This window comes from Salmonella sp. SJTUF15581 (assembly GCF_043356775.1).
Lineage (GTDB): Bacteria > Pseudomonadota > Gammaproteobacteria > Enterobacterales > Enterobacteriaceae > Salmonella > Salmonella enterica.
The window spans coordinates 340,589-398,259 of the sequence record NZ_JBEUJY010000003.1; the positions used below are offsets into that span (position 1 = coordinate 340,589).

Annotated in this window: 54 protein-coding genes and 1 pseudogene (1 of these 55 cut by a window edge); 27 read left to right on the plus strand and 28 right to left on the minus strand. The window is 51.3% G+C overall.

From position 1 onward, the window contains the following. Positions 1 to 323, plus strand: the 3' portion of a protein-coding gene (locus ABVN36_RS08525) for a PhzF family isomerase (protein ID WP_023138161.1). The gene continues 571 nt to the left of window position 1, outside the view; only the last 323 of its 894 coding nucleotides appear in the window; the start codon falls outside the window, past its left edge; it ends in the stop codon at positions 321 to 323. Positions 324 to 358: 35 nt separating this feature from the next. On the opposite strand, the gene nhoA is transcribed toward ABVN36_RS08525, so the two are convergent. Continuing rightward, positions 359 to 1,204, minus strand: coding sequence for an N-hydroxyarylamine O-acetyltransferase (gene nhoA / locus ABVN36_RS08530; protein WP_023138162.1), 846 nt, complete (start codon positions 1,202 to 1,204; stop codon positions 359 to 361). Between the two features lie 283 nt (positions 1,205 to 1,487). Beyond that, a complete protein-coding gene (gene steA / locus ABVN36_RS08535; protein WP_023138163.1) occupies positions 1,488 to 2,120 on the minus strand; it encodes a type III secretion system effector SteA in 633 nt (210 codons plus the stop codon). Between the two features lie 512 nt (positions 2,121 to 2,632). Here steA and ansP point away from each other — a divergent pair. After that, positions 2,633 to 4,126, plus strand: a complete 1,494-nt coding sequence (gene ansP / locus ABVN36_RS08540) for an L-asparagine permease (protein ID WP_000857112.1) — start codon at positions 2,633 to 2,635, stop codon at positions 4,124 to 4,126. Positions 4,127 to 4,202: 76 nt separating this feature from the next. Here ansP and ABVN36_RS08545 read toward each other — a convergent pair whose 3' ends face one another. Together ABVN36_RS08545 and ABVN36_RS08550 are read right to left on the minus strand one after the other, a co-directional pair. Further along, complete coding sequence (locus ABVN36_RS08545; RefSeq protein WP_000732362.1) at positions 4,203 to 4,424, minus strand: YgdI/YgdR family lipoprotein; 222 nt, start codon at positions 4,422 to 4,424, stop codon at positions 4,203 to 4,205. A gap of 144 nt (positions 4,425 to 4,568) precedes the next feature. Beyond that, on the minus strand, positions 4,569 to 5,630 hold the full coding sequence (locus tag ABVN36_RS08550; RefSeq protein ID WP_020898775.1) for a YncE family protein: 1,062 nt from the start codon (positions 5,628 to 5,630) through the stop codon (positions 4,569 to 4,571). Between the two features lie 263 nt (positions 5,631 to 5,893). On the opposite strand from ABVN36_RS08550, the gene pqqU reads away from it, so the two are divergent. After that, positions 5,894 to 8,014: a TonB-dependent receptor PqqU gene (pqqU, locus tag ABVN36_RS08555; protein WP_023138164.1), complete on the plus strand. Its 2,121-nt coding sequence runs from the start codon at positions 5,894 to 5,896 to the stop codon at positions 8,012 to 8,014. Positions 8,015 to 8,080: 66 nt separating this feature from the next. Here the strand turns inward: pqqU and mcbR are convergent, their stop codons facing one another. Further along, a complete protein-coding gene (mcbR, locus tag ABVN36_RS08560; protein WP_001119592.1) occupies positions 8,081 to 8,746 on the minus strand; it encodes a colanic acid/biofilm transcriptional regulator McbR in 666 nt (221 codons plus the stop codon). Between the two features lie 333 nt (positions 8,747 to 9,079). Beyond that, positions 9,080 to 10,117, minus strand: coding sequence for an NADP-dependent oxidoreductase (locus ABVN36_RS08565; RefSeq protein WP_001517827.1), 1,038 nt, complete (start codon positions 10,115 to 10,117; stop codon positions 9,080 to 9,082). A gap of 211 nt (positions 10,118 to 10,328) precedes the next feature. Here ABVN36_RS08565 and mddA point away from each other — a divergent pair, with 211 nt between their 5' ends. Both mddA and ABVN36_RS08575 read left to right on the plus strand, forming a co-directional pair. Next, positions 10,329 to 10,844, plus strand: a complete 516-nt coding sequence (gene mddA / locus ABVN36_RS08570; RefSeq protein ID WP_000155373.1) for an L-methionine sulfoximine/L-methionine sulfone acetyltransferase — start codon at positions 10,329 to 10,331, stop codon at positions 10,842 to 10,844. Further along, positions 10,844 to 11,293 (plus strand): DMT family transporter, encoded by a 450-nt coding sequence (locus ABVN36_RS08575; protein WP_001076565.1) that lies wholly within the window; start codon positions 10,844 to 10,846, stop codon positions 11,291 to 11,293. Before mddA ends, ABVN36_RS08575 begins: the two co-directional genes overlap by 1 nt. 4 nt (positions 11,294 to 11,297) lie before the next feature. On the opposite strand, the gene ABVN36_RS08580 is transcribed toward ABVN36_RS08575, so the two are convergent. Then, positions 11,298 to 11,531 carry a YdcY family protein gene (locus tag ABVN36_RS08580; RefSeq protein WP_000018720.1) on the minus strand — a complete coding sequence of 78 codons (234 nt, stop codon included), beginning with the start codon at positions 11,529 to 11,531 and terminating at the stop codon, positions 11,298 to 11,300. A 223-nt stretch (positions 11,532 to 11,754) separates the two neighbouring features. On the opposite strand from ABVN36_RS08580, the gene srfA reads away from it, so the two are divergent. The 3 genes from srfA to srfC are packed head-to-tail and all read left to right on the plus strand — an operon-like array spanning position 11,755 to position 18,201. Then, positions 11,755 to 13,074, plus strand: a complete 1,320-nt coding sequence (gene srfA / locus ABVN36_RS08585; RefSeq protein ID WP_023138165.1) for a virulence-associated effector SrfA — start codon at positions 11,755 to 11,757, stop codon at positions 13,072 to 13,074. Positions 13,075 to 13,078: 4 nt separating this feature from the next. Beyond that, the gene (locus ABVN36_RS08590) at positions 13,079 to 16,060 is read left to right on the plus strand and encodes a virulence factor SrfB (RefSeq protein WP_050901188.1); all 2,982 of its coding nucleotides are present in this window, start codon (positions 13,079 to 13,081) and stop codon (positions 16,058 to 16,060) included. Next, on the plus strand, positions 16,057 to 18,201 hold the full coding sequence (gene srfC, locus ABVN36_RS08595; RefSeq protein ID WP_023137922.1) for a virulence-associated effector SrfC: 2,145 nt from the start codon (positions 16,057 to 16,059) through the stop codon (positions 18,199 to 18,201). Before ABVN36_RS08590 ends, srfC begins: the two co-directional genes overlap by 4 nt. Positions 18,202 to 18,245: 44 nt before the next feature. Here the strand turns inward: srfC and ABVN36_RS08600 are convergent, their stop codons facing one another. After that, positions 18,246 to 18,419, minus strand: coding sequence for a GhoT/OrtT family toxin (locus ABVN36_RS08600; RefSeq protein WP_000171943.1), 174 nt, complete (start codon positions 18,417 to 18,419; stop codon positions 18,246 to 18,248). 198 nt (positions 18,420 to 18,617) lie between these two features. Between ABVN36_RS08600 and yncL the strand changes: the two genes are divergently transcribed. Next, positions 18,618 to 18,713: a stress response membrane protein YncL gene (yncL, locus tag ABVN36_RS08605; RefSeq protein ID WP_001103198.1), complete on the plus strand. Its 96-nt coding sequence runs from the start codon at positions 18,618 to 18,620 to the stop codon at positions 18,711 to 18,713. 104 nt (positions 18,714 to 18,817) lie between these two features. Here the strand turns inward: yncL and patD are convergent, their stop codons facing one another. The 5 genes and pseudogenes from patD to ABVN36_RS08630 form a co-directional block, all read right to left on the minus strand. Beyond that, complete coding sequence (patD, locus tag ABVN36_RS08610) at positions 18,818 to 20,263, minus strand: aminobutyraldehyde dehydrogenase (protein WP_023137921.1); 1,446 nt, start codon at positions 20,261 to 20,263, stop codon at positions 18,818 to 18,820. 114 nt (positions 20,264 to 20,377) lie between these two features. Then, positions 20,378 to 21,802: a GntR family transcriptional regulator YdcR gene (gene ycdR, locus ABVN36_RS08615; RefSeq protein ID WP_000760692.1), complete on the minus strand. Its 1,425-nt coding sequence runs from the start codon at positions 21,800 to 21,802 to the stop codon at positions 20,378 to 20,380. 135 nt (positions 21,803 to 21,937) lie between these two features. Beyond that, positions 21,938 to 22,708 carry a M15 family metallopeptidase gene (locus ABVN36_RS08620; RefSeq protein ID WP_023137920.1) on the minus strand — a complete coding sequence of 257 codons (771 nt, stop codon included), beginning with the start codon at positions 22,706 to 22,708 and terminating at the stop codon, positions 21,938 to 21,940. A gap of 258 nt (positions 22,709 to 22,966) precedes the next feature. Further along, a pseudogene (locus tag ABVN36_RS08625) lies at positions 22,967 to 23,197 on the minus strand (hypothetical protein). Positions 23,198 to 23,229: 32 nt separating this feature from the next. Beyond that, on the minus strand, positions 23,230 to 23,628 hold the full coding sequence (locus ABVN36_RS08630; protein ID WP_023137919.1) for a hypothetical protein: 399 nt from the start codon (positions 23,626 to 23,628) through the stop codon (positions 23,230 to 23,232). A 528-nt stretch (positions 23,629 to 24,156) separates the two neighbouring features. Between ABVN36_RS08630 and sifB the strand changes: the two genes are divergently transcribed. Together sifB and ABVN36_RS08640 are read left to right on the plus strand one after the other, a co-directional pair. Beyond that, a complete protein-coding gene (gene sifB, locus ABVN36_RS08635) occupies positions 24,157 to 25,107 on the plus strand; it encodes an SPI-2 type III secretion system effector SifB (RefSeq protein WP_023137918.1) in 951 nt (316 codons plus the stop codon). A 270-nt stretch (positions 25,108 to 25,377) separates the two neighbouring features. Next, entirely contained in the window at positions 25,378 to 25,608 is a 231-nt protein-coding gene (locus ABVN36_RS08640; RefSeq protein ID WP_001537894.1) for a YncJ family protein, read from the plus strand. Here the strand turns inward: ABVN36_RS08640 and ABVN36_RS08645 are convergent, their stop codons facing one another. After that, on the minus strand, positions 25,609 to 27,573 hold the full coding sequence (locus tag ABVN36_RS08645; protein ID WP_023137917.1) for a U32 family peptidase: 1,965 nt from the start codon (positions 27,571 to 27,573) through the stop codon (positions 25,609 to 25,611). A gap of 78 nt (positions 27,574 to 27,651) precedes the next feature. Further along, positions 27,652 to 28,188, minus strand: a complete 537-nt coding sequence (locus ABVN36_RS08650) for a helix-turn-helix domain-containing protein (RefSeq protein WP_000369543.1) — start codon at positions 28,186 to 28,188, stop codon at positions 27,652 to 27,654. 91 nt (positions 28,189 to 28,279) lie between these two features. On the opposite strand from ABVN36_RS08650, the gene ABVN36_RS08655 reads away from it, so the two are divergent. Then, entirely contained in the window at positions 28,280 to 29,458 is a 1,179-nt protein-coding gene (locus ABVN36_RS08655; protein ID WP_020898782.1) for a benzoate/H(+) symporter BenE family transporter, read from the plus strand. A gap of 53 nt (positions 29,459 to 29,511) precedes the next feature. On the opposite strand, the gene ABVN36_RS08660 is transcribed toward ABVN36_RS08655, so the two are convergent. From ABVN36_RS08660 to tehA, 3 genes are all read right to left on the minus strand, one after another. Further along, positions 29,512 to 30,180, minus strand: a complete 669-nt coding sequence (locus ABVN36_RS08660; RefSeq protein ID WP_001259025.1) for a DUF3313 domain-containing protein — start codon at positions 30,178 to 30,180, stop codon at positions 29,512 to 29,514. 155 nt (positions 30,181 to 30,335) lie between these two features. After that, positions 30,336 to 30,932, minus strand: coding sequence for a tellurite resistance methyltransferase TehB (gene tehB / locus ABVN36_RS08665; RefSeq protein WP_000218277.1), 597 nt, complete (start codon positions 30,930 to 30,932; stop codon positions 30,336 to 30,338). Next, entirely contained in the window at positions 30,919 to 31,932 is a 1,014-nt protein-coding gene (gene tehA, locus ABVN36_RS08670) for a dicarboxylate transporter/tellurite-resistance protein TehA (RefSeq protein ID WP_001243996.1), read from the minus strand. The genes tehB and tehA overlap by 14 nt, the downstream gene beginning before the upstream one ends. A 106-nt stretch (positions 31,933 to 32,038) precedes the next feature. Here tehA and ydcK point away from each other — a divergent pair, with 106 nt between their 5' ends. Beyond that, entirely contained in the window at positions 32,039 to 33,019 is a 981-nt protein-coding gene (gene ydcK / locus ABVN36_RS08675; protein ID WP_000170586.1) for a YdcK family protein, read from the plus strand. Here the strand turns inward: ydcK and rimL are convergent. Beyond that, positions 33,016 to 33,555: a 50S ribosomal protein L7/L12-serine acetyltransferase gene (gene rimL / locus ABVN36_RS08680; RefSeq protein ID WP_000229295.1), complete on the minus strand. Its 540-nt coding sequence runs from the start codon at positions 33,553 to 33,555 to the stop codon at positions 33,016 to 33,018. The two genes, ydcK and rimL, sit on opposite strands and share 4 nt — an antisense overlap. A gap of 216 nt (positions 33,556 to 33,771) precedes the next feature. Between rimL and ABVN36_RS08685 the strand changes: the two genes are divergently transcribed. The 8 genes from ABVN36_RS08685 to aac(6') all read left to right on the plus strand — a co-directional run bounded on the left by ABVN36_RS08685 (position 33,772) and on the right by aac(6') (position 39,769). Further along, positions 33,772 to 34,890 carry a M42 family metallopeptidase gene (locus ABVN36_RS08685; RefSeq protein ID WP_000144623.1) on the plus strand — a complete coding sequence of 373 codons (1,119 nt, stop codon included), beginning with the start codon at positions 33,772 to 33,774 and terminating at the stop codon, positions 34,888 to 34,890. After that, positions 34,887 to 35,168, plus strand: a complete 282-nt coding sequence (sgcB, locus tag ABVN36_RS08690; protein ID WP_000976132.1) for a PTS sugar transporter subunit IIB SgcB — start codon at positions 34,887 to 34,889, stop codon at positions 35,166 to 35,168. The genes ABVN36_RS08685 and sgcB overlap by 4 nt, the downstream gene beginning before the upstream one ends. 10 nt (positions 35,169 to 35,178) lie before the next feature. Then, a complete protein-coding gene (sgcC, locus tag ABVN36_RS08695) occupies positions 35,179 to 36,492 on the plus strand; it encodes a PTS sugar transporter subunit IIC SgcC (protein WP_000460835.1) in 1,314 nt (437 codons plus the stop codon). A 13-nt stretch (positions 36,493 to 36,505) separates the two neighbouring features. After that, on the plus strand, positions 36,506 to 37,312 hold the full coding sequence (gene sgcQ / locus ABVN36_RS08700) for a BtpA family protein SgcQ (protein WP_000118615.1): 807 nt from the start codon (positions 36,506 to 36,508) through the stop codon (positions 37,310 to 37,312). A gap of 131 nt (positions 37,313 to 37,443) precedes the next feature. Next, positions 37,444 to 37,881 carry an SgcA family PTS sugar transporter subunit IIA gene (sgcA, locus tag ABVN36_RS08705; RefSeq protein WP_023137916.1) on the plus strand — a complete coding sequence of 146 codons (438 nt, stop codon included), beginning with the start codon at positions 37,444 to 37,446 and terminating at the stop codon, positions 37,879 to 37,881. Between the two features lie 11 nt (positions 37,882 to 37,892). Next, positions 37,893 to 38,525: a ribulose-phosphate 3 epimerase family protein gene (locus tag ABVN36_RS08710; RefSeq protein ID WP_023137915.1), complete on the plus strand. Its 633-nt coding sequence runs from the start codon at positions 37,893 to 37,895 to the stop codon at positions 38,523 to 38,525. Positions 38,526 to 38,540: 15 nt separating this feature from the next. Beyond that, positions 38,541 to 39,332 carry a DeoR/GlpR family DNA-binding transcription regulator gene (locus ABVN36_RS08715; protein ID WP_001670738.1) on the plus strand — a complete coding sequence of 264 codons (792 nt, stop codon included), beginning with the start codon at positions 38,541 to 38,543 and terminating at the stop codon, positions 39,330 to 39,332. Further along, positions 39,332 to 39,769 carry a cryptic aminoglycoside N-acetyltransferase AAC(6')-Iy/Iaa gene (gene aac(6') / locus ABVN36_RS08720; RefSeq protein WP_020898785.1) on the plus strand — a complete coding sequence of 146 codons (438 nt, stop codon included), beginning with the start codon at positions 39,332 to 39,334 and terminating at the stop codon, positions 39,767 to 39,769. The genes ABVN36_RS08715 and aac(6') overlap by 1 nt, the downstream gene beginning before the upstream one ends. A 140-nt stretch (positions 39,770 to 39,909) precedes the next feature. Here the strand turns inward: aac(6') and ABVN36_RS08725 are convergent, their stop codons facing one another. Then, positions 39,910 to 41,163 (minus strand): D-galactonate dehydratase, encoded by a 1,254-nt coding sequence (locus ABVN36_RS08725; RefSeq protein WP_000067285.1) that lies wholly within the window; start codon positions 41,161 to 41,163, stop codon positions 39,910 to 39,912. 336 nt (positions 41,164 to 41,499) lie between these two features. Between ABVN36_RS08725 and ABVN36_RS08730 the strand changes: the two genes are divergently transcribed. From ABVN36_RS08730 to ABVN36_RS08745, 4 genes are all read left to right on the plus strand, one after another. Then, positions 41,500 to 42,267, plus strand: a complete 768-nt coding sequence (locus ABVN36_RS08730; RefSeq protein ID WP_023137914.1) for an SDR family oxidoreductase — start codon at positions 41,500 to 41,502, stop codon at positions 42,265 to 42,267. A gap of 83 nt (positions 42,268 to 42,350) precedes the next feature. Continuing rightward, positions 42,351 to 43,712, plus strand: a complete 1,362-nt coding sequence (locus ABVN36_RS08735; protein WP_023137913.1) for an MFS transporter — start codon at positions 42,351 to 42,353, stop codon at positions 43,710 to 43,712. Beyond that, entirely contained in the window at positions 43,681 to 44,772 is a 1,092-nt protein-coding gene (gene idnD, locus ABVN36_RS08740; protein WP_023137912.1) for an L-idonate 5-dehydrogenase, read from the plus strand. Before ABVN36_RS08735 ends, idnD begins: the two co-directional genes overlap by 32 nt. 90 nt (positions 44,773 to 44,862) lie before the next feature. Next, on the plus strand, positions 44,863 to 45,582 hold the full coding sequence (locus ABVN36_RS08745; protein WP_000023780.1) for a FadR/GntR family transcriptional regulator: 720 nt from the start codon (positions 44,863 to 44,865) through the stop codon (positions 45,580 to 45,582). 177 nt (positions 45,583 to 45,759) lie between these two features. Here the strand turns inward: ABVN36_RS08745 and ABVN36_RS08750 are convergent, their stop codons facing one another. The 4 genes from ABVN36_RS08750 to ABVN36_RS08765 all read right to left on the minus strand — a co-directional run bounded on the left by ABVN36_RS08750 (position 45,760) and on the right by ABVN36_RS08765 (position 51,306). Continuing rightward, entirely contained in the window at positions 45,760 to 46,335 is a 576-nt protein-coding gene (locus tag ABVN36_RS08750; RefSeq protein ID WP_075321923.1) for a YceI family protein, read from the minus strand. A gap of 195 nt (positions 46,336 to 46,530) precedes the next feature. Continuing rightward, the gene (locus ABVN36_RS08755) at positions 46,531 to 48,186 is read right to left on the minus strand and encodes a glucan biosynthesis protein D (protein ID WP_001081947.1); all 1,656 of its coding nucleotides are present in this window, start codon (positions 48,184 to 48,186) and stop codon (positions 46,531 to 46,533) included. A gap of 219 nt (positions 48,187 to 48,405) precedes the next feature. After that, complete coding sequence (locus tag ABVN36_RS08760; RefSeq protein WP_000933983.1) at positions 48,406 to 49,914, minus strand: carboxylesterase/lipase family protein; 1,509 nt, start codon at positions 49,912 to 49,914, stop codon at positions 48,406 to 48,408. 48 nt (positions 49,915 to 49,962) lie between these two features. Next, complete coding sequence (locus ABVN36_RS08765; protein WP_023137910.1) at positions 49,963 to 51,306, minus strand: VOC family protein; 1,344 nt, start codon at positions 51,304 to 51,306, stop codon at positions 49,963 to 49,965. A gap of 292 nt (positions 51,307 to 51,598) precedes the next feature. Here ABVN36_RS08765 and ABVN36_RS08770 point away from each other — a divergent pair, with 292 nt between their 5' ends. Then, entirely contained in the window at positions 51,599 to 52,522 is a 924-nt protein-coding gene (locus ABVN36_RS08770; RefSeq protein WP_000414251.1) for a LysR substrate-binding domain-containing protein, read from the plus strand. A 60-nt stretch (positions 52,523 to 52,582) separates the two neighbouring features. Here the strand turns inward: ABVN36_RS08770 and ABVN36_RS08775 are convergent, their stop codons facing one another. From ABVN36_RS08775 to ABVN36_RS08785, 3 genes are all read right to left on the minus strand, one after another. After that, positions 52,583 to 54,208 (minus strand): methyl-accepting chemotaxis protein, encoded by a 1,626-nt coding sequence (locus tag ABVN36_RS08775; RefSeq protein WP_000528483.1) that lies wholly within the window; start codon positions 54,206 to 54,208, stop codon positions 52,583 to 52,585. A gap of 168 nt (positions 54,209 to 54,376) precedes the next feature. Then, on the minus strand, positions 54,377 to 55,495 hold the full coding sequence (locus tag ABVN36_RS08780; protein WP_000842141.1) for an S-(hydroxymethyl)glutathione dehydrogenase/class III alcohol dehydrogenase: 1,119 nt from the start codon (positions 55,493 to 55,495) through the stop codon (positions 54,377 to 54,379). Between the two features lie 31 nt (positions 55,496 to 55,526). Then, complete coding sequence (locus ABVN36_RS08785; protein ID WP_001120770.1) at positions 55,527 to 55,802, minus strand: metal/formaldehyde-sensitive transcriptional repressor; 276 nt, start codon at positions 55,800 to 55,802, stop codon at positions 55,527 to 55,529. A gap of 519 nt (positions 55,803 to 56,321) precedes the next feature. Here ABVN36_RS08785 and steB point away from each other — a divergent pair. Beyond that, entirely contained in the window at positions 56,322 to 56,723 is a 402-nt protein-coding gene (steB, locus tag ABVN36_RS08790) for a type III secretion system effector SteB (RefSeq protein ID WP_077905235.1), read from the plus strand. Between the two features lie 128 nt (positions 56,724 to 56,851). On the opposite strand, the gene ABVN36_RS08795 is transcribed toward steB, so the two are convergent. Then, positions 56,852 to 57,568: a hypothetical protein gene (locus tag ABVN36_RS08795; protein ID WP_001527697.1), complete on the minus strand. Its 717-nt coding sequence runs from the start codon at positions 57,566 to 57,568 to the stop codon at positions 56,852 to 56,854. Between the last annotated feature and the right edge of the window lie 103 nt (positions 57,569 to 57,671).

Here is a 57,671-nt window from a genome sequence, read left to right on the forward strand (position 1 = left end):
TTGGCTGTAACGGCTTTTTTCCTTTCCAGATTCGTCCGGGAGAAAACGAAACCGATGGGCGAATGTTTTCCCCGGCGATAGGGATTGTGGAAGATCCGGTAACGGGAAACGCCAATGGCCCGATGGGTGCATGGCTCGTCCATCATGGCCTGATGGCGCATGACGGTAAAACGCTGCAGATTCAAGGCTATCAGGGGCGCGCTTTAGGCAAAGAGGGTACTGTTGATGTTACCGTCACCATTCGCGATAACCAGCCGGAAAACGTCACCATCTCCGGCCAGGCGGTCATTCTGTTTCATGCCGAATGGGCCATTACTTTTTAATCTTTGTCAGGCCCGCAAATCCTCGCGGCAAAAAATTATTTTCCCGCCTCCGGATGGGTATCAAATGCAGCCATTACCGCGGCCAGCTCCGCCTCGGTAAAACCGTGCTTTACATCATTTACGCCGAGACCAAACTGCTGCTGAAGTAACTGATACAACGACGGTACATCCGGTACATTGGCCTGTTCAACGGCATGTCCCTGGTGGTAACGCGTGAAGTGGAAATTCGTTAATGTCAGCTTGCCGCCATCAGGCAAATGGCGGCACATCAACAAATGATGACGAAAATGGGATTGCGGCCAGTGAGCCGACCAGAAATTGCCCATCACATGATCGCTCTGCTGCTGCACCGCCAGATCAAAACAGTACATCGACTGCCAGTGCTCATGGTGGCGGAATTGTAAAATCCATGTGCTCCCCTCCTGCATCAGGCGGTATTCGCCATGCGGCGTTTGCTGGGCAATTTCAGCCTGCAGACGAAGCGGCGCGGTTAGCGTTTGGCCGCCAAACCCCACGTCCGCGATCCACTGCTCATTCTCAACATCAACCAGCAGCAAACGGTGCGTGCGCGGCGGTAAACTGGCGGGATGAGACAGAATGACCCGCCCCAATAAGCTTCGGACGTTAAAACCGATGTCGCGTAACGCACGTTCAAACAGGCCATTCAGTTCAAAACAGTATCCACCGCGTCGGGCATAAAGCAGTTTCTCCTCTAATGCCGTCTCATCGAGCTGTATTTCACGAGGCAGTAGCACATCCAGATTTTCAAAAGGAATCGCGCAGTTGTGCGCTAAGTGAAGCGTTCTGAGCGCTTCAACCGTAGGAACCCCCAACGGCTGACAATGTAATCGCGTAAAATAAGCATGTAAAAAAGAGGTCATCTGAGGCTTCCATTAACATTAATGCTTGCGTTCGGCACACAGGCTGAGGCGGATATCGCTGCGCAACAGGATACCCTATCCGTGGAATAGCGTTGGATACTTTTGAAAAAAATAAGACAGGCCGGCTACAGCGCCGGAGGTACGTGGGATTTTGGCCTACAAACGGAAATCGGGTTCTGAGAATCTCTTTGCGACACGCCGCCAAAATAGCGGCGTGTTAAAATTTTTAACGCCAGCTCAGCGAGTCTGATTTCTAACAAAACTGGCTAAACATAAACGCTTTTTAATAAGTGTCCAAATAGTTACGGTAACGCTCTTTTATGTCGGCCGCCCGTTGCGCTTTCGCCTCCGGCATGTCGCTGGCCCGAGCGATATAATGTTCTAAACTCGGAATGGCGCCTAATGCCTGAGGTAAGGCATTATATGCTGCTATTCGTTCTCTGACGGTTTTATGGTCTTTATCAATATCATAATGATAGTACGCTGGCGCTTCTAAAAAGCCCTCTTCCAGTCTCATACAAATATCTTCAAAGGTTCCCTCAACCTCAACGGAATGTTCGCCATCCGATATCCTGACGATTGGCTTACCTCCAGCTATCAGCGAGAGTTGTTCGAATATTAACCTCCGACCATCAGAAAGCTCGACATCTATAGCATACAGTCCATCACATACAGCATCAGCAAGGTGATCATGGATATTCCCTGCATTGGCACAGAACTCCTCAACTTTAGGCGTAACATTGCAATAATGTTCAATTACTCTTGTAAATCCGTAGGCTAATCCTGCGGTAAGCACATACAAGATGCCTTTCATGATTTTTGTTGATAATTTATTTTCATAATCTCCTGCAGCAACATGAGGTAGCTTATTTCCTGATAAAGCTCTGGCATAGGTAGAAACTGATGTATGTGGCATATCCTGCTCCTTCAAATTTTGCTCAATAGCTTTATATGTCCTACTCCTCTCTCATTATGACGATATGTCAATCAACAAAATTGCTCAAAGGCATATATTTTCAGGAGAAAATGAGAATAACAGGCGCAACGGCCTTATCTTATGCTGCTGCAATATCGTCAGGTGGTTTATCGTTCGAGGTCATATCTATGACCATAAATCCCACCATGGATTAACCCTGATTAATTATTGCGCAAAGTAATCACTGCGGATTTGTGCTGGCGTCTTATCTGGCTGAATCGTGACCACACCGCACCACATCTGACCACACAAATAAACTCGACATCCTCATTTTGTTCTTCCCGTATGTTTTGCGTCATTTAACAATTGCAGGTAGGATGCTCCGCCGGCGGTTTTATCCTTGTCACAGAATCAGGGAAAAGCGGCATTCGCCATTGCAGGCAATCGATTGGTGAGCGCCCGTCGCGGCATAAGGAATTTTTCTGTCAGGACAGGCTATAACAGGTAACGTAATGAAAACACAGACTACGCACGCCGCAGAACAACATGCGGCGAAACGACGCTGGCTGAACGCCCATGAAGAGGGGTATCACAAAGCGATGGGGAATCGTCAGGTTCAGATGATTGCTATCGGCGGCGCGATTGGCACCGGTTTATTTTTAGGTGCAGGCGCCCGATTGCAAATGGCCGGACCGGCACTGGCGCTGGTCTATCTGATATGTGGCATTTTTTCTTTTTTCATTTTACGCGCGCTGGGCGAACTGGTATTGCATCGCCCTTCCAGCGGGAGTTTCGTCTCCTACGCCCGTGAATTTTTGGGTGAAAAAGCGGCCTACGTCGCAGGCTGGATGTACTTTATTAACTGGGCGATGACCGGGATCGTCGATATCACCGCAGTGGCGTTATATATGCACTACTGGGGCGCATTTGGCGACGTTCCGCAATGGGTGTTCGCGCTCGGCGCGTTAACCATTGTCGGTACCATGAACATGATCGGCGTAAAATGGTTTGCCGAAATGGAGTTCTGGTTCGCGCTGATAAAAGTACTCGCCATTGTTATCTTCCTGGTGGTAGGCACGATTTTTCTCGGTACCGGTCAACCGCTTGAGGGTAATGCCACCGGTTTTCACCTGATTACAGATAATGGCGGCTTTTTCCCGCACGGCCTGTTGCCCGCGCTGGTACTGATTCAGGGCGTAGTGTTCGCTTTTGCGTCGATTGAACTGGTCGGTACCGCCGCTGGGGAGTGCAAAGATCCACAGACGATGGTGCCAAAAGCCATCAATAGCGTGATCTGGCGTATTGGTCTTTTCTATGTAGGATCGGTCGTATTGCTGGTTTTGCTGCTGCCGTGGAACGCCTATCAGGCGGGGCAAAGTCCGTTTGTCACCTTCTTTTCTAAACTTGGCGTGCCTTATATCGGCAGTATTATGAATATCGTGGTGTTAACCGCCGCGCTTTCCAGCCTGAACTCCGGGCTTTACTGTACGGGGAGAATTTTACGTTCAATGTCGATGGGGGGTTCCGCACCGAAATTCATGGCGAAAATGAGCCGTCAGCATGTGCCCTATGCGGGTATTCTGGCGACTCTGGTGGTTTACGTGGTCGGCGTGTTCCTGAATTACCTGGTCCCCTCCCGCGTGTTTGAGATCGTTCTTAATTTTGCCTCGCTCGGCATTATCGCATCGTGGGCGTTTATCATGGTGTGCCAAATGCGTTTACGCCAGGCGATAAAAGAAGGCAAAGCCGCAGACGTCAGTTTTAAACTGCCCGGCGCGCCTTTTACCTCCTGGCTAACGCTGCTGTTTTTACTAAGCGTGCTGGTACTCATGGCGTTTGACTACCCGAATGGAACTTACACTATCGCCTCGTTGCCGCTGATCGCCATTCTGCTGGTCGCCGGCTGGTTTGGCGTGCGACGTCGTGTGGCGGAGATCCATCGCACTGCGCCAGTGACGGCGGATTCGACAGAGAGTGTCGTATTGAAAGAAGAAGCAGCGACATAACATTCCCCTTCCCCGGCAGCCCCAGGCCTGCCGGGTTTAATGCGCGTTGCCGCCAACACCGCATCGCGCCCAATGCTTAGTCAGCCTTAATCAACTGCGCCACATCATTGCTGTTAATTTCCCGCTGGTTGCCTTCCTGATCGGTATAACTGGTCATCCCCGTCTCTTTATCTAACTGTGGCTTACCCTGAGTTACGATCGTTTGCCCATTCTTCGTCGTCATCACATAGTTGGTTGTGCAACCCGCAAGCATAAAAAACATCATGCCCAAACCTGAGCATATAAATAACTTTTTCATATTTTCCTCGTGAATATAATGAGTTAACTACAGCAAAAAGGCAGTGTAATTCTCACAGAATCATCAGGCTATCGGCGGGGTGTAACGAGGCGTATCGGTGCGTTTAAAGAGATGACTGGAGGGGTTTCCCCCTCCATACCCTATTTACAGAGCAATGCGAATAACATCATCCGGCTGCGTCGCTTCCTGTTCACGTGTCGATTTCTGCTTCACGCTGACGTAGAGCGTTTTACCATCTGCCGATAGCGCCAGGCTATTCGGGTACGTCGGCGTATCGAACGTTTTAACAACGTTATAGGTCTTCGCATCGATCACGCTGACCTGCCCTGCCTGACGATGCGTCACGTAAGCCTCGTTACGTGTCGGATTATACAGGACGGCCAAAGAGGCAGGCGCCGCGATTTTGGCAAGAATATTGCCATTACGGGTATCGACAACCAGGACTTCAGTCGCCTTCGAGTCGGTGATAAACGCGCGATGACCTGCGGTATCGAGACTCAGGTTAATAAAGAAGTGTTCTTTACCGTCATCCAGCAACTTCTTACGACTGAGAATTTTATTGCTGGCGGTATCGATGGTGATAAATTCACCATCCGCATTGGTGGTGTACAGGCGTTGCGCTTTACTGTCGAGCGCCAGACCCGTACTCATTTTGCCGGTATTTTCGATCGTCGTTTTCAGTTTGATGGTTTCGCCATCCACTACCCAAATAGCACTCTCTTTACCAACACCGCTAATGTAGATCGTGTTGGTCGCCGAATCGGCAACCAGCTCACGGGGCTGTAACGGACGAACCTCTTCAGTACGTTTGCGCTCATCAAGTACCAGACGACCTTTTACATCACCCGTTTTGGCATCAATTGCGGTAACAGCGCTGTTAATGGTATTGCCAAACCACAGCGTTTGGGTCGCGGCATTGATGGTGGCGCCGAACGGCTTGAGATCGTTATGAATCGCTTGCGTGATTTCCAGCGTCACCGGGTCGAGACGATAAACTACGCCGCCTTTATCCAGTTTACGGCTTTGCGATGTAGCCAGCCAGAGCGCGTTTTCTTGCTGACTCCAGGCCATCTCATAAGCGCCTTTGCCTACCGCTTTACGCAGCATGTCTTCCGCCGCCAGCGTGCTAAATGAGGATGCGACGAGGAGCGAACCTAACAATAAAGAACCACGCAGGCGCGGCGAAAAAAGATGACGTAAGTGCATGACGACTCCCTTTGATAAAAACGTGTATAGCTGCTTCACACTACTTCGCTGCGCGGGATCTTCGTTCCGCACTTATTATAAGTTGAGAATAATAATCATTATTTATCAGAAAGTGGAGCTTTTCCTCGCCTGCGAATGTCATGGCTCTTAAATACCGCACATTTTCTTAACTTAATGTGCGATTAAAATTTCAAAACTTTACATATTGACTACCCTTAATGTCACGTTTTCCGTTGATACGCTTACATTTATCCGGCATTTTCATGAAAATTATTTCCGTTAGACAGCGACTTTATCCCGCCCTCTTATTGCCTCTGACCTTCTCCCCGGTCCTTCAGGCCGCCAGCGCGCCCAATGAACAAACCATGATAGTCACCGCAACGCCGCAAACCGTATCCGAACTGGATACACCTGCCGCCGTTAGCGTCATTGAGGGAGAAGACATGCGTCTGGCGACGCCACGCGTCAATTTATCTGAGTCTTTAACCAGCGTCCCGGGATTGCAGGTGCAGAACCGGCAGAACTACGCGCAGGATCTGCAAATCTCTATCCGTGGATTTGGCTCGCGTTCCGCCTTTGGCGTGCGCGGCATTCGTCTGTATGTTGATGGCATTCCCGCCACCATGCCGGATGGACAAGGCCAGATTTCGAATATTGATATTAACAGCATACAAGACGTTGAAGTGTTACGCGGCCCCTTCTCAGCGCTATACGGCAATGCTTCCGGCGGCGTGATAAATGTCACCACCGAAACCGGGAGACAGCCGCCCACCCTTGAGGCCAGCAGCTACTACGGCAGTTATGGAAGCTGGCGCTATGGGCTAAAAGCCACGGGCGCGATGGGTGACGGCACACAGCCAGGCGACGTGGATTACACGGTATCGACTACCCGTTTCACCACCCACGGCTACCGCGATCACAGCGGCGCGCGAAAAAATCTGGCTAATGCCAAACTGGGCGTGCGCCTTGACGATGTCAGTAAACTCTCGCTGATTTTTAATAGTGTGGACATTAAGGCGGACGATCCCGGCGGACTTACCGAATCTGAATGGAAAGCCGATCCGCAACAGGCGCCCCGCGCTGAACAGTACAATACGCGTAAAACCATCAAACAAACTCAGGCAGGATTGCGTTATGAACGTCAGCTCAGCGCGCAGGATGATATCAGCGTGATGGCCTACGCCGGAGAGCGGGAAACCACGCAATACCAGTCTATTCCCCTGGTGGCACAGCTAAAACCAGCCCAGGCTGGCGGCGTAATTACACTGCAACGCCACTATCAGGGCATTGATTCCCGCTGGACTCACCGGGGAGAATTAGGTGTGCCGGTCACCTTCACTGGCGGATTAAATTATGAAAACATGAGCGAAAACCGCAAGGGTTACAATAACTTCCGCCTCAACAACGGCACCCCTGAGTTTGGGCATAAAGGCGATTTACGCCGGGATGAGCGTAACCTGATGTGGAATGTCGATCCTTATCTGCAAACCCAGTGGCAGCTTACGCAAAAACTCTCGCTGGATGCTGGCGTGCGCTACAGTTCCGTGTGGTTCGATTCTAACGATCGCTATATCGCGCCCGGCAATGGCGATGATAGCGGCGACGCCAGCTATCACCACTGGCTACCCGCCGGATCGCTAAAATATGCGTTAACTGACGCCTGGAATCTCTATCTTGCTGCCGGTCGCGGATTTGAAACTCCCACTATCAATGAGCTTTCTTATCGCGCTGACGGCCAAAGCGGGTTCAACTTTGACCTCAAACCGTCGACCAATGATACGGTGGAAGTCGGCAGTAAAACGCGGATTGGCAATGGCTTGTTGACCGCCGCGTTATTTCAAACCGATACCGATGATGAAATTGTCGTCGCCAGCAGTATGGGAGGACGCACTACCTACAAAAACGCGGGCAAAACGCGCCGCCAGGGCGCAGAGCTCGCGTTGGACCAGCGCTTCGCCGGCGACTGGCGGGTGAAAGCATCGTGGACCTGGCTGGATGCGACCTATCGCAGTAACGTTTGTCAGGGGCAAAACTGTGATGGAAACCGGATGCCCGGCATCGCCCGTAATATGGGATTCGCCTCATTAGGTTTTATCCCGGATGAGGGGTGGTACGCCGGAACAGACGTTCGGTATATGGGCGATATCATGGCCAATGATGAAAATACCGCCAAAGCGCCTTCGTATACCGTTGTTGGACTAAATACAGGGTATAAATTTAATTACAGTCAGCTTACCGTCGATATTTTTGGGCGGGTAGATAATCTATTTGATAAAGAATATATCGGTTCGGTGATCGTTAATGAATCTAATGGCCGATATTATGAGCCAGCGCCAGGGCGTAACTATGGCGTGGGGATTAATCTGGCATGGCAATTTGAATAAATATCCGGCAAATATCCGGCAATAGCGGGGAATCCCCGCTATTGATAAGTCATAGTTGCATGAAGGTTACATGAAGTACTGATTTTTAATCGTCGCTACGTTTTGTTGCAAAACGTTCTGTAAGCAGTGGCGACTAGCTTCTTTATCACCAGTCACTAACGCATTAAGCAATTTTCTGTACAGATTAACGCCGTTTTGATAATCATCAAGTTTAAAATTATCATATAAAAAATGCAGGCTTGGCCCCAGGCGTACCCATAATTGCTCGATCATGGCATACAGCGTTGGCATATCCGCGTAGTGGTAGATCTCAAAGCGGAAAGCGCGGTTGGCCAAAAGAATTTTCTCCATAACGCCACTTTCCAGCGCCTGTTGAAATTCATCTAATAGCGCATTCAGCGTCTGCTCGCGATCCGGGGTAATCTTACCCGCAGCGGCGACCACCGCCATCTCCTCCAGGGCAGTACGAATCGTATTAATTTCCAGCAAACTTTCCAGCGAGATCTCCGGCACCATAAACGCCTGTGCTGGCGCCACCGCCAAAGCACTGGAAGAGACCAGCCTTAACAGGGCCTCACGCACCGGCGTAATACTGACGCCTAACTCTTGAGCGATATTTTTAGTGATAAGCCTTGCGCCTGGTTTTAATGCGCCAATAGACAATTGATGCTTTAACCGATTTTCAACCTGTGTGGTCAGGCTTATATGTTGTGTTTTTTCCGTACCCGGCATTTTCCTTCCTTCACCTCTTGGCAGAACAACATCGCAATCGAGTCCCGAAGAAGTTTCGGAACTTAATTGTAAAAAAGATAATCCAGGCCTGAACGGCCAAATAAATAAAAGTGATAATTTACTTGCGTGATATTCTCATCTTTTACAACAATACAGGTTTCTTTATGGCAACCGTTTTATCTCCGTCATTCCTTCATGTATCGAGATTTTTGACCGGTTCAGGCCGCTGAGGGAGATAAGCTGCCCCACCGCGATCTGAATGATGAATATAAGTAAAGCCGCAATTTTAAAATTTGCACATTTTTATGGCGACATAATGCCGCCATTTTTTCTTTACGCATCGTCCGCTAAACGTATCACGACTTTGCCAAAGTTCTTCCCCGCCAGCAGCCCCATAAACGCTTCTGGCGCATTTTCCAGCCCATCAGTAATCTGCTCCCGGTAATGTATTTTCCCTTCTTTGATCCAACGCCCCATTTCTTGCTGAAACTCATGTATCCGGTGACCATAGTCCTGGTTGATGATAAAACCTTGCAGGCGAATACGCTTTTTAAGTAATGTCGCCATCAGTAGAGGCAGTCTGTCTGGACCGTCCGGCAACGCTGTCGCATTGTAGCCGCTGACCAGACCGCAGAGCGGAATTCGCGCCGACGTATTCAGTAGCGGTAAGACGGCGTCAAAGACTTTACCGCCGACATTCTCATAATAGATATCGATACCCTGCGGGCAGGCCTGTGCAAGCTGTTGTGGGAAATTATCAGCGTGATGATCAAGGCACAGATCAAATCCCAAAACGTCTGTCGCATGACGGCATTTTTCCGCGCCGCCGGCAATACCCACGACCCGGCAGCCCTTCAGCTTGCCAATTTGTCCAACCGTTGCGCCTACGGGGCCAGTGGCGGCGGCGACAACCAGCGTTTCGCCCTCTTTCGGCTGGCCGATATCCAGTAACCCCATATAGGCGGTAAACCCCGGCATTCCTAAAATCCCCAACGACCAGGAAGGATGTTGCGGATTATCACCCAGCTTTACCAACCCTTCGCCATCTGAAATGTCATAATCCTGCCAACCATTGTAACTCAATACCCATTCGTCTGGTCGGTAATCAGGATGGTTTGACGCGACAACGCGACTGACCGTACCGCCAACCATAACGCAGCCAGGTTCAACAGGCGGCGCATAAGAGGGTTCATCGCTCATGCGGCCACGCATATAAGGGTCGAGTGATAAAAAAACGGTACGCAATAGCACCTGCCCTTCACCGGGCGTCGCGACGTCATCTTCTTCGAGGCGGAAGTTATCCATCTGCGGCGCGCCGTGGGGACGCGAGGCCAAAACCCAACGACGATTTCGGTTGGTCTGTTGCTTCATTCTATTCTCCTCATGCCTGGCATAATCCATCAATAATAGTCGAACATTCGCTATCTGAGGGAGTTAAACACTCTCAGATATCAGGCTGTGCGCTTTTATGAACGACTTTCTTTCCCCTCTCGCTAAATATGAATTCTTGCGCTAATTCGTTGATTTATGCCGCCTTCAATAGTATTTCTAACACTATCGTAAACATTCCCTGGGGTTCCCTATGACGATTCGCTTTGCCGATAAAGCAGACTGCGCCGCGATTACCGAAATCTATAACCATGCGGTATTACATACTGCGGCCATCTGGAACGATCGGACGGTCGATACGGATAATCGCCTTGCCTGGTATGAGGCCCGTCAATTACTGGGCTATCCGGTGCTGGTAAGCGAAGAAAATGGCGTGGTGACTGGCTATGCATCATTTGGCGACTGGCGCAGTTTCGACGGTTTTCGCTATACCGTCGAGCACTCGGTTTATGTTCATCCGGCGCACCAGGGGAAAGGACTGGGGCGAAAACTGCTCAGCAGACTGATCGATGAAGCCCGACGCTGCGGCAAGCATGTGATGGTAGCCGGCATTGAGTCACAGAATGCCGCCTCGATACGCCTGCATCATTCGCTGGGATTTACCGTCACCGCGCAAATGCCGCAGGTCGGCGTAAAATTTGGCCGTTGGTTAGATCTTACGTTTATGCAGCTCCAGCTTGATGAACACGCCGCGCCGGACGCCTGCTGATGAACCAGTCGCTGACGCTTATCTTTTTGATCGCCGCCGGCGTCGGGCTGGTGGTACAAAACAGTATTATGGTGCGTATTACGCAGACATCATCGACGATTCTGATCGCTATGCTGTTGAACTCGCTGGTAGGGATCGTTTTATTTGTGACGATATTGTGGTTTAAGCAAGGCGCTGCGGGTTTCGGCGAGCTGGTCGCCAGCGTGCGCTGGTGGACATTGATCCCCGGTCTGCTGGGGTCATTTTTTGTATTTGCCAGCATTAGCGGGTATCAGAACGTTGGCGCCGCGACGACTATCGCGGTACTGGTCGCCAGCCAGTTAATCGGCGGACTGGCGCTGGATATTGCGCGTAGCCACGGCGTCACGTTACGCGCAATGGTCGGGCCGGCGTTTGGCGCGCTGTTGCTGGTCATTGGCGCATGGCTGATTGCGAAGCGCCAGTTTTAATGGGTTACAGTATCGTGCCGCCTTTGGTGAGCTGCTCGCGGCGCGCGTCCCGATCTTCTTGATATTGCCTGCCGTGATGCGCGATAGCCGTGCGTAAACGCTGCTGCTGTACATAACGATCTTCGCGACGTAATTCAGCATCATCGCTCAAGGCAATCAGCAATTCATTCATATGGGCAATTACGCTCTCCGCGATGGCGGCATCCACGCGGGCGCTCACTTCCTCCAGGTGCGACATAAGCTCTCCTACTCTTTATTCTGTAACAGCATGATTCGCCTATTATACGCGTTATTGTCGCCCGATGCGGTAATTCACCGTCGCCCTCCTGATTTAACTTACGTCAAGTGGAAACACGGGGCTTAATAGACCGAGAATTCGCGCCTTTTTGCCTTTCTTCCGCCGTTTGCTTGCGTATAGACCCCGTAAAGTAGACGCGTGAAGAAGTCTAAGGGATAACAACGTGGCAAAATCTCTCTTGCGCAGCGGCAATCTGGATGATTATCAGGCCGTGGGCGGCGGCGGTCAGGCCGTATTTGAATCAGCATTGCAAATTCGCGAAACGCTTCGTCTGCGTAAACAGCAGGCGATGGTTGACTGTCTGGCGATTCCGCAACTTAACGATAATGGCGATCGGGTTGACTGGTATTCGCCGATTGAAGGTCAGGCGATAGCGTGGAAAGCGGCTGACGAAGAGACACGTTCTCGGGCTTTACGTTATTTAGCCAGCACTTTTGAAAGCGCGGCTGCACTCAGTCGCAAAAGTCTGCAATCCGGTAAAACAGCGCTTCAGCTATTTGGGTCGCTACTTGAGAAAGCGACGCAATTTCCCGGCGAAAATCATGTTTTCCTGGTTAACGGCAAACCGGTTATCACCTTCTGGGGATTCGTTAATCTCAACGAAAATACACGCGATGATGTGCTGGACTGCCTGCGGGTCACCGAGGCAATCCCCGACATCCCTCTGGTCGAGCCGGAGCCCGAAGAAAAGCCGCTGGTAGAGGCGGCGTTTAGTCAGGCGGATGAACCTTTGTTAACGTCTGTCATTGAGCCGCCGAAAATGCCGGAGGAACCTGTTGCGCCGCCCGTTATCGTTAGCGAGCCGAAGCCGGCCACACCCATCCCGGTTGCTGAGGCGAAAAGAGCTCGCCGTCTACCGCTGTGGAGCTTACCTGTCGCTGCCGTGGTTATCGCCGCCGTCGCCACGCCTTTTTTCTGGCCATCTTCATCCGTTGACGGGGCCTCTCCTGTTCGCGCCGCGCCTGTCGCTACCGCGAAAACTGACGTTACCCCCTTGCCTGAACTCGCCGCGCATTTGCCGCTGCATCGCGCTGAGGTGACGCCCGCCCCCAAAGCGGCGCCGCTGCCGGAAGCGCCTGTTATCATTGCCGCTATCCCCAAAGACGCGCTGGTGATGGACAGTACGCAGATGAAGCTTGGAACCACGCGCTTTTTAAACGGTAGCTGGCGCGTCAGCGTGGATGTCAAAGATCCGATTACCGGCAAGCCGCCCTCTCTGCGTTATCAGATCCAAAATAACAAAGGTATCGCGCGCGTAGTACATGGCGATAACGTGGTTTGTCGGGCGGAAATTTTCTCTGGTCTGCATCAAACGGGCGAGCTGATGATTAAAAGTCGCGGCAATGCGCGCTGCACCGACGGCTCACGTTATCCGATGCCGGAAATTACCTGTAAAGCAGGCGTCAATGACGTCGCAACCTGTACCGCCCGTTATGGCGCCCACGCGGCAATTCCGTTGACGTTTAAAAAGATAGGTGCCTGATTTTATGTTGGTCAATCTGTGTGATTACAAACAGAGCGTCACGCTCATTGCAAACAGCGGCGTCCAGTTTCTTGACTTTGGCTTAACGCCGCAAGAGTCGGCCCGCTACGGACGTTTTGTGCGCAAAACGGCAAACGGCCCGCTACTGCGCCTCGATTTTGATCTGACCAGCGGGCGCTACACGTTGCCTGGACGTGCTGGCGGCCAACCCGAAGTCGTGAAACCGGAAAGCACTCAGACGCTGCACTATTCTCTGGATGTACTCGACGGAATCTGGCTCCCCCTGCCGTTCCTGCGTTTTAATCCGCCGCGTACCTTTATTGACGGGCCGGATAACTGGGCGCGCATTCAGGTACGTAAACTCAGCGAGCCAGATAGCGCCGGAAACACACACCGCATCACCCTCGCCTTCGACAGTCAACTGGCCAAAAATATGCCTGCGGCGTTGGCGCCTTGCGAAAACGATCTGCTCAATGGCACACGTTTTGCGCTCGCCTGGCGCGATGAAGAAGTTGCTGATTTTCTTGACCAGACATGGATTGACGGCTGGCTGCGCGAGTCGTTTCTTCAGTATGCCTCACAGGTGGAAAACCGTCCGGAACAGGCCATACAACAAGCGCTGCGTAGCTTTGAGTATCAGGCGCACTGGTTGAATTTACTGACGCTGTTAGGCGAACAGCTTACGGTGCCGGAAGTAAAGTTTGTGACACATACGTTAAGCACGCCCGCAATCCCGGTCGATCTGATTCTGGATGTCGGCAATACGCATACCTGCGGCGTATTGATCGAGGATCATGGCGATGCGAATGACGGGTTACGCCAGACGGCAGAGCTTCAGGTGCGTTCTTTAAGCGAGCCGCAGTATCTGAACGATCCTTTATTTACCAGCCGGGTAGAATTCTCGGAAGCGCGCTTTGGCAAGCAACACTTTTCTGTCGAAAGCGGACGAGACGACGCCTTTGTCTGGCCTTCCATTGTGCGTGTGGGCGACGAGGCTCGCGCCCTTGCTATGCAGCGTGTGGGCACCGAAGGCAGCAGCGGCATCTCCAGCCCGCGCCGCTACCTGTGGGATGAAACCCCCGCCTTGCAGGACTGGCGCTTTAGCCAGATCCACGGTAAAACGCAGCGCGAACCGCTTGCCACCGCGTTTCCGCTGATGAATCTGATGAACGACGACGGACAGCCGTTATTCCGCCTGCCGCATGAAGAAAGGCTACCGGTTTTTTCGCCGCAATACAGTCGTAGCACCTTGATGACGCATATGTTGTGCGAAATTCTGGCTCAGGCGCTGGGGCAAATTAACAGCGTCGCCACCCGGCTGCGGCTCGGCTTTCCCGCCTCGCCGCGCCAGCTACGCACCCTGATTTTAACGCTGCCTTCCGCCATGCCGAAACAGGAGCGAGAAATTTTCCGCCAGCGAATGTTTGAAGCGCTGGCGCTGGTCTGGAAAGCCATGGGCTGGCATCCGCAGGATGAGGATTTCACCACGCCTAAGCAGCGTGAAAAAAGCGTGGTGCCGGTACCAGAAATACAGATGGAATGGGACGAAGCAAGTTGCGGCCAACTGGTATGGCTTTATAACGAAGCCATTTCGCATTACGCCGGGCGTACCGAATCCTTTTTTAATGCACTCGCCAGACCGGATCGCCAGCCTGAACCCGGCGTCGTCCCCGGACGCGCGTTGCGCGTGGCATCGATTGATATCGGCGGCGGCACGACGGATATGGCGATCGTTCACTATCAGTTAGATGACGGCGTGGGGGCCAATGTAAAAATTACGCCTCACCTCCTGTTTCGCGAAGGTTTTAAAGTCGCCGGGGACGATCTGCTATTGGATATCATTCAGCGTTGCGTACTCCCTTCCCTGCAAACGGCGTTGCAACGGGCAGGCGTTACGGATGCCGCCGCCCTGCTGGCGACCTTATTTGGCGATTCGGGACGAATTGATACTCAGGCCATTTTGCGCCAGCAAACGGCGCTGCAATTATTTATGCCGCTGGGCCATGCGGTACTTTCCGCCTGGGAGCAAAGCGACATTAACGATCCGTTTGCTGGTTTACATGCAACATTTGGCGATCTGCTGATCCGCCGCCCAACGAGCAACGTGATGAACTATATCCAGCAGGCGATCGATCATGCCTTACCGTCTGGTTCGCCGACATTTGATATATTCAATGTGCCGTTGCAAATCCAGTTTAGCCAGCTTCAGGAGGCTCTGCTGGCCGGCCAGTTTACGCTGACAACGCCGCTTCATGCGGTCTGCGAAGCGATATCCCACTATCACTGCGATATCTTGCTGGTGACGGGGAGACCGACCTGTTTACCCGGCGTACAGGCGCTCATCCGGCACTTACAACCGGTGCCGGTTAATCGCATTGTGTGGATGGATAAGTATCAGGTACATGAATGGTATCCCTTCAGTCAGCAAGGGCGTATCGGCAATCCAAAATCCACTGCAGCGGTAGGCGCGATGTTATGCAGCCTGGCGCTGGACTTACGTCTGCCGCGTTTCAATTTTAAAGCGGCTGATATCGGCGCGTATTCGACTGTGCGTTATCTCGGCGTACTGGATAATACCGTTAATACGCTTCGCGATGAAAATATCTGGTATCACGAGATCGATTTGGATAAACCCGGCGCAACGCTGGACGCTCGCCTGCATTTTCCGCTACGCGGCAACGTAACGTTGGGCTTTCGTCAACTGGCGAACAGTCGCTGGCCGGCAACCCCACTCTATTGCCTGAGCATTAACTCCGCCGAACTGGCCAAAACCATCGCTGGCGACGGCGTACTGAATGTGCGACTGAAATTACGCGGCAGTAGTAAAGATAGCGCCCCGGAATCGTTCATATTAAGTGATGCCTGGCTCCAGGACGGGACGCCGGTCGCCGCCGATGCGCTGACATTAAAATTGAATACGCTGGCTGACCGTCGCCACAGCGGCAGCCACTACTGGATAGATAGCGGGAGTGTATACCTGAAATGACAAAACCGTTAAACGCCACCCAGGCTGTTATCGAGTGGGTTAACAACACGCGCCGTTACGCAACGCGACTGGATGACGAAGCCGACGCTCTGCTGGCGCAACTTACGCTTGCCGCGGCGGATGAGTCAGCGCTCAACGCCGCCTGCGCATCACATGGCTGCGTCGGTCTGTACGGGTATGCGCAATCCGCAAAAGCGCATCTGCTAACGACGCTATGCGGTAACGAGAATGGCAAGCTGGAAATTATCACGCCGGACCGTGACTATGATTATTTCAGCCACATCAATCCGGGTCATGCGCCAGCGAATATGGCTATTCGCTTTACGCGCGACATTTTTTCAAACGAGAGCGGCTGGCCGTTGCGCCTGCGCTTGATCAGTGAAGCTGAACTGGTGCAGATCTTTATTGCCTGGACCAGCTCGTCCCCCGTTTGTCGCCAGGTCGAAAAATCCATTATCACATCACGCCTGGAGAAATGGCAATCGCTTCGCCAACCGCAGCCCGTCCCCGGCGTTACCGCTGAAGAGGTAGCGACCATCGCGAGTTTCTGGCGCTCTTGCCTGCCGTCCGCCAGACAACATATTGATGATGCGACATGGCAACACTTTGCCTCGCTCTTGCCTGCGCTGGATCTCACGACACGGGCGCACGCCTGGGCATTACTGTGGGGAGAGCAACCAGAGATCACCCAGCAATGGCTGGCGCTGGCGCATATGTTGCAACAAACCGGCCATGCCGGGGAACTGGCGGCGCCGCTCAGCCTGCTGGTCGATCATTTTGGCTTACCGGCGGAAAACTTCCTGACGCAAATGGCGCTAACCGCCAGCGATACGCAAAGCGATGTGGTGGTGCATCCGGTTAAGGAAGGCCGACTGCTCAATGCGGTCAGCCTTTCGCTTGATTCTCTGGCGCTGCTTACCCGCGAACTGGTGCTAACCGTTGAAAACAGCGTACTGGATAACGTTGATTTACTGGATATTCCGGTCGCGCCAGACAGTCATCCTCATCCGTTATGGCGGGCGAAATTAGGCTGGATGCTGGCCCATTACCGTCAGCAGGTACAGCCCGATGTTCTGGTGATTTGCAATGCTCTGGCATCTCGCTCGCAAACATCCGCCGCCGCCCGTCACTTACTGGAGTGGGTTAACGCCACGCAGCCGCAGCATGAATCAGCGTTACCCGGCGTCGTCTGGGCTATTACTCCACAGGATGCCCGTTTTGCCACCCAGCAAAATCTGGATGAAGCCGTCCAGCAGTTGATGGGTAAACCTGGCGTGCATTGGGGAACGTTGCAGGCGCTGGATAAACACAGTATGCAGCGTTTGGTGGAGTGGTTATCGCAGGCGACATCGGCACCACAGCGACAGGCGCGCTTACAGGCGTTACGCGCACAACTGCGAGGCCGCGTGCGCGATCTGTTACCGATGTTTGATGACGCGCGGCTACCGGTTGAAACCGTGATCCGGCGTCTTCAGGCCCAGGCCGCCAGACATGGAGACCTGCTGGCCGGGCTGTTACCGCCGGTACAGAACTTCGAAGCGTTGCTGCGCACCCGACAGTCGCGAGAAGAACAGGTCAGCGGTTTATTTAATGACGCGATCGATCTCTTTGCCGACGAACCAACGCGCGCTTCAGCGTCAGAAGGTCACGAAACAGGCTATCAGGCGCACAAAATGTGGATCAATCATCTGCGCCAGTGGGCCCACTGCCGGGATAATGCGCAGCGTCTGGGACTGGAACCGCAGATGCTCAACGCCGTGGCGGAGATTTTAATTACCGCCAGCTATCGCCTCGGTTTACCTCAGCAGTTACAGAAAACCATGCAACGCGAGGAGGTTAGCGGCGCGCAGCTTCATGCCATCATTGGTAACTTCATCGCCTGGCTCGGCTACGCCAATATCGAGGAGGCCCAACGCCCGGCCAGCCGCGTTCAGAAAGGCGCAGCCATTTTCGCCGCAACGCCGCGTTCGACAATGTTGCGTCTAACAAAGCTTGACGAACAGCCCGTTCACGCCGCCAGCCGCTATGTCTATGACTGGCTTGTTGCGCTGTATACCCTGGCCAATGAGAACGCAGGATATCGGCATCCGCAGGACGTTACCGACGTAGACAGAGCGCAATTAATTGCCCTGATAGCCTGACCTGGCGGAAAAACCATGCCCGGTAACCTGTATCGGGCTTGAGGTCAGAAAAGCGAAAACAGCAATGCGACGGGGAAACTTATCGGCCATGTCGCGCCAACCAAAAAGGCGCTCAGGAAACGAATTCGTTTTTTGTCATGAGTCAAAAACCAGGTGATCAGGGATGATATCACCGCCATGACGGCGTAAAAAATTAATATCTTTTGAAAGAGGGTCATATCAGGCATCCGCGCCAACCAGAGGAAAAAACGCGCGCAATATGCTCTTTTTATTTGACACACATCAAGGTTTATCAGCCTTGACAGCAAAACGTTCTCAATGCACGGCTCCGCTCACAGAATATCCTGTTTACGTATTATTGCGGATCTCGCCAACCCGTACTATACCCATAGGGGTTATGATGAAAGGTGGCGAAAATGAATGTTTCCAGTAAAACCGTCGTGCTGATTAATGTCTTTGCTGCTGCAGGACTTTTGGGTCTGATCTCGTTGAGATTCGGCTGGTTTGCTTGAGGTGTTCAACCTTTGAGTACTTGCTGCGCATGTTGGCGGGGAGGTCCCCCTCTCCGCCGACACCCGCCTATTTTTTCACGATTTTTCTGAACAGTAAATGATCCTTAATGCTTAACCATGATATGGCGGACAAGGGTGTAGTCTTCCAGACCATACAATGACATATCTTTGCCGTATCCCGATTGTTTTTGCCCTCCATGCGGCATCTCGCTAACCAACATGAAATGGGTATTAATCCAGGTACAGCCATACTGCAATCTGGCGCTAAGCCGGTGCGCCCGCCCAACGCCCTGAGTCCAGACGGAGGATGCCAGACCATAGCGAGAATCGTTGGCCCACCTCAGAACCTGATCTTCATCATCAAAGACGGTTATACTGACCACCGGGCCGAAGACTTCGCGTTGCACGATGGCATCTTCCTGTTTTGCGTCTGCCAGCAACGTCGGAGCGAAATAGTAACCTTTACCTTCCGTTTGACTTCCGCCAGTAATCACACGGATATGGCTGAGGGCCTTCGCCTCCTCTACTGCCGCTGTGACGCGCTTCAGATGCGCCAGCGAACTTAATGGCCCCAGCTCTGTCGACTCATCCTCCGGCGCGCCCATTTTCAGGCTGCTCACCGCGTTCCCTAGCTTTTCGACCAGCGCATCATAGATACCGCGCTGCGCATATATACGGCACGCCGCAGTACAATCCTGTCCGGCATTATAGAAACCGAAAGTCCGGACGCCCTGCGCCACCGCATCCAGATCGGCGTCATCAAAAACAATTACCGGGGCTTTACCACCGAGTTCCATATGCGTACGTTTTATCGCTGGCGCAGTATGGCGCAGAATATGCTCCCCGGTCGCGATAGAACCGGTTAAAGAGACCATGCGTACTTTTTCATGACCGGTCAATACATCGCCAACAGTCTGCCCTCGTCCGAACAGGACATTGAGCACCCCCGGCGGAAAGATATCCTTCGCCAGCGCGGCAAGTTTAAGCGCCGTCAGCGGCGTGATTTCAGAAGGCTTAATCACCACGCAGTTACCTGCCGCCAGCGCTGGCGCCAGCTTCCAGGCCGCCATCATGAGCGGATAATTCCACGGCGCGATAGAGGCAACCACGCCAATCGGATCCCGGCGGATCATCGACGTATGTCCTTCCAGATATTCGCCCGCCGCCAGCCCACTCAAACAACGGGCCGCGCCGGCAAAAAAGCGAAAGACATCCACGATTGCCGGAATTTCATCATTAATTACGCAGTGCAAAGGCTTACCGCAGTTTTGCGATTCAAGCCGGGCGAACTCAAGGGCGTTTTGCTCGATGCTGTCCGCCAGTTTTAACAGACATTCCGCCCGTGCTTTGGGTGTGGTCTGCCCCCATTCGGCAAACGCGCTATCGGCGGCCAGCACTGCGGCGTCAACCTGCGCGGGCGACGCTTCCGCAATCTCAAGTATGACCTCGCCTGTCGCCGGGTTATAAACAGACTGCCTTTCTCCCTCGCCGTCCACCAGCACGCCATTAATCAGTAATTGATATTGCATAGCATTTTCCCATATCGTCATTAATCGATTTCCGGCGAACGGGCCGCCGCTTTCCTAAAAATAGACGGCGCGCCAGATGCTCACCCGGCACACTCGGGAAATTTAGTCAGGTTGTGAGCTGACACGCATTCCACCTCACACAAGGCTTTTAGCGCTCAGCATCTCGCGAATCAGGCTGCCAAGCTGTTTTACGGCCTGTTCTTCCCGTTCTCCCCAATGCCATGCGGTGTTAAAACGAAAGAAACGCGTCCAGGCGCCGGACGTTGAAAACATTTTCCCCGGCGCGATACTGATAAGGTGTTCAAGCGCTTTGGCGCTAAGTTCACCGGCATCAAGCTGCTCAGGTAGCTCCAGCCAAAGAAAATAACCGCTATCGTTATGGTGAATTTTTACTTCCGCCGGGAGATGGCGCAAAAGGGTTTGCCAGGCTTGCTGTTTACGTTCGGCAAGCTGCCTTCGCAATCGACGCAGATGCGCGTCATATCGACGTGTCGAGAGATAATCCACTAACGCCAATTGCATGGGGGAACTGGTGGATAATGTGCTCATTAACTGCAAACGCTGAATTTGTCTGGCATGGCTTCCTCCCGCAACCCAGCCAATGCGAAAACCGGGAACCAGACATTTGGAAAAAGATGAACAATGCAACACGGTATCGTCGCGATCCCATGCTTTGGCGGGCAGAGGTTTCTCGCGGCCAAAGTAGAGTTCGCTATAAACATCGTCTTCAATTAGCGTCACGTTATGGTGCGTGAGTAACGCGACCAGCCGCGCTTTTTTCTCAGCACTCAGCGTGAATCCTAGCGGATTCTGGCTGTTGGTCATTAACCAGCACGCTTTCACCGGATATTCCTGTAACGCCTGTTCCAGCGCCATAAGATCGATACCTTCTTTAACATCGGTGGGTATCGACAACGCTTTCAGGCGCAATCGCTCCAGGGCCTGTAGCGCACCGTAGAAACAGGGGTTCTCCACCACCACCCAGTCTCCCGGCGCCGTCACTGCCTGTAAACTAAGATTCAACGCTTCCAGCGCGCCGGCGGTAATGACAATCTCGTCAGGAGAAACGGTAATCCCCTGCTGCGCGTAACGGCGTGCTATCGCATAGCGCAATTCTGCATTACCTGGCGGCAAGTTTTCGATGACGCTCATTGCCGTCGCGGTTTTACTGACCTGCGCCAGAGAGCGGTTCAATTGCGGCAAGGGAAACAGACGCGGATCGGGAAACGCTGAAGCAAAAGGCACCACTGAGGTATCACGGCTGGCCTGCAGCATCTCAAAAATATAGGTATTGATATCTACGGCTTCATCCCGAATAACGTGCGCTGCCGTCGCGACTGACCGACAAACCGGATGCGGCGCGACATAATAACCGGATTGCGGACGGGCGATAATCCGTCCCTGACTTTCCAGCAACTGGTACGCATGACCGACAGTCATAAAACTCATGCCGCTACTGGCGACCTGCTCCCTCAGCGAGGGTAATCGATCGCCGGGTTGCCAAACGCCAGAGGCGATTTGTTCTCTAATTTGCTCCGCCAGACGTTGATATTTTTTCATTATTCGTTCTCATTGAGCGCTGCTTGCAGGTGGCAACCGCAGTGTATATCAGTTGTTAAAATTAACAATGATTTGCTAACTGTTATGGTGCTTTCCAACAGGCGTAATGATTAGATTTCGCAACAAAACGCCGTTTCAGGGTCTCTGCTTAACGGGAAAGTCAAACCAGGTGTTCGGGTATGGTTCATGAGTAAGAGAGAAGTGCCACCATTCAGTATCCAGTGGCGTAAAGCCCGCATCACGCATCAATGTTTGTAATAACAACCTATTCGCGCGTTGCTGAGCGGTAAGCATGGCATTATCGGGATGGGATAACGGACTAAAACAGTCAAAGCCGGTACCAAAATCCAGACTATTATCTGGCGAGCGTTGCGCCGCGGACGCAGTACAATTCACCAGTGGTCGTCCGGGATCGTATATTGGTATTTTACTGTCAAGTGGAACAATCGTTAGATCAAGCGTACTTCCCCGACTGTGGCCGGATCTGGCGGCAAGATAACCTTCCTCAAACAGACGCTTTTTCTCTACCAGCGGATAAAATTCGTTTTTCATTTGGTTTTGAGAAGGATCTTTGGCCCACGCGATAAAGTCATTCACTGCGCTTTGCGGACGGTAGCAATCATATATTTTTAAGGTAAGTCCGAAGGGGCGTAAACGATCGGCGACCTGCTTTAGTGCGTTCGCGGCTGGTCGTGTTAACAGGCAAACAGGCGCGTTATAGCCTTTAATGGGGCGACCAATAAAGTTATGGGAAGTGAAGTATCGCATGTCTACCTGTACGTCGGGGGCGACCGTAGTAATATCGACAAAGTCTTTTGGCTGGTGGAGATCAATATGGTTTTCAGCTGACATTGCCTGAACGGACAACAGGCTGAACAGGAGGAAAGAAGATACGCATTTTACCATATGTTACACCTCGCGAGAGTCACAGGGGTGATTATGTATTTGAGCAGGTAAAGATTAGCGGACAGCGCTTAAACAGATGGTTAAAATAAACATCATTCCCCCTGTAATCTGTGCCTTATCACAAACGGAGAGGTTATATTTTGCTTATATGACCATTACGCCGCCTGTTCTATACCCAAAATAATTCGAGTTGCTTAAAGGCGGCAAGGGAGTGAGTCCCAGGAACACAGATAACGATGTGTTTTCACAAAGGCGAGTCTACCTGACCAGAAAGGTTATTTGATAATCAGTAGTACAGTTGTTGTCGCCTTCCATAACTAAATAACATTGTTTTGTCAAAGATAAGACCACTATATAGTCAGGAAGGCAATTAGTGAGGAACGCGTCAATTGTCGGCGATAATGCATCTGAAATTACGATTCACCGCAGTTGTTCAAACATATAGTCCTCCTTCGAACCGAGATAATTCGGTCTGCTGGCCATAGTCATTATTCAGTAAGAACGCAGGTTGCAGCGGCGGATCACGGGCGTGAAGAAAAATCCTGTGCCCCAAACTTTTTGGACAAGCGCTGAACCTGCCGTATACTTTTACTTAACGTACACTCCGCCATAAAAATAAACCCTGCGATGATACCGTAATGCCACAGGCATAACTTAAGGATATGCCATAAATCAAGCGAAGCATGATTTAATTTCTCAGTGATTACGATAGTCTGTACAAATATTATGGGATGAAATAATAAGACACCTAACAAAAATATCCCTGCCACAATCATGGCGAGTAACTGAAAAAAAGCCCATCCGATAACGAAGCGGTAAAGTAAAAGCAATAATAGCCGTCCACATTTCCTTAGCCATTCTGACTGCAAAATGCCCCAGGATGCTGTCTTTTCGTGAATTTCACCATCTGATTTCTTCATTTTGAGCCTCCTCGCAGGTTTTTATAATTTTATCGCCCAACAGGAAATAAAGCCGTCAGCTAATCGTTACAACAAATATAATTAAGACAAAAACTAAAGAGTAAGGCATTTATATCATAAGCACTATCAGTATTGGCCTTCTGCCCTGCCGCTAAATATCTCATTGTTGTTAGCCTAATAATACTTTTAGTTTAACTTCTTATAAGACAATTTCTACACGGTTGAGCAACTATTTACTTTCTCTAAAAATAATATAGCGCGTAATTAATCATTACTCATGGTACGTGATGATGTGAGAATTAAGAAAACCATTTTACTTTCATTCGTTTTACCTGACATATTTCATGGCCAGGAGACGTGGGCATGACTAAAGCTACGGGTCGATATTAACAATAATGTTGACGGTTCAGGACAAAGCAAAAATCAGGTATTTCACTGATAAGCAAATCGATGGGCAACATGGTATAATATTTCGAATACCACCTATTCCAGTAATGAAGTCTCATATAATCACTTGTGGTCTACATTATGCCAATTACTATCGGGAGAGGGTTTTTAAAAAGTGAGATGTTTTCTCAAAGTGCCATCTCTCAACGCTCCTTCTTTACGTTACTATGGGAAAAGATTAAAGATTTTTTCTGTAGCACGAGAAGATCTGCTGCCGATCAATATATAAAGGAATTATGTGATGTTGCCTCTCCGCCTGACGCGCAACGTTTATTTGATTTATTTTGTGCGTTATATGAATTATCATCGCCGTCATGCAGAGGAAATTTCCATTTTCAGCACTATAAAGATGCTGAGTGTCAATATACAAATCTCTGTATTAAAGATGGCGAAGATATTCCGTTATGCATTATGATACGTCAGGATCACTACTATTATGAGATAATGAATAGAACAGTTCTCTGTGTTGATACTCAGTCTGCCCACCTGAAAAGATATTCTGATATTAATATAAAAGCTAGCACTTATGTTTGTGAACCGCTATGTTGCTTGTTCCCTGAACGGTTACTACTCTCGCTATCCGGCGGTATAACATTTCCCGTTGACCTAAAAAATATAGAAGAGACGCTTATCGCCATGGCAGAAAAGGGTAATTTATGTGACTGGAAGGAACAGGAAAGAAAAGCCGCTATCTCCTCCAGGATTAATCTGGGCATCGCCCAGGCAGGTGTACCACCTATTGACGACGCTATCAAAAATAAAATAGCCGCAAAGGTTATTGAGAATACTAACTTAACGAATGCAATATTTGAGCCCAATCATACACAAAGTTCAGTTACTCAACTAGTTTATTCATGTTTGTTTAAGAATGAGATATTAATAAATATGCTGGAAGAAAATTCCTCTCATGACCTGCTATGTTTAAACGATCTTGCTGAATATGTAGCGCTACAAGTTCATAACAGCCTTTTTTCTGAAGATTTATCTTCACTCGTTGAGACAGCAAAAAATGAGGCTCATCACCAGAGTTGACCACACCATAAATAGTATGGCTTACAATCCTCTGGCAATACCAAAACCATCTAATACAATACCTTTAAAATATACTTCCATGGAATAATGGATTTACTATAGAGCGAATTGGCTCTTATTTTTATAATTCATATCCTGAGTATAAGTATATTTTCTCATACAACTTATCGCACTTATTGACAAACCGTTTTCGCTAATTTGAAGTGTTGAATAATAACTCAAAGAAATTATTGGCATCATAGCCTCACGACGTAACTGGAAGGTGGCATGATGTTTACAAAAACGTTATCAGTAGTTTTACTGACCTGTGCGCTGTTTTCAGGCCAGTTACTGGCGAAACAGCAAGACCACGCGTTCGTATGGTTTGCGACGGGAGGACACCAGCTTAGACACGAAGCCGACAGCGATGAATTACGGGCGGCAGCGGAAGAATCCGCGGAAGGCTTGCGCGAGCACCACAACTGGCAGAAATCGCGCAAACCAGAGAGCTATTTTCGTTAATTAAACGCCCCTGCGCTTCGGCAGCGTTTTCATCAGCGCTTCAGGGCTCACTGAAGCGACAACGCTGCCGGGCTGGGGCATTTTTAAGATGTGGTTTTTAATTTTGCCAATGACATGCATTTCGCAAGGGCGGCAGTCGAATTTTAGCGTCAGTACTTCATCGCCATGCACCAACTGCATCGGCGTGGCTTTCCAGCTCTTAATATTTCCTTTCGCCTGCTTAGGACAAAGGTTGAACGCAAAACGCAGGCAGTGTTTGGTGATCATGACCGGTACCTCGCCCTTCTCCTGATGCGCCTCATAGGCCGCATCAATCAATTGTACGCCGTAACGGTGATAAAATTCCCGCGCTTTGTGGTTGTAGACATTAGCGAGAAAGCTGAGATGCGTTTGCGGATAGACCGGCGCAGGCTGCGCCACGGCTTTCCGACGACCTCGTTGATAATGGGCCAGCCGCGCCGCGTCAAGCATATCAATCGCCTCCCGACGGAACTGATTGAGCAGGCTATTTGGCACGAACAACGCCGCCGGTAATGTCACCTGCATATCACGCGCGTAGTAAGGCGTCTGTCCCAGCTTCGCCAGTCCGGCTTTTAGGTTATTCAACGCTTTTTCAGAGTTATTGGCTTCCTCAAATACCCCGTCAAGCGTATGCGTGATGCAAACACCATCTTCACTGGTCAGCGTCAGAATAAGCTGTTCCTGCCAGCCGCCCAGCATGATATCAACCGCCACACGGCGCTCACTGGAGGTTTTTGTCAGCGCTTGCTGCCAGTTATGATCCAGATTACGATTCAACGGATGATGCGGACGGACTTTATGCAGGTCGGCAGGCATATCATTTGGCCAAACGCGGTAGCGGTTATGACCGGTTTTCTCCACCGTATTGGCGCGAAAACCTACCACTTCACGCTTAATCAACACGTTCAGGCCATCGCCATTCGCCAACAGCTCCGTAGCTTCTACGTCGAGATAATCCTTCGCCACATTCAGCACCTCGCCTACCGGCAAGCCAATAAATTTTGGTGAATCAAATGCGCCAATATCACCTTTCCGCGCGTTAACAAAATAGTCGGTGCTGCCGCGGTGGAAGGTTTTCTCCGTGGAGGGAACAAAAAAGTGCTCGGTCCGACCAACCGACGCACGCGCCAGATCGCCACGTTGCTCGATAATCGCGTCCAGCATCTGACGATAATGCGCGGTGATGTTTTTGACATAGCTCATGTCTTTGTAACGCCCTTCAATCTTGAAGGAACGTACGCCTGCATCGATCAACGCGCCGAGGTTAGCCGTTTGGTCGTTATCTTTCATCGATAGCAAATGTTTTTCGTAAGAGACCACCCGCCCCTGATCGTCTTTTAACGTATACGGTAAACGACAGGCCTGCGAACAGTCGCCCCGATTGGCGCTGCGCCCGGTTTGCGCATGAGAGATATAACACTGCCCAGAATAAGCGACACACAGCGCGCCATGAATGAAGAACTCAATTGTGGCGTCAGTAGCCTGATGAATAGCCGCTATCTGAGTCAAATTAAGTTCGCGCGCCAGTACAATCTGTGAAAAACCGACATCGGCAAGAAACTTCGCTTTTTCCACGCTGCGAATATCACACTGTGTACTGGCGTGAAGCTCAATCGGCGGGATATCCAGTTCCAGAATGCCCATATCCTGCACAATCAGCGCATCCACCCCGGTGTTGTACAAATCGGTGATTAACCGCTGCGCGGGCTCCAGCTCATCATCATGCAGGATAGTATTCAGCGTGACAAAAATCCTGGCGCCGTAACGGTGAGCAAACGGGACCAGATCGGCGATATCGCGCAGACTGTTACTGGCGTTATGACGTGCGCCAAAACCGGGTCCGCCGATATAGACGGCATCTGCGCCATGCAAAATCGCTTCGCGAGCAATTGCGGCGTCACGGGCCGGACTTAACAATTCGAGATAGTGAGGTTGCTGGCGCATACAGTCTTTCTTATCCAATAGCAGCGAAATGGCGGCTATTGTAGTCAGAAGCGCAAACTAACGAAATAGTTTTCCCGCTTAATCACGCGGGTAATGGATCAGCGAGTGAAAATGAACCGTCTGGTCACTGCTGTTGCGATAGGTATGCGCCGTATCGCCGGCAAAACGCAAACCTTTACCGGCGTCTATGGTTTGCCATACCCCACCAGTACACATGTCCAGCCGACCCTGAATCACCACCACATGTTCGATAACGCCGGCTTTATGCGGCGCTGATTCGCTGCACGCGCCAGGCGCCAGCAATAGGGAAAAATAGTCAAAACAGAGTTCAGGGTCCCACGGAAACAGCGGTGTAATTACCATCGCTTGCTGCTGGGGATCGAAGGTTGGCGGAAATTCGGCCTGCGGAGGCGAAATAAACATTGAGAATGGAACGTTCAGGCCCGTCGCAATTTTCCACAGCGTTGCGACTGTCGGGCTGGATTCATTACGCTCTATCTGCCCCAACATGGCTTTTGAGACGCCGGAGATCTCCGCCAGACGCGATAAACTCCAGCCTCGCTGATGGCGTAACGTTCTTAACGTGGTCGCCAGATAGTGTGTCAGGTTATCCATTTTCCCCCCCTGTAAGACCATAGCGTATCACTTGTACGCTATAACGCACAATGCTACATTGACTGACCGTTATAACGCACAAGAGGCGATCATGCGTCTGTTATCACTGCCGTTACCTACTGTATTATCTGGTCTGGTCGCCGTTCTGGTCGGCTATGCGAGTTCCGCCGCCATTATCTGGCAGGCGGCGCTTGCCGCTGGCGCAACACCCGCAGAGATCGCCGGCTGGATGACCGCCCTCGGTATAGCCATGGGCATAAGCACACTAACGTTAACCTTGTGGTATCGTGCGCCGGTTTTAACCGCCTGGTCAACGCCTGGCGCCGCCCTGTTGGTGACAGGGCTTCAGGGATTATCGTTGCCAGATGCCGTGGGCATATTCATTGTCGCCAATGCCCTGATTGTGCTGTGCGGCGTCACGGGATTGTTTGCGCGTTTGATGCGGATAATCCCCCATTCTCTTGCCGCTGCAATGCTGGCGGGAATACTGCTACGCTTCGGCCTGCAGGCGTTCGGGACGCTCAATGGAGAATTTGTCATGTGCGGCGGTATGCTATTGGCGTGGCTACTCTTTAAAGTATTCGCGCCCCGCTATGCCGTTATTGCTGCCATGGTAATGGGAATAACGGTGGCGCTCATCCAGGGTAAGGTGGCGATGGGCGGTATTCATTTCGCGCCGGTGTGGCCCACCTTCGTTCCCCCCCACTTTTCATTCGCTCAAAGCCTGAGCGTCGCGGTACCGCTCTTCCTGGTGACGATGGCATCGCAAAACGCCCCCGGCGTCGCCACAATGAAGGCGTCTGGCTATCAGCTTCCTGTCTCTCCGTTAATGATTTTTACCGGATTGCTGGCGCTGCTGCTTTCGCCATTTGGCGTTTATTCTATCTGCATTGCCGCCATTACAGCCGCCATTTGTCAAAGCCCGGACGCGCACCCCGATCCAACGCGTCGCTGGTTAGCGGCCGCCGCCGCAGGCGTTTTTTATTTACTTGCCGGGTGGTTTGGCGGTTCGATAACCGCGCTGATGGTCGCCCTGCCGGTTAGCTGGGTGCAAATGCTGGCTGGTCTGGCACTGTTAAGTACGATTAGCGGTAGTCTGTATCAGGCGCTTACTCACGAAAGTGAGCGTGACGCGGCAGTTATCGCATTTCTCGTCACCGCCAGCGGGCTAACGCTGATGGGCATCGGATCGGCATTCTGGGGGTTGATCGCTGGCGGGATAGGCTACGCAGTATTAACGAAAACGCGCCGCCCATCGTTGTCTGGCTGATGGTGACCGCTAATCTGCCGGGGTTTGCGCCATCTTACGATGGCGCCGCAGAATTATTTTTTGTTAACGTCAAACATAGAGGTATCCGTCGCCATATCATCCACGACCTGTTTCAACGTCTCAAACGCCATTGGCGTACTGGAATTGCTCAGGTCTTTACCTTCACCCTGACGTACTACCTTGACAACCGGCTTGTTGGTCGCGGCATCTATCAGCTCACCCTCAAAATAGAGGTGGGTATCCATGGTCCGGTGGCCCGTCGCCATTTGCGTGCCCGCCACAATCAGCGCTACAGGGATCACCTCATAGAATTGCAGCCCTTCTTTGCTGGTATCCACGCCCGTAATCGCCCCGCGGAAAATCAAACTGCGCGGCCCTGGCGTCGTGACCAGCGGTTTGCGCTGTTCAATCGCTGATTTTACTTTAGTGTTCGTATAAGCCAGCAGTTTATCAAGAACTTGCTGCCCGACCTGGGTCGTTGGTTTGGGGACGGGATAATATGTTATCGGATTGTAAACAATACTATCATAGTTAGAGTCATTGAAATGTGGATCTACCCAGCGCAACACCGGTTTTCCCGTGGCGGAGGTAGTTTCCTGCAGGTCCGAATAATTTTTTAAGAATCCAGAATACTTATCCGGCTGTGTGACTTTGGACGCACAGCCGGATAACGCCAGCAAGCCAGTAAGCACTGCAACTTTAAATAAAGTATGAGTACGCATGAAACGATCCCTTTAGTCTTCGCAATGATGCAAAGGAAATAATAGCAAAACGAAATCATTCTGGATGCACTAAAAATGGTAACGACAGCACAATTTGAACGCAGCGCCCGACAAAAAAATGCCGAACGCTGCGAGACTTACAGAACTTGCATCGCTCAGGCCGTTTTTCTCGCCAGCATCGTAGCAAAGCGCAGTTTGATACGGTTGCCGTTTTCGTCCGTGCGGTGAAGCTCGCCGACATCTTCGTTGTATTTCAGCATGTCCCATCCTTCGTAATAGCGGCGTAATTCGCCTTCTTTAAAAGCGAACGGGAATCCCACCGTACAGGGAAAGTCCGGCGTATCCATTGCCGCAACAATCAAATTATACCCGCCGGTTTTTGTGCAGCGTTGCATATTGGCAATTAAACCGGGAATGGTTTGCGCCTCAAGAAACATCATAACCACTGTCGAGAGAATAAAATCGTACTCGCCGTCAAAGGTCAGTGTATTCAGATCGACAATGTCGGTTTGCAGATTATCCAGCCCCTCTGCCGCTTTAATACGCTCAAGGTTAGCCATACTGGCCGGATTTTTATCCCACGCGGTAACGTCATAACCGTTCGCGGCCAGATACAGACTATTGCGGCCATTGCCGCATCCCAAATCCAGCGTTCGGCCCGGCGCGACAACCTTTGCCGCCGCCAGCACATCCGAATGCGTGCGGGTTAATCCGTATTTCTCAGTAAAGTAATTTTCGTCACGAACGGTCATTTTTTTCCTCCGTTTTCAACAGTGCAGCGCGCTCAGTGCGAATAAGCAACGTCCCCTGCACCAGCAATAGAAATGTACGAACCAGCAATAAGGCGATAATAGCGTTAGTGAAAATAAACAGCGGGACGGCCAGAATATGAAAAAGCCCTGATTCACTACCGTGACCAAGATGTAACCCCGTGGTCGCCAGCGCGGAAACGCCGAACGAAAAACTCCAGAAGGAAGCATTAAACGGTTGTGATAAATACCAGGGCATTAATCGCAGCATAAATAAAAGCTGTAACAGACCGTAGCCGAATAGCATTTTCGCCAGCGTGTCGCCCTCCCCGCCATTGACGCTCAGCCAGGCGCTACAGGCGACCAGAGCAGGCGCCAGTTGGATACCCAGCGACGTACGCAGCACTGCCGGTAATTCGCCGCAGCTACGCAGTCGCTGCAAAATAACCGGCTCCAGACTTAACCACGAAAAGACGCCTGCGCCTAAAAACACCAGTCCGGCATCATTGTAACCGAGCGCTCCACAGGCCATAGCGCTGATAAAATTATTCGCTACCGTGGGCAGATAAAGTCCTGGGGTTGTCGCTTCTTCCGGATGCGCTCCGCGCCAAAGTCCCGCCGTCTGCCAGGCGGCATACGCCAGTTGTATGACGACCCCCACGCTGAATAGCGCAACGGCCAACGGGCGATACCAGGGAACAAAACCGATCGCGACCAGCATCGTGGTGGCGGGAAACAGGCTGACAAAACTGCTCATTACCGGATGTCGCACTTCAGCCATCACGCTATGGGGAAAGCGCACCAGACGGCTAAGGAACGCCAGGGTCAAGAGTGCCCAAATAATCATCGCCAGGATCACCATGATGTCGCCGGGCCAGTGGCTTATTGCCCATATCTGGCTGGCATAACGCCAGGCGAATCCCATACCGATAGTGCCAAGGACGATGCCAAAATAGCCCGCAGGCAGATTGAGCACGCGATCGCTCTGCTTGTGATTACGCATTTTGTTTAATTTATAAAGTATATTTGAAATGCATTTTATGGAATTTCTGGTTGTTTCGCCAGTACCTTTGCTACGGTTATCTTAATCGTTCACACGGAATTTCCCTATGACCAAATATCGACTGAGTGAAGAACCTCGTGCTTTTACTTATCAGGTAGACGGTGAGAAGAAAAGCGTCTTATTACGACAAGTTATTGCCGTAACGGATTTTAACGATGTTAAAGCCGGAACCTCCGGCGGCTGGGTTGATGCCGATAATGTGCTGTCACAACAGGGGGATTGCTGGATTTATGATGAAAACGCGATGGCCTTTGCGGGCACGGAAATTACGGGGAACGCGCGTATCACGCAGCCGTGCACGCTCTACAATAACGTGCGAATAGGCGATAACGTCTGGATTGATCGCGCTGATATCAGCGATGGCGCGCGGATAAGTGACAACGTCACCATTCAGTCCTCTTCCGTGCGCGGAGAGTGTGCGATTTATGGCGATGCCCGCGTGTTAAACCAGTCAGAAATTCTCGCCGTTCAGGGACTAACGCATGAACATGCGCAGATTTTACAAATTTACGATCGCGCCACCGTGAACCATTCGCGGATTGTCCATCAGGTACAGCTTTATGGCGACGCCACTATCACTCACGCTTTTATTGAGCACCGGGCGGAGGTCTTTGATTTCGCGCTCATCGAAGGCAACAAAGACAATAATGTCTGGATCTGTGACTGCGCCAAAGTCTATGGCCATGCGCGGGTTATCGCCGGCACAGAGGAAGATGCTATCCCTACCCTTCGCTACAGCTCGCAGGTAGCGGAACATGCATTAATCGAAGGCAACTGTGTGTTAAAACATCATGTGCTGGTAGGCGGACATGCTGAGGTACGCGGAGGCCCGATTTTACTGGACGACCGCGTGCTGATTGAAGGCCAGGCCTGTATACAGGGCGAAATTCTGATTGAGCACCAGGTCGAGATTAGCGGACGGGCAGCGGTGATAGCCTTTGACGGCAATACTATTCACCTGCGCGGCCCAAAAGTGATCAATGGCGAGGATCGTATTACGCGTACCCCCTTAGTCGGTTCCCTTTAATCCGCATCAATAATGCGGGCATACATATTAACGTCGTGATAGTCGCCGTTAAGATACTCCGCCTGCTTCATACAGCCCTCCAGCGTAAAATGGTTGCGCCGTGCGACTGCGTTACTGGCCTGATTATCAACGCGGCATTTAATGACGAAGCGCCGAATATCGCCGCGCCGGGCATAATGTGTCATCAGCGCCTGTAATGATTGCGACATTATCCCTTGTCCCTGGAGGGACTCATCCAGCCAGTAACCGATATAGGCGGCTTTGTTTACCGGTTCGATGGCATTAAATGAGAGTACGCCCGCCATCTCATTCTGGCAGAAAATCAGGTACATTTTGGCGTAACCACGCTGGTGCAACAGTATATTACCCTGCACATGCTTACGCGTTTCCTCCTGCGACGTGACATATTGCGGCCAGTCGAGCGACTGTTGTAGCCACGCTTTGTTTTTGAGTACCAGTTGGTGCAGCGCCGGAACATGACTTTCATCTGCCGCTTGTAGTTCCAGCGTCGTGCTAACAGGAATAATTTCCACCATCGCGTTGCCCTTCTTCGTTGTTGGTCGTGATCACATAAATAGCCTGGTTTACCGATAACCCGCAGGTGATATGAGCGTTTTTATTGTATCGCCATCACATTATTTTTTATTGGCCATATTTAGCGTATTTCCGCGTGACACATTTCACACTTATCCAACCATTCTCCGCCTATAAAACGCTCAACGACTGATTGTTTTATCACCACGGAGACGCCAATGACCTTTTCTGTGCAGGAAACGCTTTTTTCTTTACTGCGGCTAAACGGGATTTCAGGACATGAAAGCAGTATTGCAAACGTTATGCAGCACGCGTTTGAACAGCAGGCCAAAGACGTCTGGCGGGATCGCCTGGGCAATGTCGTCGCCCGTTATGGCAGCGATAAATCCGACGCGCTTCGCCTGATGATTTTTGCGCATATGGATGAAGTGGGTTTTATGGTACGCAAGATCGAACCCTCCGGTTTTTTACGTTTTGAACGCGTGGGCGGCCCGGCGCAAATTACTATGCCCGGTTCGATTGTGACGCTTGCCGGACGTTCAGGCGATATCATGGGCTGTATCGGTATTAAAGCATATCACTTCGCGAAGGGTGACGAGCGCACCCAGCCTCCCGCTCTTGATAAACTCTGGATTGATATCGGCGCAAAAGATAAAGCGGATGCCGAACGAATGGGTATTCAGGTGGGGACGCCAGTAACCCTTTACAACCCGCCGCACTGTCTGGGCAACGACCTGGTATGCAGTAAGGCGCTGGATGACAGGCTGGGGTGTACGGCGCTACTGGGCGTCGCCGAGGCCCTCGCCTCCACACCGCTCGATATCGCGGTATTCCTGGTCGCGTCGGTGCAGGAAGAGTTCAATATTCGCGGCATTATTCCCGTTTTACGACGCGTGCGCCCCGACCTGGCGATTGGTATTGATATCACCCCATCCTGCGACACGCCTGACCTGCAGGATTACTCGGATGTGCGGGTCAACCACGGCGTCGGCATCACCTGTCTGAACTATCACGGACGCGGTACGTTGGCGGGACTGATTACGCCGCCGCGTTTGCTGCGGATGCTGGAGACCACCGCGCACGAAAATAATATTCCCGTACAGCGAGAAGTCGCGCCAGGCGTCATCACCGAAACCGGCTACATTCAGGTTGAACTGGACGGTATTCCCTGTGCCAGTCTTTCTATTCCCTGCCGCTATACCCACTCGCCAGCCGAAGTCGCCAGCCTGCGCGACCTGGCTGATTGTATCCGTTTACTGACTGCGCTGGCCAATATGTCGCCAGAACAGTTTCCCATTGAGCCTGAAACAGGCGCTACACAAGAGGCACGACCATGATGAAAAAGATCCTTGTGGCATGTGGTACCGGCATGTCGACATCAACCATGATTGCACAAAAACTGCAGGACTTTCTTGCGGAGCAAGGCATTGCGGCAACCACGGCGCAATGTTGTCTGAATGAGATCCCGTTGAACTGTAACGGTATGGATCTCATCGTAACGTCCATGCGTACGCACAGTGACTATGGCATCCCGACGCTCAACGGCGCCGCCCTGCTGACAGGCATCAACGACGACGCATTAAAACAAGAAATCAAGGCGCTGTTAACACAATAAAGGGGGCATTATGTTTGATTACATCCTGTCTCTCGGCGGCACCGTTTTTGTGCCCATCATTATGATTATCATCGGCTTAATCTTTCGTATTCCCTGGCTGCAGGCGGTGAAAGCCGGGGTGACGGTCGGCATCGGTTTTGTCGGCATGGGGTTAGTGATCGTCATGGCGATCGACAGTCTCAGTCCGCCGATTAAAGTGATGATTGAGCGTTTTGGCCTGACGCTGCATGTGTTTGACGTCGGCGCCGGGCCCGCATCCGGCGTCGGCTATGCGACGGCCATCGGCGCGATGATCATTCCCGTTATCTTTCTGCTCAACGTCGGTATGCTGGTGACTCGTCTGACCAAAACCATGAACGTTGATATTTATAACTACTGGCACTACGCCATTACCGGAACGGTCGTCCAGTTGATGACCGGCAGTCTGATTTATGGCGTACTGGGCGCGATTTGCCACGCCGCCTTGTCGTTGAAAATGGCCGACTGGACGGCGAAACGAGTACAGAACATTGTGGGTCTGGAAGGGATTTCTATTCCGCAAGGGTATGGCTCCAGTTCCGTGCCGTTGTTCGTATTACTGGATGCGATATATGAAAAAATACCGTTTATGAAAGGACGCAATATTGATGCTCAGGAGATCCAAAAACGGTATGGGATGGTCGGCGACCCGGTGATCATTGGCGTTGTTCTCGGGCTGATCTTCGGACTTGCCGCAGGCGAAGGCTTTAAAGGGTGCGCAACCTTAATGATTACCGTGGCGGCGATTATGGTGCTGTTTCCGCGCATGATTCGCCTTATCGTTGAGGGATTAATGCCCATTTCCGACGGCGCGCGTAAGTTCTTCCAGAAACACTTTAAAGGGCGCGAAGTCTTTATCGGTCTGGATACCGCAGTGACGTTAGGCCACCCGACCACCATCGCGGTTGGACTGCTGTTAATTCCCATCATGTTAATTCTGGCGAGCATACTGCCGGGCAATAAAGTCCTGCCGCTGGCTGATTTACCGGTTGCGCCGTTTTTTATCTGCATGGCCACGGTTATTCATCGCGGCGATCTGATTCGTACTCTGCTCAGCGGCATCATTGTCATGATTACCGTTTTGCTGATCGCCACCCAGTTCGCGCCGTACTTTACCGATATGGCGCTCAAAGGCGGCTTTAGCTTCGCCGCTGAAAACGCGCAAATTACTGCGCTGTCGGTGGGAAATATGTTTGGCTGGTCAATATCTGAATTGATGTCGCTGGGCATGATTGGCGTGGTTATTGTGGTCGGCATTGTCGCCAGCATCATACTTGTCTTACGTAAACGTGAACTACCGGAATAAGGAGCAACCCAGAATGAGTTGGCTAAAAGAGGTAATAGGAACAGAAAAAGCCGTTATCGCCATGTGCCATTTACGGGCGTTGCCGGGCGATCCCGGGTTCGATACCAGGAAAGGCATGAACTGGGTAATTGACCGCGCCCATGACGATTTAATGGCGCTACAAAATGGCGGCGTGGATGCGGTGATGTTCTCCAACGAATTTAGTCTGCCTTATTTAACGAAAGTCAGACCGGAAACGACCGCCGCGATGGCAAGAATCATCGGTCAATTAATGAGTGAAATCCGCGTACCGTTTGGGGTAAACGTGTTGTGGGACCCTGTGGCCTCGTTTGATTTGGCGATGGCGACCGACGCAAAATTTATTCGCGAAATTTTCACCGGCGCTTACGCCAGCGATTTTGGCGTCTGGGATACGAATGTCGGCGAAACCATTCGCCATCAGCATCGCATCGGCGCAGGCCACGTGAAAACGCTGTTTAACATCGTGCCGGAAGCGGCGGTGTATCTGGGAAACCGGGATGTCTGTTCAATTGCGAAATCGACCGTATTTAACAATAACCCCGATGCTCTGTGCGTCTCGGGGCTGACGGCGGGCGCCCGCACGGATAGCGCCATACTGAAGCGGGTAAAAGAGACCGTTCCCGACACGGTCGTGCTGGCGAATACCGGGGTGTGTCTGGAAAACGTCGAGGAGCAGCTCTGCATTGCCGACGGATGCGTAACGGCAACCACGTTTAAAAAAGACGGCGTCTTCGCCAACTTTGTCGACCAGGCGCGCGTGGCGAAGTTTATGGAGAAAGTACGCCATATCCGACAATAAAATGGGGATAAGCAAAACGCTTATCCCCTGCAGAGAGCGATAACTCTTCTGCCGATCTCCGTCGCCTTCGCCAAAAGACACGTCGGGGATCGGTTTCAGAGTAACCCGAACCGGCAAGGAGTCAACGATCGATGATTAATGATGTTAAGTGGATTCAGGCGCAACGCCATGCCAGCGACTGGCGACACGCGCTGGATATCGCCGTTCGTCCGCTGATTACCTTCGGCGCGGCGGCCCCCTGCTACCTGGACGGTATTATTGAGAACACCCTTAAATGGGGGCCATATTATCTTATCGCGCCGGGGATTGCGCTGCCCCATGCCAGACCAGAGCAAGGCGCTAACCATAATCAAATCAGCGTCACTACGTTAGCAACGCCGGTCGCTTTCGGCAATGCGGATTGCGATCCCATCTGGCTGTTGCTTTGCGCCAGCGCCACGGATGCCGAAGCACATATTCGCACCATTCAACGCATCAGCCAGTGGCTCGACTCGCCGAAAAGCGTCGCGATGCTGCAAGATGCGCCAAATGACGCCGCGCTTTTCGCGCAATTAACCGCATTGCGCTGATGGAGGTTTCGATGATCCTGCACCCTTCACTGGCCTCCGCCGATCCGCTGCGCTATGCCGAGGCGTTGACCGCTTTACACGATGCGCCTCTCGGCTCGCTGCATCTGGATATCGAAGATACCAGTTTCATCAACAATATTACCTTCGGTATGAAAACCATTCAGGCAGTCGCACAACACACTCGCCATCCGCTCTCATTTCACCTGATGGTCTCATCACCGCAACGCTGGTTACCCTGGCTTGCAGCTATCCGCCCCGGCTGGATTTTCATTCATGCCGAAAGCGTGCAAAACCCCCCGGAGATTCTGGCGGATATTCGCGCTATCGGGGCGAAAGCAGGACTGGCGCTTAACCCGGCAACGCCGCTATTGCCTTATCGTTATCTGGCATTGCAACTGGATGCGCTGATGATCATGACCAGCGAACCTGACGGGCGCGGGCAGCAATTTATCGCCACGATGTGTGAAAAAGTGAGCCAAAGCAGAGAGCATTTCCCTGCTGCGGAATGCTGGGCGGACGGCGGTATTACACTTCGCGCCGCACGGCTGCTTGCCGCCGCAGGCGCACAGCATCTGGTGATTGGCCGGGCGTTGTTCACGACGGCGAACTATAATGTGACGTTGTCACAATTCACCGCGCTATAAAGGAGTCATATGCTGATGAGCCAACAGCGCCCCGACCGTATCAAACAGATGTTGCATTACCTTTGGCAACACAGGCACCTCTCAACACAACAAGCTATTGAGCTTTTTGGCTATGCAGAGGCAACCGTGCGCCGGGATTTTCACTATATCGCCAGCCGTTATCCCGGTATGGTTCGCGGCCATGGTTGTATTGACTTCGACGACAGTACGGAAGATAAAGAATATGTTTTCGACGTTAAGCGAACGTTACAAAGCGAGGCGAAACGCGAAATCGCCGCCCTCGCCCGCACGTTCATCAAGGATGGAGACTGCTTTTTTCTCGACTCCGGCTCCACCTGTCTGGAACTGGCAAAATGTCTGGTCGACGCCAAAGTAAAAGTCATTTGCAATGACATCAAAATCGCTAATGAACTGGGTGGCTTCCCACACGTAGAGAGTTATATTATCGGCGGACTGATTCGCCCCGGTTACTTTTCGGTGGGCGAGAGTCTGGCGCTGGAGATGATTAACGCCTTTGCCGTTGAACGCGCCTTTATCTCCTGCGATGCGCTGTCGATTGAAACGGGCATCACCAACGCTACCATGTTTGAAGTGGGCGTTAAAACGCGCATTATTCAGCGCTCACGCGAGGTCATATTGATGGCCGATCACTCAAAGTTTGATACTGTAGAACCCCATGCGGTGGCGACGCTGTCCTGTATTACTACCATTCTTAGCGACAGTGCGCTCCCGTCTGCTATCGCCCGACGTTATCAGCAGGCGGGATGCCGTCTCATCATGTCAGACCCCTCATCAGGAGCGCGTTAATGGACATCAGGCAAATGAACAAAACCCATCTGGAGCACTGGCGCGGATTGCGAAAACAGCTCTGGCCCGGTCACCCGGATGACGCCCATCTGGCAGACGGCGAAGAAATCCTGCAAGCCGATCATTTGGCATCATTTGTTGCGATGGCAGACGGGGTGGCGATTGGCTTTGCGGATGCCTCAATCCGCCACGATTATGTCAATGGCTGTGACAGTTCGCCCGTGGCTTTTCTTGAAGGTATTTTTGTTCTCCCCTCGTTCCGTCAACGCGGCGTAGCGAAACAATTGATTGCAGCGGTGCAACGATGGGGAACGAATAAAGGGTGTCGGGAAATGGCCTCTGATACCACGCCGGAAAATACAATTTCCCAGAAAGTTCACCAGGCGTTAGGATTTGAGGAAACAGAGCGCGTCATTTTCTACCGAAAGCGTTGTTGAGGGAAATATTCAGGCTCCTTATAGAGAAGTGGTCACTGATTAAAAAGCAGCCTCAATATACAATAATTCCTGTTTCTAAAACGGAGTCCATCAGGACGTCGGGAATAAGACCCGGCAGATGCAAGCCGGGCCTTCATTGCTTACGGTCTTGAGGCCGTACCGTCTGGTGTGCGCGCCATTGTCCAGGATGGGATTCCCCCCTCGCACGGATATTTCGCCGCTTTGGCTTCATCAATGTCAATACCCAGACCCGGCTTATCGTTCAGATAGGCATAACCGTGGTCAATCTCAGGGCAGCCCGGGAAGACATCACGCAGCGCGTCGTTCATTGGCGTGTATTCCTGAATGCCAAAGTTCGGTGAACTCAAATCCAAATGCATATTGGCGCAAACCCCGACTGGAGAAATGTCGCCCGGCCCGTGCCATGCGGTGCGCACACCGTTCAGTTCGCTGTAGACAGCAAGTTTCTTTGCCGGCGTAATGCCGCCGATGGTACTCACGTGGCAGCGAATGTAGTCGATGAGCCTGTTGTCGATGAGCGGCTTCCACTCATTCACATTCACAAACAGCTCACCCATGGATATCGGAGTGGAAGACTGCTGGCGCAACATTTTCAGCCAGTCGATGTTTTCCGGTGCCACCGGATCCTCAAGATAAAATAGTTGATACTGTTCAAGCGTTTTGGCCAGATTAATGGCAGTCACCGGGGTCACGCGCTCATGTACATCATGAATAAATTCGATGCCAAAACCGAGCTTGTTACGCAGGTGGTCGAACAGACGCGGAACGCTTTTGGCGTAGGCATCCGGGTCAAAGTAGATGCCGGGCGTTTTGCTGCGCGGTGAACGTTTCGGCTGAATGTTCTTCGCACGAGCTAGCTGCGTGGCGATCAGTTTAAGGTCATCGGTCCCCGCACCGCCATACATTCCCATCTGGCAGCGAACGTACTGGTAACCCTCTTCCATTCTGGCTCGGATGTTATCTTCCACTTCAACTTCATCACCACCATCGGTGTGGCAGTACAGTGGGATCCCATCACGACATTTGCCGCCCAGCAGATCATAAACCGGCATCCCCGCTAGCTTACCTTTGATATCCCACAGTGCCATGTCCACGCCGGACAATGCATTGTTCATGATCGGGCCATTGCGCCAGTAGCCGCTCACCACGCCTGACTGCCAGATGTCCTCAATACGGGTCGGATCTTTGCCAACCAGAAAAGGCGCCATGTACTCATCGATCGCGCTTTTTACCGCGAAGATACGCTGGGTAAATGTCGCGCATCCTAGCCCATACAGCCCTGGCTCGTTGGTTTCTATCTTAACGACTGCCAAATCAATGCCGCCCGGCGCCGTCAGAATCGTTTTCACGTTGGTAATTTTCAGGTTACTCACTTTCACTCCTTAACTCAGCGAATTTACCGCATGTCAAACCGTTGTGGATGATACAACAGATATACGTAAGTTGTCCTACAACTTTACGCTGTTATATCACGCTTCTTTTACAGCGGATCGCTGCGAGTGCCATTCTGTGACAGCGATCAAACTGCGTTAAATTCAAATCAAATATATACATATAATTCAATTAATTAATATTAATTGCGCGATCGCCATGTGGAGCTGTTTGTGATCCTTGTTGCAAATTCATGGGTGAACTGTTGATTTTATCAGGGCGAAAATTCAACCTAAAAAGGATAGTCGTCATACAAATTAAACAAGTGAGGAAACAACATGACCGCTTTATTTGATTTAACTGGGAAAACGGCGCTGGTAACGGGTTCTGCACGAGGACTGGGCTTTGCCTACGCAGAGGGTCTTGCCGCTGCGGGTGCACGGGTTATCCTGAATGATATTCGCGCCACGCTGTTGGCCGAATCAGTGGATACGCTGACCAGAAAAGGCTACGACGCGCATGGCGTGGCTTTTGACGTCACCGATGAACTGGCGATTGAGGCAGCTTTTAGCAATCTTGATGCAGAAGGGATCCATGTTGATATCCTGATCAATAACGCCGGTATTCAGTACCGCAAACCAATGGTCGAGTTGGAGCTGGAAAACTGGCAGAAGGTGATCGACACTAACCTGACCAGCGCATTTTTAGTCTCCCGCTCGGCAGCAAAACGGATGATCGCCCGCAACAGCGGCGGCAAAATTATTAATATCGGCTCGCTCACCAGCCAGGCGGCCCGCCCGACTGTTGCCCCGTACACGGCAGCAAAAGGCGGCATCAAAATGCTCACCTGCTCGATGGCTGCTGAATGGGCGCAGTTTAATATCCAGACCAACGCCATTGGACCTGGCTACATTCTGACCGACATGAACACCGCGCTTATTGAAGACAAGCAGTTCGATAGCTGGGTGAAAAGCAGCACCCCTTCTCAACGTTGGGGTCGTCCGGAAGAGCTCATCGGCACCGCCATCTTCTTATCATCCAGAGCATCAGATTATATCAACGGGCAGATTATTTACGTCGATGGTGGCTGGCTCGCAGTTTTATAAGTCGCCCGCACTCTACCTACTCGCCTTTAAAATTGATGGCATGTGTTTACCCCGATGCATGCCGATATAACACAGGTATTATTATGAAGGCTTCAAGACAACGACTCTTTATTCTCACATTGCTGTTTATTGTGACTGCAATTAATTATATGGATCGCGCCAATCTTGCCGTTGCTGGTTCGAATATCCAGAATGATTTCAGTCTGACGCCAACACAACTGGGTTTGCTTTTCTCCATGTTTACCTGGGCCTACGCTGCCAGTCAAATTCCTGTCGGCTATGTTCTTGATCGCATTGGCTCACGTATTCTTTATGGTGGTGCGATTATTCTGTGGAGTATTTTTACCTTTATGATGGGGTTCGCCTCACACCATTTATTCGCGACGGCAACCGCTTCATTTGCAATGCTTCTGGCCTGCCGCGCATTAATTGGTGTTGCCGAAGCGCCATCCTTCCCGTCTAACACAAAAATAATCGCCACCTGGTTCCCGGACCATGAACGTGCCCGTGCGACCGCGATTTATTCCAGTGCACAATATATCGGTCTCGCGCTGCTGACGCCTGCCCTCGCCTTTATTGTGGCTAACTACGGTTGGGAAATGTCGTTTTATCTGTCCGGTGGCGCCGGTATTCTGTTTGGCATCTACTGGCTTATGTATTACCGCGATCCACAGCACAGCACTGCTGTGAACCAGGCCGAACTGGATTATATCAAAGCAGGCGGCGGCTATGGCTCGGAGAACCAATCCTCCGTGAGTGCAAAAATCAGCTGGCAAAATATTAAATTCTTCCTCAGCAAAAAAACGATTTGGGGTTTGTTCATCACCCAGTTTGCCTGCTCGTCTACGCTCTATTTTTTCCTGACCTGGTTTATTGTTTACCTGGAAAAAGGACTGCATCTCTCTATTTCCAAAGCCGGGATAGGCGCCATACTGCCCTATATTATGGCGATGCTTGGGGTGCTCTGTGGCGGTACGCTAAGCGACATGCTGCTGAAAAAAGGAAAATCCCGAACGCTGGCACGAAAATTACCCGTTATGGCTGGCCTGTGCGTCACCATGATTATTGGCCTGGTCAATTTCTTTGAAAACCAGCCGGTTATTGCGATTGTCATTCTGTCTGTTGCGTTCTTTGCCAACGCCTTTTCAAACCTGGGCTGGGTGGTCTGGAGCGATGTAATTCCCCGTAATTTTCTCGGCACTATGGGTGGCTTTTTAAATATTTGCGGCAACCTTTCAGGGATCGTTAGCCCAATTGTTATTGGGGTTATTCTCCAGCGCACGCAAAACTTCCAGTATGCCATGTGGTATATCGCAGGCGTCGCCGGACTGGGCTTATTAGCCTACATATTCCTGGTGGGCAAAATTGAAGTGATCCTGCCTGAAAAAAAGAATGCCGACACTGTGGATAAGAATGCCATTAACCCGGCAACTGCCAACAAATAATGAGGTCATTATCAAAATGGAAAAAATAACCTGTAACGCTTGTCTGGCCCATGCGGAAAAAGACGTACGCTTTGAATCACGTGAAATCGAGCACAGTGAACATGACGTCGTCGTGAAGGTCGCCTGCGGCGGCATCTGTGGCTCTGATATTCACTACTATCAGCATGGCCGCGCGGGGATGTCTGTCCTCAAGCATCCGATGGTGATTGGCCATGAGTTTGTTGGCGTGATCAGCAAAGTGCCAGCAGGCAGCGACCTGGAAGTGGGCCAGACGGTTGCGGTGAACCCGTCCAGCCCCTGCAATCAGTGCGAGATGTGCCTTTCCGGCCATCAAAATCTGTGCGGCTCCATGCGCTTTATGGGCAGCGCGCAGTTCAATCCGCATGTGAATGGCGGTTTTTCTGAATACGTGGTGGTAAAACCGGAGCAATGCATTCCTTATGACAGGCGCGTGCCCGCAAACGTAATGGCCTTTTCGGAACCGCTAGCGGTCGCCATTCATGCAGTAAAAAAGGCGGGCCAGTTGACCGGCAAACGCGTACTGGTGATTGGCGCAGGCCCCATTGGTTGTCTGATCCTCGCGGCGGCACGCAGTGCCGGAGCATCTGAACTGGTGGCATCCGATCTCAGCCCACGCTGTCTGGAACTGGCACGCCAGATGGGGACCACAGCGGTGATGGATCCGCGCGATGAAGAACAGGTTGCCCATTATCAGCAGCATAAAGGCTACTTTGATGTCGTGTTTGAGGCCTCCGGCGCGCCGATTGCCGTGGCATCCAGCGTCGACTTCACCCACCCTGCCGGCACTATCGTTCAGGTGGGGATGGGCGCCAGCCCGGTAAGCTGGCCGGTGTCAACGATGCTGGTTAAAGAACTCAACTGGGTCGGCTCATTCCGTTTTATCGGTGAGTTCATCACCGCGGTACGCTGGCTGGAAGATGGGCGTGTCGATCCTCGCCCGCTTATCAGCGCCGAGTTCCCGCCCCAGCAAATTGAAGACGCGCTGATTACCGCCACAGACAAAAATGTCTCTGCTAAGGTACTCATTCGTTTCGATTAACGGTGAAAAGCGCCCGGCCGGGCGCTTTGTTCTTAAAAGAGAATTGTTATATAATAAAGCACTTCGGCGACATCTTAACGGATACCCATCTTGAGCATAAAATCCATTCAAAAACAGAATGTTGTAAATGAAATTTATGATCAGATAAGCAGCAAACTGCTGGATGGCAGTTGGGCGCCGGGTAGCCGTTTGCCCTCAGAAGCGGAACTGACCACCTCATTTAACGTCAGCCGGGTCAGCGTTCGCAGCGCAGTACAGCGTTTTCGTGACCTGGGGATTGTAGTGACGCGTCAGGGCAGCGGCAGCTACGTGAGCGAAAACTTCACCCCGCAGATGTTGAGTAACGATCCCCGCCCAATCATGCACCTTAGCCGCGAAGAGTTTCACGATATGATGATTTTTCGTCAGACCGTGGAGTTCAAATGCGTGGAGCTCGCCGTCACACACGCCACCGATGATGACATTCGCCAGCTCGAGGAAGCATTGAACAACATGCTGATCCACAAAGGTGATTATAAAAAATACTCGGAAGCGGACTACGAGTTCCATCTGGCGATTGTCAGGGCATCGCACAACAGCGTGTTCTACAACGTGATGAGCTCGATTAAAGACATCTATTACTACTATCTTGAAGAGCTTAACCGTGCGCTGGGTATTACCCTTGAAAGTGTGGAAGCCCATATCAAGGTCTACATGTCGATAAAGAATCGCGATGCCAGCACGGCCGTCGAAGTGCTCAATGAAGCGATGTCAGGCAATATTATTGCGATCGAAAAAATCAAATCTACAGAGACATCAGGGACAAAATAACCGTTGGTTACAAGCTCAAGTAGTAGGACAATTTAACATATCTGAATCCGAAATAGTTGCCATCAACTATTTAGTGACATAGTCCCACTTTAAAATCGTGGCAGTGCGGCCTGAAATCAGCGAAGCTTCAAATAGCCAATCCCCCTTAACATACAATAATTTTCATCATCATTCCCTTTATTGCTTAACCGCTTCTGCCTGGATTTTTATATCGACAACTTTCGTCATCCCCATATCGACCAGATAATCTACACCCCACTGGGTGCGATCTATTTGCGTGACAAAATCACCACCGCAAACCTGCGCCTTGAATATCGGGCTCATATAACAGCCAAACTTGGTGGTGGTTAAGGTGACGGGCTTAGTTACTCCCTTCATTGTTAACAAACCGTCAATAGAAACTGGTTTATTATCGTCAAAATGCCATTTTGTCGATTTAAATACTATTTCTGGATATTTTTCCGCATCCAGAATATCGCTACTGCGAATATGGTTATCAAACGCATCCACCCCGGTATTTAAGGCGCTCACGGGAATCGTCACACGCATCTCTGCGACTTGCTTTTCCGGCTGATATTTCAGTTCGCCGCTAATAGCATAAAACCCTCCATGATTGGTTGAGGTCTGGAAATGATCGATATTAAATACCGCATTGGTATGCGTATTATCAAATTTATATACATCTGCATGAGCAGCACTTAATAAACCCAGAGACAGGACAGCACCAAGAAAACTCTTTTTCATTATATTCACTTTATATCTTAAATAAGGTGAAGCTATCTTAATGTCCTCTGTCCGCAGGATCGAGAGGGATAAACAGGAAGGACTGTTGCAAAAATAGAACGATGAAAAGGCCGTGTCACAAAAACAGCAGCTCACGAATGAGTTTATGCCAGGGCAATTTCCGCAACCTGTACCGCCTTTGTGGCGGTACAGAAGGCAAACTGACTAACGCATGATACGATCGTCGACATAACGGCGCTTATCCGGCGCGGGCGGGAAATACTGATACAGCCAGGTTTCGCTGATAGCCTCCCCCTGGCAGCGCAGGAACATACGCATATCCACCGGTGCCGTAGAATCCGAGGTCGGATACCAGTCAAACTGGATACGATAACCGTCGAAAGGCTCTACGTAGAGGATCTCAATCTGCTTCGCCTCGCCACTGGAAAGCGTAATCACCGGCTCAATGCCTTTTGGCGCGGCCGCTTTCAGATCGCCGCCGACAAAATCAATAGCAAAACGGCGCGCCCATTTATCCGGGTAATGTTCGCCCGGCGCCCAACCTTCGGGAAAGCCGCCCATCCCTGTACGGGTCGCCATGACCCGCGCAAGCGGAGATTGTACCGGCGGCTGCGCGCTCCAGTACAAACGATAATTAAACGCCAGCGTATCCCCGGCTTTGATCGCTTTTTCCGGCTGCCAGAAACAGACCACATTATCCAGAGTTTCGCCAGTGGTTGGGATCTCCATCAGGCTAACTGCACCTTTCCCCCACTTACTGCGCGGCTCCACCCACAGGCTCGGACGTTTGTTGTACCACCCCATCACATCCTGATAATGCGAGAAATCGCGATCGAGTTGCAGCAGGCCGAACCCTTTCGGGTTATCGTCCATATATGCATTGAACTGCAATTTCTGCGGATTATTCAGCGGGCGGCAAATCCACTCGCCGTTACCCCGCCACATCGCCAGCCGATCGGAATCGTGAATTTGTGGATGAATGGTGTCGCATACCCGGCGTTCATTATTCCCACAGCTAAACATACTGGTCATCGGCGCAATGCCAAGTTGCTTTATATCTTTACGGGCGTAGAGATGGTTTTCTACATCCATGATCACCTGCGATTTTTCGCAATGGATCACAAACTTATACGCGCCCGTCACGCTGGCGCTGTCCAGCAGAGCGTAAACGGTAAACGTAGTATCGCCCGGCTTCGCGGTGTCAAACCAGAATGCGGTGAAGTCAGGGAACTCTTCCTGACCGTCAGTATAGGTATCTATCGCCAGCCCGCGAGCCGACAGGCCATACTGATAAGTATCATCTACCGCCCGGAAATAACTGGCGCCCAGGAAGGAGACGACATCGCGCCGCGCCAGTTCCGGCGCTTTAAAGACACGGAAACCGGCGAAACCGAGATCGCTCTGCCCTTCCAGTTGCGTCGTGTCGACGCCGGCATCGTTGTATTTAAACAGTTCCGGGCGAAAATGAATCTCGCGAGCAAGATGCGTCGTCGTATCAACGGAAAACATGCGTACGCGACGACGAAAGCCCATCCCTACGTGGAAAAACTGAATATCGAGCTGCCGGTTGGCAACACCGTTCCAGAGTGAATGCGCCGCGTCATACTGAATGCTGTTATAGGCCTGCGGCGTCAGATTGGCGAGCGTATCCGGCAAGGGTCCCGGCGCGCCGCCCCAGGGCTTTTTCGCTAACGCCTGGGCCATTGATTGCAGACCAGCAAAATCAAAACGGACAATTTTACCATCCGCAATATCGGATTCCGCGGCAAACGCCGCCTGAGAAAAGAGTGAAGCAATACCGCTGGAACCGCACACGGCGGCCATTGCCATTGAACCTTTAATAAATCGTCTACGATTCATACCTGAAAATGAGTCCTTCTGGTCTTGTGAATGGTCCCGCGCTGGTTTTTTCAGCAGCAAGAATGTGCCCGTTTCTGACCGCTCACTCTAGACAAAATTCATTAATAATCCAATTGTTGGTCGCCTGGAAACTGTGCAAAAGCGTAAATATTTTATGTCGATAAGAACCGACCTAATCGGATGTAAACCTCACGCAGCATTCTTCAGGTTATGAAAAGTTTATTCCAGACTAACGTGATGTTTCATGACTCGTTTAAACAGCGCCAGACGCGCACGCATAAAGCGGTTTTCCACTTTAAAACCGGCAAGTTTGTTCAGCCCAATCCGCAACAGACGATCTCGCCCACGAATGCTGGCGGGCCAGCGAACCGGGCCGTGCAGCACGTCGCGCGTGCGGCTGGCATGACGAGCGAAATTCACCCAGTAATCCGCCACCTGCGAGGCAAAGGCCAGGTCATTCTCATTCACATAATGGCATGTGGGCTCAGCCCGCGTTAACGTATCGAATACATACGGTATTTCATTGCCATGACAGGCACCATTCGCGTAGGTGTTATGCTCCGCTTCGGCGACATAATCAAACCAGTAACGCCAGCACGGTTCGCCGATCCGCTGCTGCGCTTGCATGACGACATAACCCAACGTGGTAAATACCATATCCCGACAGACCTGCCGCCCTAGCGCTTCGTCGCCTTTCACTCCAGGATAAAGCAGCCGGATTAACCCCAGGCCAACACGCCGCTCACGGCGCATTTTTTGAATTTGACCGGCAATATCGACGCCAAAAACTGCCAATACGCTGGCTTCATCGCTATTCGAGCCGATCATCACCGGTATCGGATGCTGTTTCGCCGCAAAGAAGGTTTCCAGCATTGGATGCGGCAGCACGACGTCGCCGGAAATCGGCGTCGGGGCAATTTTAAAAGGCGCGTCCAGCGGCCAAAACGTCTCTGCCGGTAAAGCGCGTAGCTGTTCGGCAGTAGCATGGGCTAAGCCAAGATGTTCTGCCAGCGCAACGCCTTTTTTTAGCGCCACCTCGCGGGGCGTATCCGGCAGCGTATAACCACTCTGAATAATCGCTTTATGAAAAAGCCCCTTCGCCAACGGCGAAGCCATCAACGACAGCACGCTGCGGGCGCCGGCGGATTCGCCAAATAACGTCACATTCTGCGTATCGCCGCCAAACGCGGCAATATTGTCCTGCACCCAACGCAGCGCAGCGATTTGATCGAGTAAAGCGAAATTATGAATACACTCCGCCCCTTCGCCTTCCAGCGCCGGATGCGCGAAAAAGCCCAGATGGCCAAGCCGATAATTGACCGTCACCACGATCGCGCCGCGCTTCGCCAGCGCTTGACCGTCATAGGGCGGCAAACTCCCCGCGCCAATGGTGTAACCACCGCCGTGTAGCCAGACCATGACCGGCAACGGTTCATGACGCACGGCGGGAGCCCAGACGTTCAGATAGAGACAGTCTTCGGAAAAATTTCCCGGATCGCCGCCGCCGAGTTCACGACACCAGGTAATATCCTGCCAACTGGCGCAGGAGAAACAATCCGCCTGGCGCACATCCTGCCAGGGCGTAACAGGCTGCGGCGCACGCCAGCGTAGCTCCCCTGTTGGCGGCGCGGCATAAGGTATACCGCGCCAGATATGGATTTCTTCCTGTACGACGCCCACGATTTTACCGTGACGCGTCGCCACCAGCGGGATGGAGGGATTCAACATAACGCCTTCCTTTTACAGTATCCTCACAGCCTGTGAAGCTTACCGCTTTTAAAGCAGACCGCAACGGCGTTTACTGCGTTCTTCCGCTTCCTGATATAACGAAAATTCATCCCGTACTGCACATCCCAGCGCCTGTTCAAAGGCGTCGCGGCTGGCATTGCCGTGGCTTCTTGCCAGCGTTTCATCTCCCAAATTCGACTGGAAAATGCCGGCTGCGCTGACCGGAAGAAAATCTTCATAGGTAATCGGCTGCGCGATCACCCAACCGCGCTCAATAAGCGGCTGCGGATCGTCGCCAGGATGGATCGCCTGACGATGCGCCTCGCCGGAAGGCGTTAAGCGATAGCGGAACCAGGCAAGCCCCTGCTGGCGAAGCAGAAATTCGCTATCCGGAAAGGCGTTAAAGACCTCCCGCAAATGGAGTTGATGCGTGAAGTTATCCTTACCCGTTCCCGCCTTGTGCAACAGTTCGTCATATAATCGACGACCTTTTGGCGTCAGCGCGACGCCACGTTGCTCAATTTCGCCGAAGCGCGCCGTGTGCGTACCCTGCTTTTCATCAACGAAGAGCACCTGCTCTTCCAGGGCTTTGAAACTGGTTTGCCGCAACAGAATAGGCACTTCGCGGCGAGGCGGACCTTCGATAAGAGTTTTAGGCGTAATGCCGCACTCCGGCATCATAGCCTGTACCCGGTCGATATCCAGAGTACGCGGCGTCAGATGGTTAATGTGACATCCCGGAAAACAGACCACGTCGGCAATTAAACGATGCTCACGATGCAGGCTGCGGTACGTTTCTTCATCAACGGTAGCCTGACGATGCCAGCGAAAAGTCTCCAGCGTTTCACGGACGAACTCTTCGGCCTGAGCAGCACTAAAACCGCCCTGCTCGTCGTACTCATCCAGCAATTGTCGGCAGCGCGATGTAAAAATATCCCGCTGCGATAAGATTTCCGCCGCCCGCTGGCGTAATGCCGCGTTTTCAATGAGCTCCAGGCGTAATAGCGAAGTGAACATGCGAAAGGGATTACGCGAGAGTGAAGCCTCGTCAATGGGACGAAATGCCGTGGAGTGCACAGGCACGCCCGCCTGAGAGAGATCGTAATAACTTACTGGGTACATCCCCATGATGGCGAATATCCGACGCAAGGTAGAAAGTTCTTCTGCGGTGCCAACACGAATGGCGCCATGTCGTTCCACGTTCAATCGCGCCAGTTCATCGGCATTAGCCAACTGCTCATGCAGTTTGGGATTATTTTCCAGCACCGCCAGATTCACGTCAGCCACAAGTTCCAGTAACGTACCGTACTGCGGAACTTCCTGCTGGTACATTGCCGACATTGCCTGCGAAAAGTGTTCCCGAATCTCATCTGCCGTGATGGTGTTCGCCATAATGTCATGCCTCCAGTGAATGTTACCTGGAGTGTAGAAAACCTCATCCATTCCGGGGAGAAGAATTTATAAAGTGTGATCCGGTCTGAATTCATTATGCAGAACGGATTGACATGAGCTGGCGTATCCCCGACCAGATCGCGGCTTAACACGCTTAACGGCAGTTGAATCATCAGTAAAATAAAACAGTTGTAACTTGAAATGGTAAAATGTTAATAATATTTTGCTATCAGGTTATCAAAAACAAACAACTTTACTTGTCACCCGCACGGCTCTGTTTTTAACATCGCTTATGGAAAAAAATGGTCTGTTTAGTCAGCGCATTCGGTTGCGCCACCTTCATACATTTGTCGCCGTTGCGCAACAGGGAACTCTGGGGCGCGCGGCTGAAACCCTTAACCTGAGCCAGCCAGCGCTTTCTAAAACGCTGAACGAACTGGAACAACTCACCGGAACCCGTCTGTTTGAACGCGGGCGACTGGGCGCGCAATTAACGGTTCCTGGCGAACAATTTTTGACTCATGCGGTAAAAGTATTAGATGCATTGAATACCGCCGGGCAGGCGCTGAATCGCAAAGAGGACGCCAGCGCCGATGTGGTACGTATTGGCGCGCTCCCCACCGCTGCGCTGGGTATACTCCCGGCGGCTATTGGGCGGTTCCATCAACAGCAAAAATCGACCTCGTTACAGGTCGCGACCATGAACAATACGATGTTGCTTGCAGGTCTGAAATCAGGCGAGATCGATCTGGGTATTGGCCGTATGTCGGACCCGGAATTAATGGGCGGTTTAAATTACGAACTGCTGTTTTTAGAATCGCTTAAATTAGTGGTACGCCCCGGTCATCCCCTGTTACAGGAGACGATCACGCTCAGTCGGGTTATGGAGTGGCCGGTAGTCGTCTCGCCAAAAGGCACGGTACCGCGCCAGAATGCGGAAGCCCTGTTGCAAAGCCAGGGGTGTAAAATGCCTGCCGGATGTATCGAAACGCTATCCGCATCGTTATCACGACAACTGACCGTAGATTACGATTACGTCTGGTTCGTCCCCTCTGGCGCGGTTAAAGAAGATCTTCGCCAGGCGACGCTGGTCTCATTACCCGTGCCGACCCAGAGCGCAGGCGAACCGATAGGTATTCTTACGCGAGTTGATATCCCGCTCTCAACCGGGGCGCAAATGCTGATTGCGGCGATCCGTAAATCGATGCCGCTGTGATAGCGGCTGTCGGACATTAAACGCGCCCGCGGCTAAAATAGCCCGCTGGCGCGACGCTTATTAAAGGAAGGATGATCGCATCGTCGCGCCAGTATCCTGTAAATGAAACGCATCAACGGCTTGCGTCAAGCGGGCGGCCTGTTCTTCAAGCGAAGCCGCCGCCGCGGACGCCTCTTCGACCAGCGACGCGTTTTGTTGCGTAACCCTGTCCATCTCAGAAATCGCCTGACTGACCTGAACAATACCGCGACTTTGCTCATCAGAGGCTGCCGCGATATCGAGCATAATATCGGTGACGCGTTTGACGGCATCCACAATCTCATTCATGGTGCTCCCCGCAGCGATAACCTCTTCAGAGCCTTGTTCAATCAGGCTGACCGATGCGCCGATCAAGCCTTCAATCTCTTTTGCCGCCTGCGCGCTGCGACTGGCGAGGGTACGAACCTCACTGGCGACCACCGCAAAACCGCGTCCTTGTTCCCCGGCGCGTGCCGCCTCGACCGCCGCGTTCAGCGCCAGAATGTTGGTCTGGAAAGCGATACTGTTAATGACGGCGGTAATTTCCGAGATTTTTTTCGAGCTGGTGGAAATATTCCCCATCGTTTGTACGACCCCGGAAACCATCTGGCCTCCGCGACTGGCTTTACCGGAAGCATCTTCCGCTAGTTTGCTGGCGTGATGCGCATTATCCGCATTCTGTTTAACGGTTGCAGTCAACTGTTCCATACTGGCTGCGGTCTGTTCAATGGCGGCAGCCTGCTGTTCAGTACGAGAAGATAAATCCGTATTACCAGCAGTAATTTCGCTGGTGCCTCGATAAATTTCCTCCGCCCCCTGACGCACCGCCCCTACCGTTTGTTGCAACGCATGCTGCATCTGCTGAAGATGATGACTCAGGCGACCTATTTCACTGCGTCCTGTGGGTTCGTCAGCCATGGTCAGATCGCCGGCCGCAATGCGTTCGATACGTGACGCAGACTGCTGCAAGGGTTGTATCACCGTGCGACGCAGCACCATGAAGGTCATTAACGTCAATACCAGCGCCAACGTAAATGCGCCAATCATAAACATCATACCGAGCCGGGTACGTTGGTAAGCCTGTTCGCTAAGTAGTCTTGCCCGCTCGGTGCGCAGTTCAATCGCTTTCAACAGGACATGGTTATATGCGGCATCCAGTTGTTTTGCCTGCTCGTTTTCATGATTAATGATCGCTTCGAACATGCCATTTTTGGCAAATTTCAGCATCGGTTGCAGGCCGTTGATATAGGCGGTGTAGCGGGCGTTTAACTCGTTATCCAATGCGTCATCGGCGGGTGTTTTCACCGCTCTGGACATATAAGCGTTAAAGCCGTCCTGAGACTGCTTGATCCGCGTTTCCGCAGCGGCAATATTGGCTTTCATTTCATCCATTTCAGCAATCCGGCTCGCCGCGCCAGCGTGGATCATATTGATACGTGCGGTACGTAAGTGGTTAGCGCTGTTGGATAATCCCATCCGTACCTGAATCTCGTCCGTGACATCACGCTGATCGCGATCGGCCTGTAACAGAAAATAGCCTGCCAGCCCGGCGCTCAAAGCAAAAAGAAGAAGGATGCCACCGAGAATGGAGGAAAACAGCGGAACCAGCCGAATATGATGCAGGAAGCCCAGTTTATGCGAGGCTTGCATCGAGAATGTGTTGCCCATGACCGTCGACTCTCTTGTAAGTTTTATGCGTAAAACACGCCCGTTAGATAGTCATCGGCACTTCGTGACGTTTGCTTATCGCGAAAAGCATCGCCTTCGTCACATTTTCACAACATTCATTCCAGAAAATTCAGAAAAGCGCCAGCGGAAAATCCGCTGGCGGATGAATCAGTTATCGCCAAAGTGGATAACAGTACGGATGGATTTACCCTGATGCATCAGTTCAAAGGCATCGTTAATCTGCTCCAGCGGCAGGCGGTGAGTAATAAAAGGATCTAAACGGATTTTACCGTTCATCGCATCTTCGACCATCCCTGGCAGCTGCGTGCGCCCTTTCACGCCGCCAAAGGCGGAGCCACGCCAGACGCGACCGGTCACTAGCTGGAAGGGACGGGTTTTGATTTCCTGCCCTGCCCCCGCTACGCCAATAATAATGCTTTCGCCCCAGCCTTTATGACAACATTCCAGCGCTGCTCGCATCACGTTAACGTTGCCGATACATTCAAAACTGAAATCTACGCCGCCATCAGTAAGCTCAACAATAACGTCCTGGATCGGTTTGTCGTAATCATTCGGATTAATAAAGTCCGTGGCCCCCATTTCGCCCGCCAGCGTAAATTTTTCCGGATTCGTGTCGACAGCTAAAATACGCCCGGCTTTAGCCTGAACCGCGCCCTGAATAACCGCCAGCCCAATACCGCCTAAACCAAAAACGGCAACGGTGTCGCCCGCTTTCACTTTAGCGGTGTTATGGACGGCGCCAATACCCGTCGTCACGCCGCAGCCCAACAGACACACTTTATCCAGCGGCGCCTGCGGGTTCACTTTCGCCAGAGAAATTTCCGCGCAAACGGTATATTCGCTGAACGTGCTGGTTCCCATATAGTGATAAACGGGTTCGCCGTTATAAGAAAAGCGGGTAGTGCCATCCGGCATCAGCCCTTTTCCCTGAGTGGCGCGTACGGCCTGACAAAGGTTAGTTTTACCGGACTTACAGAACTTACACTCGCCGCATTCCGCCGTATACAGTGGAATAACATGGTCGCCGGGTTTCAGGCTGGTGACCCCCTCGCCGACCTCAACTACCACGCCGCCGCCTTCGTGACCCAGGACTGCCGGGAATACGCCTTCCGGATCATCGCCGGAAAGGGTAAAAGCATCGGTATGGCAAACGCCGGTATGGGTGATTTTGACCAGAACTTCGCCTTTTTTCGGCGGCGCAACGTCAATCTCGACAATTTTTAGCGGCTGACCGGGACCAAAAGCAACTGCTGCACGTGATTTCATATATCTCTTCCTGTTACGGTGAGGGAAATTGTTATTTTAGATAAGCGCGAAGAAGATGGCCGATTTCCGCCATCCGGACCGCGCGCTGATCTGGCGTAGTTTCCCCGCTGACCAGCTCATCTTTCAGATGGATTTCAACCATTTCACTCATCAGGCCATTAGACGCGCCGCGCACGGCGGCAATCTGTTGCAGAATCGCCAGACAAGGTTCGCCAGACTCAAGCGCCCGCTCCAGCGCTTCGACCTGCCCGCGTATGCGACGAACACGGGTAAGGATACGTTTTTTATCTTCAGGTGAATGCGGCATTCGGCCTCCATATACTATAGGGTAGTATACTATCAGAATTTTTACGTAATTGTAAAATTAAACACACTATAAAAATCAATCACTTATAACTTGTCGGCATAGGCCATCAAGAATCAGTTCACATTCAGCATATTCAGCGCACGGGAACTTTTTCTGGCCACAGACAATAAACGCCAAAGCTTCCTTTCTAAGCTGCAATGTTCTGCCCGACTGGGGCACAGAGGTAATGCCGTGTGAATCCAAGTCCCATTACCCAGAAGTAAATATTTGCTCAATAGTTTTTATTTACTCACCAGGTGGTAATGAATAAAAGTTATGGTATACAGATGTCAGTCTTGTAAGAATGTAACATCACAACTTCGATACACCGCCGTCGGGTAGCGAAAATATCTCAACCCTGTGTCTTTCCAGGCTTAATCAATGTGGACAAAAAATCAAATGAGCGTTATTTGAAAGTTTTTTAATACCCAAAAGCGTCATCATTATTGTTAATTTGAAATCAATCTCAGGTAATAATCCATGCCTATTTCGATTTGTAAACATGGTGCCCCTTTTGTTGTTCAACATGAAAATCGGTACGGTTCCGGGGCAAGTCAGTCATCATCACTTTTCAAATCAATCCGCCATATTAGCAACTCTCATGAGGCAATAAACTTTATAAGTTGCTATAGTGCAAATGGAAGCTGTTTTTCCAATGCACAGATGCTAGCCAATGCCTCAGGGAGCCCTGTTATAGGTTACTATGGGAAGGTAAATAAGTTAACAGCCAGTCTGGCTAATAGCGGTCGTATATTTCGCCCACAGCATAAGCTTGCGGCCAATATTTGTTATGTAGGTAATCGGCTTCTGAGCGCTCCAGTTCAACTTGGGTTTGGCCTGAAACATCTGCTAACCTGTCACTCAAATGGTAATGTCAGATAAAGTGTCATGCCATGCCCTTCCCGGCATTGCTATTCCACAGCCTACAGATATGGGCGCTCAGTTCTTTCTCTAATCTCTGCTATGGGAAGCTCTGGCGTCATTTCACGCTCTTGCCAACCAGTATTTTATTAAAGTCTGACTTTTACCAGGGTAATTTCATAAGAGTGTCCATCTTCTGGTCTAAAAATAATAAATCTATTGTTATTTTTAGTAAAGGATTTCGACAAAATAAAACTATCATGATATCTGGCCAGGACGTAGTACCAGCCTCCATCATACAATATCATTTCGTATTCTTTCTTTAATTGTGGCTTATAGATCCCAACAAAAAAAGAAAATATAAAAAAATATATAATAAAACCAATCATAACTATAGTGAAACAATGTCTTCGCACCCAACTGAGTTGCGTAAAACAAATCACTGGCATCAATTTACTATAAAAACGCATCCCCACCGATAGGCATAAAGCCACCAGTAAAATGATAAAAAAAAGCTCCCACAAAAACGATTCTGTTAAGAGAGAAAACTCGATAACAATTGGAATAAAGAACAAAACCGCTGCCAAAAAAAGGCGTAAGAAGCTAAGGTCGTGGATACGTGCTTTTTGCTTTACTAAAAAAAATAATAGAATACCCACTCCCCACGCTATTATGAATATAGCCATCAGGCTAATCGCATGGAATAGACTTCGGGCAATGTTGTCAGGGCCGACGCCTACATACCACCACGGGAAACCATAGTACGCGGAGACGCCCCAGCCATAAAAATAGGCGCTCCCCCATCCCAGACCACCTAAATAGGCCAAAAGCATTGAAGAGTTTTTAATAATTGAATCATCACTCATTATAGTTAACTCACTTAAGAAATATTTAATATGAAAATAGAAATCAACACGTTATATAACCCCCCCCCTTGGAAATAATAGCTGGATGATAAGTTTACCTAAT

Excerpts from the sequence above, each read along its gene's own strand:
- nhoA (WP_023138162.1), bottom strand. The coding sequence starts at position 1,204 with ATGACCTCTTTTTTACATGCTTATTTTACGCGATTACATTGTCAGCCG.
- steA (WP_023138163.1), bottom strand. The coding sequence starts at position 2,120 with ATGCCACATACATCAGTTTCTACCTATGCCAGAGCTTTATCAGGAAAT.
- ansP (WP_000857112.1), top strand. The coding sequence starts at position 2,633 with ATGAAAACACAGACTACGCACGCCGCAGAACAACATGCGGCGAAACGA.
- ABVN36_RS08545 (WP_000732362.1), bottom strand. The coding sequence starts at position 4,424 with ATGAAAAAGTTATTTATATGCTCAGGTTTGGGCATGATGTTTTTTATG.
- ABVN36_RS08550 (WP_020898775.1), bottom strand. The coding sequence starts at position 5,630 with ATGCACTTACGTCATCTTTTTTCGCCGCGCCTGCGTGGTTCTTTATTG.
- pqqU (WP_023138164.1), top strand. The coding sequence starts at position 5,894 with ATGAAAATTATTTCCGTTAGACAGCGACTTTATCCCGCCCTCTTATTG.
- mcbR (WP_001119592.1), bottom strand. The coding sequence starts at position 8,746 with ATGCCGGGTACGGAAAAAACACAACATATAAGCCTGACCACACAGGTT.
- ABVN36_RS08565 (WP_001517827.1), bottom strand. The coding sequence starts at position 10,117 with ATGAAGCAACAGACCAACCGAAATCGTCGTTGGGTTTTGGCCTCGCGT.
- mddA (WP_000155373.1), top strand. The coding sequence starts at position 10,329 with ATGACGATTCGCTTTGCCGATAAAGCAGACTGCGCCGCGATTACCGAA.
- ABVN36_RS08575 (WP_001076565.1), top strand. The coding sequence starts at position 10,844 with ATGAACCAGTCGCTGACGCTTATCTTTTTGATCGCCGCCGGCGTCGGG.
- ABVN36_RS08580 (WP_000018720.1), bottom strand. The coding sequence starts at position 11,531 with ATGTCGCACCTGGAGGAAGTGAGCGCCCGCGTGGATGCCGCCATCGCG.
- ABVN36_RS08590 (WP_050901188.1), top strand. The coding sequence starts at position 13,079 with ATGTTGGTCAATCTGTGTGATTACAAACAGAGCGTCACGCTCATTGCA.
- srfC (WP_023137922.1), top strand. The coding sequence starts at position 16,057 with ATGACAAAACCGTTAAACGCCACCCAGGCTGTTATCGAGTGGGTTAAC.
- ABVN36_RS08600 (WP_000171943.1), bottom strand. The coding sequence starts at position 18,419 with ATGACCCTCTTTCAAAAGATATTAATTTTTTACGCCGTCATGGCGGTG.
- yncL (WP_001103198.1), top strand. The coding sequence starts at position 18,618 with ATGAATGTTTCCAGTAAAACCGTCGTGCTGATTAATGTCTTTGCTGCT.
- patD (WP_023137921.1), bottom strand. The coding sequence starts at position 20,263 with ATGACGATATGGGAAAATGCTATGCAATATCAATTACTGATTAATGGC.
- ycdR (WP_000760692.1), bottom strand. The coding sequence starts at position 21,802 with ATGAAAAAATATCAACGTCTGGCGGAGCAAATTAGAGAACAAATCGCC.
- ABVN36_RS08620 (WP_023137920.1), bottom strand. The coding sequence starts at position 22,708 with ATGGTAAAATGCGTATCTTCTTTCCTCCTGTTCAGCCTGTTGTCCGTT.
- ABVN36_RS08630 (WP_023137919.1), bottom strand. The coding sequence starts at position 23,628 with ATGAAGAAATCAGATGGTGAAATTCACGAAAAGACAGCATCCTGGGGC.
- sifB (WP_023137918.1), top strand. The coding sequence starts at position 24,157 with ATGCCAATTACTATCGGGAGAGGGTTTTTAAAAAGTGAGATGTTTTCT.
- ABVN36_RS08640 (WP_001537894.1), top strand. The coding sequence starts at position 25,378 with ATGTTTACAAAAACGTTATCAGTAGTTTTACTGACCTGTGCGCTGTTT.
- ABVN36_RS08645 (WP_023137917.1), bottom strand. The coding sequence starts at position 27,573 with ATGCGCCAGCAACCTCACTATCTCGAATTGTTAAGTCCGGCCCGTGAC.
- ABVN36_RS08650 (WP_000369543.1), bottom strand. The coding sequence starts at position 28,188 with ATGGATAACCTGACACACTATCTGGCGACCACGTTAAGAACGTTACGC.
- ABVN36_RS08655 (WP_020898782.1), top strand. The coding sequence starts at position 28,280 with ATGCGTCTGTTATCACTGCCGTTACCTACTGTATTATCTGGTCTGGTC.
- ABVN36_RS08660 (WP_001259025.1), bottom strand. The coding sequence starts at position 30,180 with ATGCGTACTCATACTTTATTTAAAGTTGCAGTGCTTACTGGCTTGCTG.
- tehB (WP_000218277.1), bottom strand. The coding sequence starts at position 30,932 with ATGACCGTTCGTGACGAAAATTACTTTACTGAGAAATACGGATTAACC.
- tehA (WP_001243996.1), bottom strand. The coding sequence starts at position 31,932 with ATGCGTAATCACAAGCAGAGCGATCGCGTGCTCAATCTGCCTGCGGGC.
- ydcK (WP_000170586.1), top strand. The coding sequence starts at position 32,039 with ATGACCAAATATCGACTGAGTGAAGAACCTCGTGCTTTTACTTATCAG.
- rimL (WP_000229295.1), bottom strand. The coding sequence starts at position 33,555 with ATGGTGGAAATTATTCCTGTTAGCACGACGCTGGAACTACAAGCGGCA.
- ABVN36_RS08685 (WP_000144623.1), top strand. The coding sequence starts at position 33,772 with ATGACCTTTTCTGTGCAGGAAACGCTTTTTTCTTTACTGCGGCTAAAC.
- sgcB (WP_000976132.1), top strand. The coding sequence starts at position 34,887 with ATGATGAAAAAGATCCTTGTGGCATGTGGTACCGGCATGTCGACATCA.
- sgcC (WP_000460835.1), top strand. The coding sequence starts at position 35,179 with ATGTTTGATTACATCCTGTCTCTCGGCGGCACCGTTTTTGTGCCCATC.
- sgcQ (WP_000118615.1), top strand. The coding sequence starts at position 36,506 with ATGAGTTGGCTAAAAGAGGTAATAGGAACAGAAAAAGCCGTTATCGCC.
- sgcA (WP_023137916.1), top strand. The coding sequence starts at position 37,444 with ATGATTAATGATGTTAAGTGGATTCAGGCGCAACGCCATGCCAGCGAC.
- ABVN36_RS08710 (WP_023137915.1), top strand. The coding sequence starts at position 37,893 with ATGATCCTGCACCCTTCACTGGCCTCCGCCGATCCGCTGCGCTATGCC.
- ABVN36_RS08715 (WP_001670738.1), top strand. The coding sequence starts at position 38,541 with ATGAGCCAACAGCGCCCCGACCGTATCAAACAGATGTTGCATTACCTT.
- ABVN36_RS08730 (WP_023137914.1), top strand. The coding sequence starts at position 41,500 with ATGACCGCTTTATTTGATTTAACTGGGAAAACGGCGCTGGTAACGGGT.
- ABVN36_RS08735 (WP_023137913.1), top strand. The coding sequence starts at position 42,351 with ATGAAGGCTTCAAGACAACGACTCTTTATTCTCACATTGCTGTTTATT.
- idnD (WP_023137912.1), top strand. The coding sequence starts at position 43,681 with ATGCCATTAACCCGGCAACTGCCAACAAATAATGAGGTCATTATCAAA.
- ABVN36_RS08755 (WP_001081947.1), bottom strand. The coding sequence starts at position 48,186 with ATGAATCGTAGACGATTTATTAAAGGTTCAATGGCAATGGCCGCCGTG.
- ABVN36_RS08760 (WP_000933983.1), bottom strand. The coding sequence starts at position 49,914 with ATGTTGAATCCCTCCATCCCGCTGGTGGCGACGCGTCACGGTAAAATC.
- ABVN36_RS08765 (WP_023137910.1), bottom strand. The coding sequence starts at position 51,306 with ATGGCGAACACCATCACGGCAGATGAGATTCGGGAACACTTTTCGCAG.
- ABVN36_RS08770 (WP_000414251.1), top strand. The coding sequence starts at position 51,599 with ATGGAAAAAAATGGTCTGTTTAGTCAGCGCATTCGGTTGCGCCACCTT.
- ABVN36_RS08775 (WP_000528483.1), bottom strand. The coding sequence starts at position 54,208 with ATGGGCAACACATTCTCGATGCAAGCCTCGCATAAACTGGGCTTCCTG.
- ABVN36_RS08780 (WP_000842141.1), bottom strand. The coding sequence starts at position 55,495 with ATGAAATCACGTGCAGCAGTTGCTTTTGGTCCCGGTCAGCCGCTAAAA.
- ABVN36_RS08785 (WP_001120770.1), bottom strand. The coding sequence starts at position 55,802 with ATGCCGCATTCACCTGAAGATAAAAAACGTATCCTTACCCGTGTTCGT.
- steB (WP_077905235.1), top strand. The coding sequence starts at position 56,322 with ATGCCTATTTCGATTTGTAAACATGGTGCCCCTTTTGTTGTTCAACAT.
- ABVN36_RS08795 (WP_001527697.1), bottom strand. The coding sequence starts at position 57,568 with ATGAGTGATGATTCAATTATTAAAAACTCTTCAATGCTTTTGGCCTAT.